At 72.8% G+C, this 48,827-nt stretch carries 43 protein-coding genes; 18 read left to right on the forward strand and 25 right to left on the reverse strand.

The annotated features are described in order from the left end of the window. Positions 1-894 precede the first annotated feature (894 nt). From PHK61_RS28705 to PHK61_RS28715, 3 genes are all read left to right on the forward strand, one after another. A complete protein-coding gene (locus PHK61_RS28705; RefSeq protein WP_274284453.1) occupies positions 895-1,128 on the forward strand; it encodes a hypothetical protein in 234 nt (77 codons plus the stop codon). 276 nt (positions 1,129-1,404) lie between these two features. Beyond that, positions 1,405-1,968 (forward strand): hypothetical protein, encoded by a 564-nt coding sequence (locus tag PHK61_RS28710; RefSeq protein ID WP_274284454.1) that lies wholly within the window; start codon positions 1,405-1,407, stop codon positions 1,966-1,968. Between the two features lie 833 nt (positions 1,969-2,801). Continuing rightward, a complete protein-coding gene (locus PHK61_RS28715; RefSeq protein WP_274284455.1) occupies positions 2,802-3,134 on the forward strand; it encodes an SH3 domain-containing protein in 333 nt (110 codons plus the stop codon). Between the two features lie 139 nt (positions 3,135-3,273). Here the strand turns inward: PHK61_RS28715 and PHK61_RS28720 are convergent, their stop codons facing one another. Both PHK61_RS28720 and PHK61_RS28725 read right to left on the reverse strand, forming a co-directional pair. Next, complete coding sequence (locus tag PHK61_RS28720) at positions 3,274-3,654, reverse strand: hypothetical protein (protein ID WP_274284456.1); 381 nt, start codon at positions 3,652-3,654, stop codon at positions 3,274-3,276. 157 nt (positions 3,655-3,811) lie between these two features. Next, a complete protein-coding gene (locus PHK61_RS28725) occupies positions 3,812-4,903 on the reverse strand; it encodes a hypothetical protein (RefSeq protein ID WP_274284457.1) in 1,092 nt (363 codons plus the stop codon). A gap of 489 nt (positions 4,904-5,392) precedes the next feature. Between PHK61_RS28725 and PHK61_RS28730 the strand changes: the two genes are divergently transcribed. The 3 genes from PHK61_RS28730 to PHK61_RS28740 all read left to right on the forward strand — a co-directional run bounded on the left by PHK61_RS28730 (position 5,393) and on the right by PHK61_RS28740 (position 8,847). Beyond that, positions 5,393-7,015 carry a S8 family serine peptidase gene (locus tag PHK61_RS28730; RefSeq protein ID WP_274284458.1) on the forward strand — a complete coding sequence of 541 codons (1,623 nt, stop codon included), beginning with the start codon at positions 5,393-5,395 and terminating at the stop codon, positions 7,013-7,015. A gap of 12 nt (positions 7,016-7,027) precedes the next feature. Beyond that, a complete protein-coding gene (locus PHK61_RS28735; protein ID WP_274284459.1) occupies positions 7,028-7,282 on the forward strand; it encodes a hypothetical protein in 255 nt (84 codons plus the stop codon). Positions 7,283-7,653: 371 nt separating this feature from the next. Next, entirely contained in the window at positions 7,654-8,847 is a 1,194-nt protein-coding gene (locus PHK61_RS28740) for a S8 family peptidase (protein WP_274284460.1), read from the forward strand. Between the two features lie 794 nt (positions 8,848-9,641). Here PHK61_RS28740 and PHK61_RS32180 read toward each other — a convergent pair. The 18 genes from PHK61_RS32180 to PHK61_RS28830 all read right to left on the reverse strand — a co-directional run bounded on the left by PHK61_RS32180 (position 9,642) and on the right by PHK61_RS28830 (position 33,501). Then, positions 9,642-9,881 carry a response regulator transcription factor gene (locus PHK61_RS32180; protein ID WP_420791454.1) on the reverse strand — a complete coding sequence of 80 codons (240 nt, stop codon included), beginning with the start codon at positions 9,879-9,881 and terminating at the stop codon, positions 9,642-9,644. Positions 9,882-10,539: 658 nt separating this feature from the next. Then, positions 10,540-13,011, reverse strand: a complete 2,472-nt coding sequence (locus tag PHK61_RS28750) for a DUF6519 domain-containing protein (RefSeq protein ID WP_274284461.1) — start codon at positions 13,009-13,011, stop codon at positions 10,540-10,542. Further along, positions 13,008-15,398: a hypothetical protein gene (locus tag PHK61_RS28755; protein WP_274284462.1), complete on the reverse strand. Its 2,391-nt coding sequence runs from the start codon at positions 15,396-15,398 to the stop codon at positions 13,008-13,010. Before PHK61_RS28755 ends, PHK61_RS28750 begins: the two co-directional genes overlap by 4 nt. Continuing rightward, positions 15,395-17,950, reverse strand: a complete 2,556-nt coding sequence (locus PHK61_RS28760; RefSeq protein ID WP_274284463.1) for a baseplate J/gp47 family protein — start codon at positions 17,948-17,950, stop codon at positions 15,395-15,397. The genes PHK61_RS28755 and PHK61_RS28760 overlap by 4 nt, the downstream gene beginning before the upstream one ends. After that, entirely contained in the window at positions 17,947-20,469 is a 2,523-nt protein-coding gene (locus PHK61_RS28765; protein WP_274284464.1) for a baseplate J/gp47 family protein, read from the reverse strand. The genes PHK61_RS28760 and PHK61_RS28765 overlap by 4 nt, the downstream gene beginning before the upstream one ends. 29 nt (positions 20,470-20,498) lie before the next feature. Beyond that, positions 20,499-20,870, reverse strand: coding sequence for a GPW/gp25 family protein (locus PHK61_RS28770; protein WP_274284465.1), 372 nt, complete (start codon positions 20,868-20,870; stop codon positions 20,499-20,501). A 328-nt stretch (positions 20,871-21,198) separates the two neighbouring features. Then, complete coding sequence (locus PHK61_RS28775) at positions 21,199-21,714, reverse strand: phage baseplate assembly protein V (protein WP_274284466.1); 516 nt, start codon at positions 21,712-21,714, stop codon at positions 21,199-21,201. Beyond that, positions 21,711-22,826, reverse strand: coding sequence for a hypothetical protein (locus PHK61_RS28780; RefSeq protein ID WP_274284467.1), 1,116 nt, complete (start codon positions 22,824-22,826; stop codon positions 21,711-21,713). Before PHK61_RS28780 ends, PHK61_RS28775 begins: the two co-directional genes overlap by 4 nt. Then, entirely contained in the window at positions 22,813-23,133 is a 321-nt protein-coding gene (locus PHK61_RS28785) for a hypothetical protein (protein ID WP_274284468.1), read from the reverse strand. The genes PHK61_RS28780 and PHK61_RS28785 overlap by 14 nt, the downstream gene beginning before the upstream one ends. Continuing rightward, positions 23,130-23,786 (reverse strand): hypothetical protein, encoded by a 657-nt coding sequence (locus tag PHK61_RS28790; protein WP_274284469.1) that lies wholly within the window; start codon positions 23,784-23,786, stop codon positions 23,130-23,132. Before PHK61_RS28790 ends, PHK61_RS28785 begins: the two co-directional genes overlap by 4 nt. A gap of 5 nt (positions 23,787-23,791) precedes the next feature. Next, positions 23,792-27,100: an eCIS core domain-containing protein gene (locus tag PHK61_RS28795; protein WP_274284470.1), complete on the reverse strand. Its 3,309-nt coding sequence runs from the start codon at positions 27,098-27,100 to the stop codon at positions 23,792-23,794. Beyond that, positions 27,097-27,312, reverse strand: coding sequence for a hypothetical protein (locus tag PHK61_RS28800; RefSeq protein ID WP_274284471.1), 216 nt, complete (start codon positions 27,310-27,312; stop codon positions 27,097-27,099). The genes PHK61_RS28795 and PHK61_RS28800 overlap by 4 nt, the downstream gene beginning before the upstream one ends. Continuing rightward, positions 27,309-29,222 (reverse strand): ATP-binding protein, encoded by a 1,914-nt coding sequence (locus tag PHK61_RS28805; RefSeq protein ID WP_274284472.1) that lies wholly within the window; start codon positions 29,220-29,222, stop codon positions 27,309-27,311. The genes PHK61_RS28800 and PHK61_RS28805 overlap by 4 nt, the downstream gene beginning before the upstream one ends. Then, positions 29,219-29,947 (reverse strand): Pvc16 family protein, encoded by a 729-nt coding sequence (locus PHK61_RS28810; RefSeq protein WP_274284473.1) that lies wholly within the window; start codon positions 29,945-29,947, stop codon positions 29,219-29,221. Before PHK61_RS28810 ends, PHK61_RS28805 begins: the two co-directional genes overlap by 4 nt. Next, the gene (locus PHK61_RS28815) at positions 29,944-30,810 is read right to left on the reverse strand and encodes a hypothetical protein (RefSeq protein ID WP_274284474.1); all 867 of its coding nucleotides are present in this window, start codon (positions 30,808-30,810) and stop codon (positions 29,944-29,946) included. The genes PHK61_RS28810 and PHK61_RS28815 overlap by 4 nt, the downstream gene beginning before the upstream one ends. Then, complete coding sequence (locus PHK61_RS28820) at positions 30,807-31,475, reverse strand: hypothetical protein (protein WP_274284475.1); 669 nt, start codon at positions 31,473-31,475, stop codon at positions 30,807-30,809. Before PHK61_RS28820 ends, PHK61_RS28815 begins: the two co-directional genes overlap by 4 nt. Positions 31,476-31,554: 79 nt before the next feature. Then, positions 31,555-32,076 (reverse strand): phage tail protein, encoded by a 522-nt coding sequence (locus PHK61_RS28825; protein WP_274284476.1) that lies wholly within the window; start codon positions 32,074-32,076, stop codon positions 31,555-31,557. A 15-nt stretch (positions 32,077-32,091) separates the two neighbouring features. Beyond that, on the reverse strand, positions 32,092-33,501 hold the full coding sequence (locus PHK61_RS28830; RefSeq protein ID WP_274284477.1) for a phage tail sheath family protein: 1,410 nt from the start codon (positions 33,499-33,501) through the stop codon (positions 32,092-32,094). Positions 33,502-33,553: 52 nt separating this feature from the next. Between PHK61_RS28830 and PHK61_RS28835 the strand changes: the two genes are divergently transcribed. Both PHK61_RS28835 and PHK61_RS28840 read left to right on the forward strand, forming a co-directional pair. Further along, on the forward strand, positions 33,554-33,952 hold the full coding sequence (locus tag PHK61_RS28835; RefSeq protein WP_274284478.1) for a hypothetical protein: 399 nt from the start codon (positions 33,554-33,556) through the stop codon (positions 33,950-33,952). A 620-nt stretch (positions 33,953-34,572) separates the two neighbouring features. After that, positions 34,573-36,030 carry a S8 family serine peptidase gene (locus tag PHK61_RS28840; RefSeq protein WP_274284479.1) on the forward strand — a complete coding sequence of 486 codons (1,458 nt, stop codon included), beginning with the start codon at positions 34,573-34,575 and terminating at the stop codon, positions 36,028-36,030. A gap of 10 nt (positions 36,031-36,040) precedes the next feature. Here PHK61_RS28840 and PHK61_RS28845 read toward each other — a convergent pair whose 3' ends face one another. Beyond that, positions 36,041-36,367, reverse strand: coding sequence for a hypothetical protein (locus PHK61_RS28845; RefSeq protein ID WP_274284480.1), 327 nt, complete (start codon positions 36,365-36,367; stop codon positions 36,041-36,043). A gap of 87 nt (positions 36,368-36,454) precedes the next feature. On the opposite strand from PHK61_RS28845, the gene PHK61_RS28850 reads away from it, so the two are divergent. Together PHK61_RS28850 and PHK61_RS28855 are read left to right on the forward strand one after the other, a co-directional pair. After that, the gene (locus PHK61_RS28850) at positions 36,455-36,682 is read left to right on the forward strand and encodes a hypothetical protein (protein WP_274284481.1); all 228 of its coding nucleotides are present in this window, start codon (positions 36,455-36,457) and stop codon (positions 36,680-36,682) included. Then, positions 36,679-37,824, forward strand: a complete 1,146-nt coding sequence (locus PHK61_RS28855; RefSeq protein WP_274284482.1) for a M14 family metallopeptidase — start codon at positions 36,679-36,681, stop codon at positions 37,822-37,824. Before PHK61_RS28850 ends, PHK61_RS28855 begins: the two co-directional genes overlap by 4 nt. Before the next feature lie 547 nt (positions 37,825-38,371). Here PHK61_RS28855 and PHK61_RS28860 read toward each other — a convergent pair. After that, a complete protein-coding gene (locus tag PHK61_RS28860) occupies positions 38,372-38,623 on the reverse strand; it encodes a DUF1918 domain-containing protein (protein WP_274284483.1) in 252 nt (83 codons plus the stop codon). Positions 38,624-38,871: 248 nt separating this feature from the next. Here PHK61_RS28860 and PHK61_RS28865 point away from each other — a divergent pair, with 248 nt between their 5' ends. Together PHK61_RS28865 and hutH are read left to right on the forward strand one after the other, a co-directional pair. Beyond that, positions 38,872-39,141, forward strand: coding sequence for a DUF1876 domain-containing protein (locus PHK61_RS28865; RefSeq protein ID WP_274284484.1), 270 nt, complete (start codon positions 38,872-38,874; stop codon positions 39,139-39,141). A gap of 154 nt (positions 39,142-39,295) precedes the next feature. Continuing rightward, a complete protein-coding gene (gene hutH, locus PHK61_RS28870; protein WP_274284485.1) occupies positions 39,296-40,873 on the forward strand; it encodes a histidine ammonia-lyase in 1,578 nt (525 codons plus the stop codon). An 89-nt stretch (positions 40,874-40,962) separates the two neighbouring features. On the opposite strand, the gene PHK61_RS28875 is transcribed toward hutH, so the two are convergent. Continuing rightward, a complete protein-coding gene (locus tag PHK61_RS28875; protein WP_274284486.1) occupies positions 40,963-42,282 on the reverse strand; it encodes a phosphoribosyltransferase in 1,320 nt (439 codons plus the stop codon). 242 nt (positions 42,283-42,524) lie between these two features. Between PHK61_RS28875 and PHK61_RS28880 the strand changes: the two genes are divergently transcribed. The 4 genes from PHK61_RS28880 to PHK61_RS28895 all read left to right on the forward strand — a co-directional run bounded on the left by PHK61_RS28880 (position 42,525) and on the right by PHK61_RS28895 (position 44,903). After that, entirely contained in the window at positions 42,525-43,184 is a 660-nt protein-coding gene (locus PHK61_RS28880; RefSeq protein ID WP_274284487.1) for a DUF2267 domain-containing protein, read from the forward strand. A gap of 23 nt (positions 43,185-43,207) precedes the next feature. Further along, entirely contained in the window at positions 43,208-44,107 is a 900-nt protein-coding gene (locus PHK61_RS28885) for a ribose-phosphate diphosphokinase (RefSeq protein WP_274284493.1), read from the forward strand. A 254-nt stretch (positions 44,108-44,361) separates the two neighbouring features. After that, positions 44,362-44,532: a DUF2267 domain-containing protein gene (locus tag PHK61_RS31960; RefSeq protein WP_337994009.1), complete on the forward strand. Its 171-nt coding sequence runs from the start codon at positions 44,362-44,364 to the stop codon at positions 44,530-44,532. Positions 44,533-44,621: 89 nt separating this feature from the next. Next, complete coding sequence (locus PHK61_RS28895; protein WP_274284488.1) at positions 44,622-44,903, forward strand: hypothetical protein; 282 nt, start codon at positions 44,622-44,624, stop codon at positions 44,901-44,903. A 131-nt stretch (positions 44,904-45,034) separates the two neighbouring features. On the opposite strand, the gene PHK61_RS28900 is transcribed toward PHK61_RS28895, so the two are convergent. Beyond that, the gene (locus PHK61_RS28900) at positions 45,035-45,316 is read right to left on the reverse strand and encodes a DUF3040 domain-containing protein (RefSeq protein ID WP_274284489.1); all 282 of its coding nucleotides are present in this window, start codon (positions 45,314-45,316) and stop codon (positions 45,035-45,037) included. A 335-nt stretch (positions 45,317-45,651) separates the two neighbouring features. Between PHK61_RS28900 and ftsH the strand changes: the two genes are divergently transcribed. Then, positions 45,652-47,613 (forward strand): ATP-dependent zinc metalloprotease FtsH, encoded by a 1,962-nt coding sequence (gene ftsH, locus PHK61_RS28905; protein WP_274284490.1) that lies wholly within the window; start codon positions 45,652-45,654, stop codon positions 47,611-47,613. 67 nt (positions 47,614-47,680) lie between these two features. Here the strand turns inward: ftsH and PHK61_RS28910 are convergent, their stop codons facing one another. Continuing rightward, on the reverse strand, positions 47,681-48,034 hold the full coding sequence (locus tag PHK61_RS28910; protein ID WP_274284491.1) for a hypothetical protein: 354 nt from the start codon (positions 48,032-48,034) through the stop codon (positions 47,681-47,683). Between the two features lie 287 nt (positions 48,035-48,321). Here PHK61_RS28910 and PHK61_RS28915 point away from each other — a divergent pair, with 287 nt between their 5' ends. Beyond that, on the forward strand, positions 48,322-48,732 hold the full coding sequence (locus tag PHK61_RS28915; RefSeq protein ID WP_274284492.1) for a DUF4260 domain-containing protein: 411 nt from the start codon (positions 48,322-48,324) through the stop codon (positions 48,730-48,732). Positions 48,733-48,827: the final 95 nt, after the last annotated feature.

Below are 48,827 nucleotides of genomic sequence, written 5' to 3' on the forward strand. Positions count from 1 at the left end.
AGCAAGCCAGATCATCGCAGGTCAGGAGCACCTTTCGTCTTTCAGGATCTCGTGTCGAACCCAGCCCGATGAAAGCCCCGGGCTAAGAAGACGGTGACCACCGTGGTCGAGAATGCCGAGTTGGCCCAGTCGAAGAAGTACCAGCCGATGCGTTCCCCTCGAGTACTGAGCGGTGCTTCCGCCGCGGCGGCCATCGCGCACCTCGCGTCCAGTCCTCGGCCTCGGTCCGACACCACTGCCCTCGCCACCGTCGCTGCCAGGGGTGCTGTGGCAGAGACGATGAGCCCGCCCGGGCGCCGGTCGGTGGCCGGCGCGGCGGCCGCTCGCGCCTATCTCGGCGGCGTGCGTGCGCCCGCGGCCGCGAGTACGCCCCGCCAGGCGACCCATCCGCGCCACGCCCCTGTCGCATCCGTCGGGCGAGGACGGGGTCGGTGGAGGTCAGCACGCGTTGGTCCCGGTCGTCGAGCATCGCATCCCGCCCTCCTCGCCACATCGGTGCGCCGCCACGACCGCTTCCCCGTCGTCGACGCCTCCCGTCGAGGCCCTTCCCAGGACCCCTGAGCAGGCCTGTCGGGGTAGGACCGTCGGTCCCACCCCGACAGGTCGCGGGCCCTCTCGAGCCGGCATCCGAGCAGCGCCGACGCGAGCTCGGAGAACTGGGCCGTGACCTGTGGATCATTCCCTCGACGGCGTCGAGGACGCGGTCGACACCGGGCACGCATCGAGACGGTGCCGGGTGCCGCCCGGGAATCCGGCACGCTCCCGGTGCCCGCACAGCGAATTCGGGTCGAACGACCCTCCCCCAAGCGTCGAGAGCCGCGGAGCGTCGCCACTTCGTCGGTCCCGCTGAGCGGGCCGATCGGGAGCGGTCACACGGACGGGAAGGGGCCGGCCATGGGTGTGTGCGAGGTCTGCGGCAACGACTACGACCGGAGTTTCGAGGTCCATGTCGAGGACGCCGTCCACGTGTTCGACAGCTTCGAGTGCGCGATCCACGGAATCGCGCCTCGCTGCGAGCACTGTTCCTGCACGATCATCGGGCACGGGGTCCAGGCTGGTTCGCACCTCTACTGCTGCGCCTCCTGCGCGAGCGCGGCAGGTTCAGAGGGCCTGCGCGACCGGGCGTGAGGAATCGTCAACAGGGGTGCATCCGAAGTCGTGAACGCGCTGGCCAGCCAACTGCCGCGGGCCGCTTAGGGCACCGCTTACGTCACACCACGACTGCCAGCGTTAGGTTACCGCCCATGAACGGCAGTCAGTCGCACGTTCATCGACCAGCACAAACGAGCACAGCGCATCACCCGTGCCAAGGTGACTCTCGTCCACTGGGTTCGGGGTTCGAGTCCCTGACGGCGCACCTTTGTGCTGATCACAGCGCTATGGAGCGATCTTTGACGTGATCGCATGTCGCTCCAGCGGCCGTTTACTCCGCTCGACCAGCTCAGGCGACGATCGTTGCTGAGCTTCGTCACCGAGCTTGATCCCCCCGTGGGCGCGTGGCTCGGGGTGGACGAGCTCCGACGTGATCGGACCGAGCACCTGCCGGACGACGGTGTCTGGAACGAGCGGCACGCGGCATGGACGCCGGAGCGGGTGGACCTGATCGACCAGCATCGCGGCCAGCAGACGACCTACGGCGAGCTCGCCGCGCGCGTGCGGTCGCTGGCCTGGTCGCGGGCCGAGAAGGGGGTCGGTGCCGAGCACCAGGTCGCGGTGTCTCCCGCAACGACACCCGCACTTTCGAGGTCCTCTACGCGTGCGCGCTGCTCGGGGCGGCGTCCCCGACGATCCCGTTCCTTCGCTGCTTTCGGCGGCTCGCCGGCGCCCTCCGCGCTCCTCGCCGCGTGGGCTGACGGCGGGGTCGCGCTGACCACCGTCCAGCATGACGACCGCTGCGCTCGCCCGAGCAGACGCAACTCCTGTCCACTGGTGCCGGGGTCCGAGTCCCTGACGGCGCACCCATGGTGACAGGTGTCGAGTCCGGGCCTGCGGGTGCTTCTCTCCCGATCGTCCACGGCGCGCTCACTCCGGATGATCTTCGGGGGTACCCCCAATGGCTCCGCCTCTTCTGCGGCTCGGCATACACGGTTACATCAAGGTCATCGAGACCAAGCCGAAGGGCGTGGGTAGCTGCCCTGATCATGGGCGTGGGGGAGCACACGAAGCGCTGATCGGTGCCGCGTCATGCGGGTAGCGCCAGGTCAACTACGGAATGCGCGTGCACGGTCGCGTAACGCATAGAACTCGCTGTTGGGCGCTCCCCCGGTGTCGAGACGGCGCGCAGCAAGTGTCCGGGTCTTGCTACCGACTCGACACCGACCCCTGTTCACCTCCTGCGAGAGTTCTTCATTGCTGGCGGGCCGTTGATCTGGCGAGCCTGGTGCAGCACAACCGGCCAGTCTCCGCGAGCGAGCATTGTGAACTACGAGGACCCGGGTCGGTGCCGATGTGGTGATTCTAACCGGACCTGGAGGTCCTCCCCCACCGCGGATCATTCGGTCCCGTGTCCGACTGTCACCAACCTCCGTGGTCCGTGCATCTGGCGTCCAGACAACCGGCCAGTACGTATTTCCTTCAGTCACACGAATAGTGGCTGCGCTCGCCAGGACGAGGACGCGAACATGGACGCGCACGGCCCGGCGGTCGGGGGCCTGCGGGGCGACTACACAGGAATAGCCCGGGACATCGTCGACTTCACACATCGGATCGGATCCGGTGCGTGACGACCGCTCGACCTCGCTCCGGGTCCGTTCGGTTGCCCGTCTCATCCGTCGCCATTCAACCATCAGGAGGTTTTCTCCGTGTGCTACGTCGAGGCCAAGACCGGGGTTCGCATCCGCAAGGGACCGGGTACCCACTACAATTCGGTCGGTCTGCTTCCCAAGGGGCACTATCTGTACTCCTCATGCCACATCACCTACGGAGGTCACTACTCCGACTGCGGCGGCAGCAACCGTTGGGTGGAGGTGGAGCACCACGGCCACTGGGGCTACTACGTCGCGTATCGGTGCGTGAGGCACTACTTCGACGACCATGATCGGAACGATCAGGCGTCGGTCGAGGCGCTCCGGGCCGAGGGCGCGGACGAGAGTTCTGCGCCCGCGCCAGAACCGGTCCCCGTCGCCGAAGGCTGAGCGGCCCGGTTTCGCCCTCGCCGCGGTGGAGCACCGGACATCGAGGCGGGACGGCAGCCCGGGACCCTCGCGGCCCCGGGCTGCCATCATGGCGTGGCGGACACTCCGCACGTCGACGAGCTCGAGCAGATACTCCTGGTTACGGGCGGCAGTGGACGGCGAGGTGGAAGCCCGCGTCCGTTGGGCTGCCGGCGCTGGTCGCGGTGGTGAGGAAGACCCCGCGGTCGTTGCCGTTCCTACCGACCACCGTGATCTCGCCCGAGGGGGAGGAGCCGACGTCCCCCGAGAGTCCGATGGTGCCGAGGTAGGCGCAGTTCCGGACGCTGCGGTTGAAGATGACCTCGTAGGCGCCCTGGCCCAACCTCTGCGCCGAGGTCGCTCCGAAACCGCGCGCGAGGGTTCCGTCGGCGTTGACGACAGCGAACAACGCGCACGCGCAGCCGCTGGACGAGGCCTCGGCCTCCGCCGCCTCGGCGGACTGGACTTCGAGGTTCTCGGGAGGAAGATTCAGTGTCGACATCGGTGTACGCCTTTCTCGGGAACATACGGGTATCGGCGCTCGTCCGAAAAGATGGGCCGCGATGAGGGATCGGCGTGCCGGTCGGGTCGGTGTCGGCCACCGGGAGCCGCGGCAATTCAACCTTGCGGTTGAGTCTGCTCGCGAACGACCCGCCCTATCAGCGTAGAACTCGCGATGACCACTTCTTACCGCTTACCGAGTCACTCGATTCGGCACCCGCGCCCTTCTGGGTGCGCGGCGGCAACGTCCTGCTCTCGCCAGGGCCGTCCACGTTCTTGCGAACGGTCCTCACGAGAGTGTCCTGTGCCCACCTCTCGTTGAAGCCGGCGACGAACGCAACCACCGCGAAGAAGGGCAGGAGGCCTGCGGTCGCGTCGTGCGGGGGGCGCAGGGGAAGCAGCCCGGCGGCGACCACGAGGAAGAACAAGGCGCCGAAGACGGCCCCAATGATCGGCCGGAAGGCCCCGGTGGCCATTGCCATCCGCTTGCTGCGATCCCGCACCGACACGTCGGTGCGATCGCTGGTGATGCGGGAGAGGACGCTGACGACCGCCCCCAGGCCTCCCGCGCCGATGCACAACGGGATGGCGAGCGTGGCGGGGGCCGGGCCCGCGGGGTCCAGGGGGAGCCAGCGCGAGAGGACCAGCAGCACTGCGCACACAAGCAGGCCCGGGAGGAGACCCAATACATACCGAGCGATCAGCTCCTGGCGGGCCGATTCCTCCACGTAGGTCTCGATCTCCTCGGCCTCGCGGCGGACGACGACGGTCGCAGCGTCGACCTTGCGCAGGTTGTCGGGACGCTCCGGCTCGGCCGCGCAGTGATCGGCCGTACGCAAGAGGTAGACCAGCAAGGTGTACATGTCCTGCGCGACCGTGAGCTGGGCCAGGCGACCCAGCCTCGGCTGGGCCCGGCGCTCGATCACGCGACAGGATCGGATGACGGCGTCGAACTCGGGTGTGAGGGTGCCGGCCTCGTACTCGAGCCTCGTCCGCGGTCCTCGTCCGAGCCGCCGATCGCCGACGTCCACGAGCAGGACGGCGGCGCGCGTGGAATCGGCGAAGTAGGAGTCCAGGATCCGTGCTCGCTGGTCGCCCTCGTAGCTCTTGCGGGTCTCGGTGAAGAAACACGGCAGGTGACGCTGTCGGTACGCCTCGATCAAGTCAACCAGAAACGCGGGGCGGGCTACGCCATCCCGGGCGCACGTCGGGACGAAGGTTGGAGCGCCGAGCGACTCGTCATCGCTCACGGAGTGTTGCACGCTGGTCATCGGGGACTCCGGGAGGAAGGCATGCGTCCGTGGCCGCCCTCGGCGCGGGCCGCGGTCCCGAAATAGAACCATCCTGCCGAGGATCAACGGGTTCCTGGATGTCGACGATTATCGGCCCGGCCGACTGTTTCTGCCTATACGCAAGATTGCGTATCTCAGCGCGCACTACGTACTTCTACGTAGTGGGTGTGACTCGTTCGGCCCCTTTCCGGGGCGCGGTGACCTGCCACCATGGAAAGTGCAGTACACCCTCCCTGCATCCGGGATCGGGAAAGGTGCGCCGCGATCTCCCGTTGCGCAACCGCTCTCGGGTAACCCCCGGCCCGCGCCGACCGAGGAGAAATGATGACGATATCCCAGGCGCCCACGGGTGGCTCGACCGGACAGGCCGACGAGCGGCGGCGTGAACTCGTGGTGGTCGTGGCGCCGGAGGTCTCGTTGCGTGCCACCGGCGAGGGTGTCCGATCCTTGACCGGGGCCGACATCAGCTCGATCGCCGAGGTCGCCGCCGCGGAGGACGTAATACTGCGCCCGCTGTTCGGCCAGGAGGACCGCCTCCTCGTCGAGGCGGACGCCGCCGCGCCGGACGCCGCCGCTGCCGAGGTGGTGGAACGCATGGCCCGCTGTTACCACGCCGAAGCACCGGACGAGCGGCTCGACGACCTGGCCGCGCGCCTGCGCGCCCTCGACACGGTGGAGGCCGCGTACGTCAAACCCGCGGCGGAGCCGGCCACTGTGCTCGACCGGGTCGACCACGGCCTGCTCGAGGGCATCAACGACATGGCGCCCACCGGGCCGGAGGCCACCGCGGCGACCCCGGACTACGTCTCGCGGCAGGGCTACCTCGACGCTTCTCCGGGGGGCATCGATGCCCGCTACGCGTGGACCGTCTCGGGCGGTCGCGGTGGCGGGACGCGCGTCGTCGACTGCGAGTGGGGCTGGCGCTTCACGCACGAGGACCTGCGCACGAACCAGTCCGGCGTCATCGCCGGAACCGGCAGCACCGACACCAATCACGGCACCGCGGTGCTGGGGGAGATCAGCGGGGACGTCAACGCCTTCGGGATCACCGGCATCGCCCCGGACGCCGTGATCTCGGCGTCGGCGTTCTCGGTGCCGACATCGACCGCTATCAAGGCCGCGGCGGACCGCCTCGTGGCAGGCGACATCATCCTGCTAGAAGTGCACCGGGCGGGTCCCAACGCCACCGGGGTGGGGCAGCAGGGATTCATCGCGATCGAGTGGTGGCCGGACGACTACCTGGCCATCCGATACGCGGTGAACCGCGGCATCGTGGTCGTGGAGGCGGCGGGCAACGGGGCCGAGGACCTCGACGCCGCCGCGTACGAGACCGCGCAGGCCGGCTTCCCTTCCTGGTGGCGGAACCCGTTCCGCCGCGCCGCGCTCGACGCCGGAGCCGTGATCGTCGGCGCTGGCGCTCCGCCACCGGGCACCCACGGTCGCACCTGGGGACCGGACCGTTCTCGCCTCGACTTCTCGAACTTCGGCGCCTGCGTCGACGCCCAGGGGTGGGGTAGGGAGGTCACGACCACCGGGTACGGCGATCTGCAGGGCGGCAGCAACCAGGACCTCTGGTACACCGACACCTTCAGCGGAACCTCGAGCGCCTCTCCGATCGTCGTCGGTGCCCTGGCGTGCGCCCAGGGCGCGCTCCGGGCCGTCGGCCGACCGCTGCTCTCGCCGGCCCGCGCCCGCGAGCTCCTGCGCTCGACCGGCTCGCCCCAACAGGACGCGCCCGGGCGGCCGGCGAGCCAGCGCATCGGCAACCGGCCGGACCTACGCCAGCTGCTTCCGGCCGCGTTGCGCACGGGGACCTGGACCGGAGTGCAATTCCGCGGCACCGTCCCGGCGGGCGCCACGAAGCGGTGGTTCACCCACAGCTGGCCCGCGCACTGGCACGTGTTGTGGACGGTCATACCCACCACGCCGCGCGCCGGCGCGCCGCAGGTCCGTTGGCGGACCCGCGTGGAACGGGCGTCCGACGCCGCCGCGACCTACTGGATCGACATCACCAACACCACGACCTCACCGGTCGACATCGAAGCCCGCTACGCCGTTCTCGGCTGGTAGGGAAGGAGCCCCATGCGCGTCGGAACGCAGTTCACCGGACGTCTCCCTGCCGGTCAGAGCGGCCGCTGGTTCACCCACAGCTGGCCCTCCGACTGGCACGTCACCTGGTACTTCATGCCGACCACTCCCGCCCCGGGCGCCCCGGAGCTCGAGTGGGAGGTCGAGGTCGAGCGCGCCTCGGCGTCGGCGGTGACCTATTGGCTGACCGTCCGCAACCTCTCGAGCGCCCCGATGGACTTCGAGGGCCGCTACGCGGTCCTGAATTGAGGCTCGGGATGAGAACCACGATCACGATCACGGACGATGGCGCGGCGGTCGACAGCGCCGCTCCCGCCCACGCCTCGGACCGGGACTCTGACGTCCCGCCCGCCGTCGGCCACCTCGGGCCGGTCGATGCCGGCGGCCCGAGCAGCGCCGCGTCCGCCGCCACGGTCGGAACCAGCACGTCCATCGACCCCAACGACGGAGGTGCGGCACCGGGATGGCTGCGCGACCTCCTGGGAGACGCGTCGCCCGGGGATCCGGGCTCCGGCGTCTCCCCCACGCGGAACGGCGCGCTCGACGCCGGCGCCGCCCCGACGAGCTGAGCCGACGAGCTGCTACCGGACCCGCAGAGCCCGACACAGAGGAACCCGCCGATGACCATGACCAGCGTGGTCCTGCGCGACATGCGCGCCGCCAGGTCCAGCAACCCCCTCGCACGGCCCGGAGCACTCGGGCTCCAGGCCGCCACCGATGGCGCCGACGCGCCTCCTGAACCCCGTGTCGACGTGGAGAACGTCGATGTCGACGGCCTGCACGACCTCTCCCGGGACCCTGAGGTCGTCGCCGTCACCCCGGCCATCCGGACCCGCCTGATCGAACCCGTCGCGGTCGACGACGCCCCGGCGTCGGGTGACGCGTGGGGGATCACGGCGGTGGGCGCCGACCGGTCGACGAGAACCGGGTCCGGGGTCCTGGTGGCCGTGCTCGACACGGGCGTCGATGCCTCCCACGCTGCCTTCAGCGGCGTCACGGTCGAGCAGAAGGACTTCTCGGGGAGCGGCAACGGCGACAAGCAGGGCCACGGCACCCACTGCGCCGGAACGATCCTCGGTCGCGACGTCGGCGGTCGACGGATCGGCATCGCTCGCGGAGTCCCGACGTTGCTCGCCGGCAAGGTCCTGGGCGACGACGGCAGCGGGAGCTCGGATGCCCTCTTCCGTGGGATGACCTGGGCGCTCGACGAGGGTGCCCGCGTCATCTCGATGTCGCTGGGATTCGACTTCCCGGGGATGGTGGACGACCTGACCCAGGGAGGATGGCCGGCGGACCTGGCGGCGTCACAGGCGTTGGTCGCCTACCGGGGCAACCTCCGGATGTTCGACGCCCTCATGACGATGGCCCGCGCAAGGCAGGCCTTCGACGCGGGCGCATTGGTGGTGGCGGCCGCCGGCAACGAGAGCAAGCGCACCGTCGACCCCGACTACGAGATCGCGGCCTCGCTTCCCGCTGCCTCGGACGGCGTGGTGTCGGTGGGAGCGCTGCAGAAGGATGCCGCCGGCTTCTCGGTCGCGTCCTTCTCGAACACGTTCCCGCAGCTCAGCGCACCCGGCGTGAAGATCCTCTCGGCGCGCGCCGGGGGCGGCCTCGTGGAGATGAACGGGACGAGCATGGCGTGCCCGCACGTCGCCGGCGTGGCGGCGCTGTGGTGGGAGGCGGTGGAGGCGTCGCCGTTGCCCGCCACCGCGCCGACCGTGCTGGCCAAGCTCATCGCCTCGGCCCGCTCCGACGTGTTCGCGCACGGCGTCGACATCGCGGACCGGGGCGTCGGGCTGGTCGCCGCTCCGTGACCCATCTGTTCGTCAGCCACGCGGTCGGGATGCCGAGCGAGGCAACGACGCGCGTGTACCGCCAGCTCGAGAGGGCGGGCTACTCGTCGCTCATCGTCGACCTCGATCCCGAGCACGGCTCGGCATCCCACCGGGCGGGGCTGGGAGCGCGAACTCTACGCCTAGACCGTATCGAGGCCCGCCGCCTCGCTCGTAGGTCGGCGCGGGTCACCGTCCGCACTCGGTGACGGTGCCGCAATTACGGGAGGCGCCGGCTGTGGGCAGAGCGTACCGGCGTCGGGCTGCCCCGTGCGCTGGGTGCCGCCCGGGTGCGCTGTGAGGTGGTGGCGCCGTCGAAGCTCGAGCGCCCGGCCGAGGACAAGGTCAAGACCGATCGCCGGGACGCCGAGCGCCTGGCCCGGCTGCTGCGCATCGGCCGAGCTGCCCGCGGTGCGGGTGCCAGCGAGGCCGAGGAAGGTGCGCTGCTTGCGCGGGGTCTCCACGCTTCGAGCGGCGCGGGGTGCAGTTGGCCTTCGACGAGTTCGACGCGGTGTCTACGGAGCACACCCGCCGCGAACCACGGCTCCTACTTCCGCCGGGCGGCATCACCAAGACCGGCAACGGTCACGCCCGCCGGCTGCTGGTCGACGCCGCCAGCCTGGCACCACCGCCGCCCGCTACGTCCCAGCCGCGACCGCGCCCGCCGCGCCGATGGCCAGCCCGCTGCGGTGCGCGCCCGCGCCGAGGCCGGCAACCAGCGCTGGTGCCGGCTCGAGGCGCGCGACAAACGCATCGTAGGGCAACGACCTTGCAGGCTATATGAGCCCGAGCTCGCGACCGCGGTTGATCGCGCCAACTTTGTCGCCGACTTCGAGCTTTCTATAGATGTGCTCTACGTGCTTCTCGATTGTCCGCCTACTGATCAAGAGCAGAGACGCCGCTTGGTACGCGGACTTGCCTTGACTCAGAAGCGACAGGACCTCGGTCTCGCGGGGAGAGAGTCTCGACTCCCTGCAACAGTTCCAAGAACTCAAATCCGACAGTTGAGGCCGCATCGTTCCCCCCTCCGGACTAGCGCACGGTTCCGTTATACCTAACCCCACGCTTCCGCTCCAGAGGATTCTTCTAGTTTCGGCTCACCGCGGGCAAGTACGGTCACCCGATTAGCCGCCGAGCTCAGCAGACGACTGACGGACACCATCGGGAGATATTGCCAACGATTCCCTCGAGGAGCGGGATCGCTGGATGAGCCAGCCCTACTGATCGAATGCGGCCTGCTACTCTGGGCAAGAATATGGGTCGGGCGGACAGCATATTCGCGGGCAGCGGCGAGTGTATCTGCGCTGGGTAGTCCACCTGCTACGTCGCGTATGCCCACTATCGCCCCGTCCTCCTGCCTCGGGAGTTCGGTCGCCGCTGTCGCCACTCATGATCTGCTTGTGATTGCTCCGGGTTCTCGCGGTCCTGCACTACGCGGATGTTGTTCCGAGCCAAGTCCTTCGCGTCGGACCCGCACGCGCCGAGGAGGCCTGCGCGGATCTTCGAGTCACGGAGCCTGGTACGACCCGCGACACCTGCACTCTCTACCTCCACCGCAGGCCATCCGAGTGCGAGAATCTCCAACCCGCCGCTACCGCCAGGCCGACCCCTACCGCACCTGTCCGCGGAACCGGGAAGGTCAGGACACCTTGACAAACCCATCCTGCATGGGAGTCAGCCGATGGCGAGGTAGAAGTACACGTCGAGGTCGCCTGCGCGCTGTGGGTCCCGCTCCTCCACCGACAGGGGACGCGCCGCCAGGCCTTCGCGCGCGGTGCCGAGGTACTCGGCGTTGAGATAGACCGGCCTGCCGCCCGGTCCTGTCGACCACACGTGCACCGCGCGCACCCGCAGTCGGCACAGCAGTCGCGCCGGTCCCTCGATCTGCCAATCCAGCTTCTCCGTCAGCACGGGGTCGAGCACCTTGTAGCCGCCCAGGTGGAACCGCAGGGTCGCGAGGAACTGCCGCGCCTGCTTGCCGGGGACCCACCGCAGCCCGTGCTCGATGGTCGCTCCGGTGTCCTTCGTCACCACCTCCACGGAGCCGTCGAGGCGCACCCGGGTGAACCCGAATGTGGCGGTGATGCCGGGCCGTTCCTCGCTTCGCGAGGCCTCGGCCCAGTAGCGGCGCTCGGGGTCGGTGGTCGGGTAAGGCAGGTCCATCTCGACGTCGACGACCTGGTCGAATTCCCGATAGGGCGGTGTGATCACCGGGCCGGATACACCGATCTCGATCCCGTCGACGAACGCGTCGGCCCGGACCTCCCGGCCGGTGCGGATGAGGTCCTCCTCCAGCAGATCGGTGATCGTCTGGCGGCGGATCAGCCGGATCGCGGTGATCTGCAGGGTCGGCGGCTCGGGCTCCAGGTTGCGGCAGAGCTCGTCGAGGGCCTCCTGGACGGTGCCGGCGTTCGCGAGGACCTCGCAGGCGCCCGGCTGGTAGCTCGTGCGCGCGGCGGTGCGGAAGGACGCGGTGAACAGGATCGGCGGCCCGTCGTCGACGCCGAGGTCGTCCAGCAGCTGCGCGCGGACCCGGTGCACGCGGTCGGCACGGGTCGCGTCGATCGACCACGCGACCGCGCACAGCCCGCCGGCGCCGGTGGTGAGCTCCAGGCCGGCGGAATCGACGGTCTGCCCGTCGAGCAGGCCGTCCGGATCGCCTTCCGGCACGCTCCACCGGACGGTCGCGCCCACCACGGGCGCCCGGCCGCGCATGACCGCCACTGTCGGCGGGGTCGGTAGCGGCAGCAACTCGTCCGGCGGGGTCGCCGCGATCTCCTGGCCGTCGCCGCCGCGGTAGAGCAGGACGCGGTCGGTCAGGGTGGCCGACGGGACCCGGCAGTCCTCGGCGGTCAGGGTGCCGTCGGTGTCGGTGACGACGGCCAGGCTCGCGTAGCGGACCTCGGGGCCGTGCGGGGTCTCGACGGCGCCGACCGGCCAGTCGATGCTGCCGTCGGCGCGGGCGGTGAAGGTCCAGTGGTCCCCCCGACGCAGAATCGTCCCGGTCGTTCCGGCGCCCGCACCCAGCCGCACGGCCAGTCCGTCGCCGAGGTCGATGCGCCCGGACATGGTGGCGTCGCCGCTGGTCGACGCCGTGGCCACGCCCGCGCCGTCGGGGAAGGCGTCCCACAGCCGCAGGTACCAGCCGGGCAGTGTCAGCGTGCCCAGCAGCGCGGCCGCGGCAGCGGGGAGGACGACCTCGGTGTCCGACGCCGAGAGCACCCGGAACAGGCGCTCGCCCGCGGCGGCCGCGCGCGGATCGACGTCGTCGTGGACGGACACGACCTCGGCGTAGCTCCCGGGGGCGAACCAGTTCAGGGGATCCAGCACGGGCGGGGTCACCGTCACCGTCGTTCCTTCGACCTTCGTGACCGCCGCCATGACCGACGCGTTGCGCCGCGACATCTTCACCCGGAGACCGTCCAGGCCGAACCGTGGTCCGTCGGCCTCGGGGAGGTCGGGGCGCGGCATGCCGCCGTGCACCTCGATCCGGTAGAGGAGGTTCTCGGCGCGCGAGTACCCGCCGGCCGGAGCGAGCGAGCACGGGTCGGACGCCGGTGGCGCCGTGTCGGGGACGACCGTCAGGGTCCCGTTGGACGGGGCGACCAAACCTGCCCAATCCGGGTCGTCGGGCACGTCCCCGCAGCCCGGCGGAGTGGCACCGTCGCCCGCCAGGGCGAACGGGAACACCTGCCAGTCCAGCAGGGCCCGCCCCGACGCCTGCGCGTCACCGAGGGCGGGATCGGCCCACGCCGGCTCCTCCACCGGGTCGACGTGGCGCACCAGCGCCTTCACCACCAGCGCGGCCGGGTAGGCCACCGTGTCGGTGCGCGGATGCGGCTGCGTCGGCAGGGTCGTGTCGGCGGGGTTGTCGAGCAGCCACCCGTCGAGGTAGCCGTGCCCGGGCCCGATGCCCCCGTTCGTCGGATCGATCGCGAAGCCCGGAGATCCAGCCGGCACGACGAACCGGTCCGGGAGGCCCAACACGTCGGATGTCTCGGTCTCGACGCGGTCCAGGACGTGGCGGGCCTGCTCGTCCAGGTCTGCGTCCAGCAGCACCTGACCCTGCCGGGCCACCACCGAACGTGGCTCCCGTGCATCCTTCGGCCGGACCTTCTGGCGCGTCGCGTCGTTGCGGACGGTCACGGCACATCCCTCCGGGTGGCGACGGCGCCGGACCGGGTGTCGTCGATGACCCCGGCCTCGAGCGCGACGGGTAGATAGTCGTCGAACAGCGAGACGAGGTTCGCGGTGGCGACCCCGAAGGCCGCCCGGGCGAAGGCGCCCATCTCGGCGTCCGCCTCGCCTCCTGACCGGATCGCGTCGGGACAGAGCGCGTGCAGCATCGCGTGGGTGGGCTCGTCGACGGCCACGTCCATGAGCACCGGCTGCACCGACAGCGTGGTGGCGACCCGCTCGTCGGAGGTGAGCGGCGCGCCCTTCGCCTCGCGGGCCTCCTCGAGGGCGAGCGCGGGCTGGGTGCGGTGTTCGCGAGGGGTGCGCGAGTCGGGCGGCACGAACGAGTACCGCACGCAGCCGCTCTGCCGTCGGGTCACGGTCGTGGACTCGGTGAAGATCACGTTCGTCGCCTCGAGCGAGCGCATCGACGAGGGCCCGAGGACCGTGACGTTGCACAGGCCGACGTCGAGGTCAGGTGCCGTGAGTGCCTCGCCGGGAGCGCTGTCGCCGTCCAGCACGCTGTCGCGCACGTCGAGGCGGCCCGTCGCGGTGCCGCCGGTGCCCAGCCGGATCGGCCCGCACACCGACGAGTCGACGGTGACGGCCACGTCGGAGAGCGCCCCGGTGGCACCGAGGGCGACGTGGCCAGGGTGGCGCACCGTGACGTGGCGCAGATCCACCGCGTGCGCCGACTCCACCGCCAGTTCCAGCCCGGCCGTCAGCTCCAGCCCGTCGAGCACCAGTCGACCGGCCCGTCCGCCCGGCGCCCCGGCGACCACCTGCAGCGGCGCGGCGACGGTGAACCGGCGCTCGCGGCGCAGGACGAACCCGCGCAGGGACGCATCGGCGGGCGCACCGGGCACCGGCCGCGGCTCCCACCACTGGGCCGCGACGAGGTGGACCTCCGAGTCGGCATGCAGCGTCACCACGAACGGCTGGCCGCCGGTCCGCTCCTCGAGGTCGCAGCGGATGAGTAGCACGAGACTGCGCCGGCCGCTGCCCTGCGACGCGACCTCGGCGAGCGCATCGGCGAGGGTCGGCACCACCCGGCTCCGTCCGGGCACACCGCCCGCGGGTCGGGTCGGGTCGACGAGCCAGACGAGGTCGGCGCTCGCCCCCGAATCGCGGATCTCGAACGGCACCTCCGGGTCGCTGCGGTCCTGCGCCCCGGCGCCGATCGCCCGGCCGCGGCCCGACGCCCAGGCCACGCGCACCTCGTCGACGTCACTGGCGTCGGGTGCGGGCTCGGCGACCACCACGCGTCCGGTCACCGGGTCCACCGCGCACGCGACGGGACCAGCGGGCGGACGGGCGAGCGGCGCGTCGACCAGGTTCGCGATCCGCACCCGAGCCGGCGGTACTCGCTCGAAGTCGGTCGCGCCCGTACGTCGCAGGTAGACGGTGAACGGGGCCCCCTGCTCGTCGAACCACGGCCGGTCGGGCAACCGAGCCGACCGGTCCGCGGCCTCCGCGCGACGCAGTTCCTCGGTCTCACGGTGCAGCGGGAGGCGCCGCAGCCGCTCCGGTAGGTCGCGGTCCTGTACACGGCCGCCGGCGGCGTCCGCCCGCCGGTCGGGGGTGAACAGCCGCAGCGGCGCGCCCGGCTGCGCGGCGAGCTGGTGGTGGCCGGGCAGGGCCTGGCCGCCGACGACCCACGCCCGCGCCTGCGGCACGCCCGCCAGGTGCGCCGGATCGAGCGACCGAGGCGCGGGGAAGGACGTCACCCGCGGCCGCAGCAGGTGCACACCCAGCGCAGTGACGGCGTGGCGGCCGGCGGGCAGGTCGCGATGCAGACGGGTGACCGGGCGCACGTCCAGCAGGCGAGGCAGCACGTCGAACGCGCTGCCCGCACGGGCCGTCGTGGTGCCGTCGACGAGGTGCGCGGTGCCGGGTCGTTCGGGGCGGACGTCGAGCAGGTGCTGACAACGGGCCAGCCGCTGGAAGTACTCAACAGCGACCGCGCCCAACCCCGTGACGTCCGCGGCAAGCTGCTCGACCACCCGAGCCGTGCCCTTGCCGCGTCGGTAGCGGACGGTGTTGGCGACGTAGGCGCGCTGGTCCAACGCCGAGCCGGGCGGACCGGGGCGCACTGGGGTGGCCGCCACCAACGCCGCGATCGCCTCGAGCGCGGCCGGGCCCGCCGTCTCGACGAACAGGGCGTCGTAGAACGCGTCGGTCTCGGCGTCGATCTCCGCGCTGGGCAGGGCGAGCACCCCACACAGCGCATGGAGCGCCCCGCCCGCCACCGTCTGGTCGACATGGCGGACGTGTTCGGGCAGCAGCGCGTAGAGCGCGTCGGCGACGTCCTGGACGCGGGCCTCGGGCGGGTCCGCGTTCGCGGCTGGTCCGGTCATGTCGGGAACTCCTGGAACTCCACGTCCGCGGAGCGCACGGACAGCAGCGCCGCCGGCGCGACGCCGGTGGCGGTGAGCGACGGGCCGGGGCAGGGCAGTCGGCCCTCGGCGTCCTCGACGACCCCCGCCGCGGAGAACCCGGTGAGCCGGGCGGCGACGACACCGGGCACCCGCTGCACCGAGGCGAGCACCTGGGAGCGGTGCACGGCCGTGGCGAAGGGCCGCGCGGCCGGACCAAGATCGAACTCCAAGGCCTCGCGGACGGCTTGCTCGACATCGGCGCGCCGCAGCGCCGGGTCGGTGGCGAGCGCGACCCTCAGCGCCATCGCCAGGTCGGTGAATCCCGTGACCACCACGTGTGTGCCTGGCGCAGCCGCGGCGAGCAGCGCGGCCGGGAGGCCGGTGAGCAGGTCGGAACCAGGGTCGGGCGTGGTGAGGGTGGTGGTCGCGACCGTGACGACGATGACGCGGCGCATCCCCGACCGCAGCTCCACCGCGGCGGCCTTCCCGACCCCGCGGTATCCCTGGGCGAAGGCCTCGAAGTCGGCGACGGCGACCGCCCGGTCCAACGTCCGGATGGCCTTCGGCGCAGCACCGCGGATCGCGTCGGTGGTCTCGGCGTCGCTGCCGCCCTCGGTGGGGACCGGGTTGACGACGGATCGCACGCCGAGCACCGGGGTGAGGATCTGGTTGAGCCGTCCGGGCCCGAGGAGGCCCGCCGCGCCGCCCCCGGTGCGGTAGCGGGCCGTCACCGTCCCGGCGCCGGTCGGCAGCCGCCCCCCGAACTGGACCTCGGAGCGGCCGTCGCCGAGGGTGCGGACGCGGTAGCGGTGGCTGTCCGGGCCCTCCCCGTACAGGCTGTCGGCGAGCTCGTAGGCGCGCCCGGCGACGCGGACGTCGAGCGCCGGCGCGTACCCCTTCGGCCCGGGCGCCGGGACGTTCGTGAGGGGAGTGCGCGGCAGAGGGTACCGCGGCAGCGCCGCCGCTGCGTCCGCGGACCCGAGAGTCTCGTAGCCGGGCGCCGACCCGGGCGCGACGACGATCGCGGAGGGCGACTCGCCGTGCGAGGCGGACACCGAGTTGCCCAGAATGGTCAGTCGCGAGGCCGGCCAGCGTCGCGCGATGGGGGCGTCGAAGACCAGAGTGGTGTGCCCGTCCCGTGCGGTCGCCGTGACCACCCTCGCCGTCTCCGTCGTGACGGCGTGGACGTGCGGCTCGGGGTCGTGCGGGTCGGCATCGGTGAGCACGACGCGCCGCCCCACCGGCAGCGTGACGTCACCCTCCACGACGATCCGGTCGGGCTCGGCCTCGGTCGGCAGCTGCGGGTCGTCCCGTGGCACGACGAGGGAGAGCCGGGCCGTCTCCAGCGCTATCGAGGTCTCTCGGACGAGCAGGTTGTAGGCGGTGAACGCCTCGTCGTCGATCTCGTCGAACGTCACGAGGGTGCAGGTCAACGAGAGGCCGAAGGCCGCGCGGGCGACGTCGGCCGCGCTGCCGATTCGCGCGATCAGCGGGTCGTGCTCGGGCGCACGGAGCACCGCGACCCGGCCGGGTGCGGCCTCCGGGTGCACGGCGCCAAGGTGCACCGAGACCGGAGGGGTGGGGTCCGCGTCCAGCACGAAGTCCCTCCATTGCGTGGGTTGTCGGCGTAATGCCCGGGGTCTCTGAGCGTCGCGGACCTCCTGCGGCATGAACGCCAGGTCGGGAGCGGTGGCGCCGAAGGGCTGGGCACGCCCGCCGAGCAGGATGACGGTGCCCTCGCCGGCCGGGTCCGTCCGATCACCGTCCGCGACCACGCGGACCTGCCCGGCCAGGTCGAGCACCGTCGTCTGCGGCTCGCCGCGCGGACCAGCCGGCGTGACGGTGACCGCGACGACCCGCGCCAGCACCCAGGCGACGCCCGCGTCCTGCCGGGCGGACCAGACGAGCACGAGGTCACCGCTGCGTGCTGGGGTGCTCACCTCCGCGACCGTGACCCGTGCGGTGGTCGTCGTGATCTGCTGCGGTGCTGGCCGACGCAGCGGCCGGGCCGCGCTCCAGGCGCCCCGCACCTCGATCTCGTCGTCGGTCTCGAACGTCTGCGGCTGCTCGTCCGGCTCCACCGGCACCGACGCGACCTTCGTGCCCCGCGGGACGGTGCCGGTCGCCGGGGCACCGGGCGGGTCGAGGGTGAACGACACCACGGTCGTCGCGGAGATCGCGGGACGGGGCTCGTGACCGAGCAGGGCCGTGAGCGCGACCAGAGCGGACCGGTCCTGCGTCGCGGGCAGCGTGCCGTCGAGCCAGAGCCGGTTCAGCGTCCAGGCCAGGACGTGGGCTGTACCGGCGGCCGCGGACAGCACCGCGATCGCGGGGTCGTCCTCGGCGCGGGTGCCCAGGCCGGCCAACGCCCGCTGGCCGGAGGCCGTGGCGCCGGCGATCCGGTCGAGCATCCGGTCGAGCAGGGCGGAGTGCCGGAACCGCTCCGGGTCGCCCGGGCCCGTCGCGGGGACGGTCTCGGCGTAGCCGCAGGAATGCCTTCCGGGGCAGCGGCAGGGCGAGTCGTCGTTCATCGGCCGCCCCTCATCGTGATCCGCAGTCGGCCGCGCTCGGGGAAGTCGGGGTCGTCGGCCAGTTCCAGCACCTCGGTCGCCGGCGGACGAATGACGCCGCGCGCCAGTTCGTCCTGCGCGGTCCGCCCGAAGCGCTGGAAAACGGTCGGGGTGACGCTCTGCACCCCCGACACCGCCATCACGGTGCCGACCAGGGCGGACAGATACAGCGGTGTCCCGAACCCGAACCGGTCGGGGTGGAAGAACCCGGGCTTCCCGGCAACCCCGAACGGCGTGAGGGCCTCCCGCACGCGTCGACCGATGGTGCCGCGTACCTGGTCGGGTGCCGCGCACACGGTGAGCGCGACGTCCAGCGGCAGGGCCCGCGCGGCCCGCACGGCCACGTCGAACCCCGCGAGCCGGAAGCGCTCCATGTGTGCGAGCAGCCCGGCGCGGAACGCGTCGTCGAGAGGCGCGCCCCCGAGCCGGTCGATGAGCACGAGGACCGTCTGCCACGAGCCCGTCCAGCGGGGCAGCGCTTTGGCGTTGGCGACGCCGGGGTAGCGCAGCGCCGCCGCCGCGTAGTCGGCGGCCGTGACGGCGCGGTCCTGCACCCGGAAGGCCTGCGGTGCCGCCACGCGCACGGCGGCGACGCTCTCCGGTTCGGCGCCGCCCCGGGCGGCGAGGGGGTTGGTGGCCCGCTCCACGGTCGGGGCCGCGCCGGCCGCCGCGTCGGAGAGTACGAGGTGGCCGAGGGTGCCCGGGCCGACGTCGCCGACGACCCCGACGCCGAACAGCCCGCGGACCCCGATGCTCTCGCCGACGCTCGGGGCCAAGCCGTGGACGCCGTCACCGAACCGCAGCGTGGTCGCGCCCGTGGCGTCCGACTCGACGACGACGTCGCGGGAGAACGGACCGCTCGCGAGCAGGTCGCTCCGGGCGGTCCAGTCGGCGAACGCGTCCACCAGCCGCAGATCGGGCGTACACGCCTCCGGGTCGACGGTGAGCAGCGCCACCGCGGGCTGCCGCGGGAGCGTCGTCAGGTCGTGCGCCGCCACCCGCGCGGGTCGGGCCAGCGCCCCGGTCGCCGGGCCCCGGAGCAACCGGGGCCGCCAGGCCCGCCCGGGCTGCGGCGCGGGCGGGTCGAGCCCGGGGGTCAGTGCCGCGATCTCCGTGTCGGGCAGTCCCAGGTGGTCCGGCGGAGGCAACGCGGAGCCGTGCTGGGCGAGCAGCACGTTGCCGAACGCGGTCGCGCACACCACCCGACGCGGCGGTCCGGCTGTCTGCGCCACCTCCGACGACACGGTCAGCTCGAACGGGAGCGCGTCGGCGGCGTCCCAGGTGACGTCGACGACCGCGTCGGTCGACAACACGTCGGTGACCGGACGGACGCCGGTCAGCCGCACGACGTGTCGGCAGGTGGGGTCGGCGTCGGCTTCCTCGCCGGTCTGCGGCGACCGGATCTCGGCCAGCACGAGCAGGTCGCCGGGCGCGAGTGGCCCGCCGTCCGCCGACCGGTCGACGAGGGTGGCGGCTGTGGCGCCGCGCGGGAGCGCGCACTGCTCGTCCGACCAGGTGTGCAGGTCGATGCGCGACCGCCACGGCCAGAGCCGCTGCTCGGTGAGGGTGGTGAACGTGAGCGGCTCCGTCGGGAGGAGAGCCGCGTAGGTGGTGGCGGTCACGACCGTCGGGAGCCCGGGGGTCCGGGCGAGCACCGGCGTCGCCGCCGGGACGACCAGGCTGCCCGCGAGCAGCTCCACCGCGACGACACAGCGAGCGCTCGCGCCGTCCCCCGGCCGGTAGTCGACGAGCCGGGCGTGCCGCGTCACCGACGTCCGGCTCCGCGCGGTGTCGAGGAACGCCTCGGTGCCCACCCAGTCGAGCCGGTAGGACTGCTGGTCCGCGCGATACGCGAGCGCCTCCACCAGAGTCGTCGTCAGGTCCACGGGGTCGTCGGAACGGAAGCCCGGGACGAGCACGGTGAGCCGGTCGAGCATGAGCCGGCGGAACCCGTCCCACTCACGGACGCGGTAGTCGAAGGTCGGCTCCGGTCGCGGGTCCTCCGGCAGGGCACGGCAGTCGGGCGCACAGTCGTCGTCGGTGGGGCAGTCGACGGTGAACGACAGGTCGACGGCCGCCGACCGCGGGTCGATCCCCGGCGGGGGGTCGTCCGAAGCCGCCCCGGAGACGAGCGCGAGCCGGTACGTCGAGAAGTCGGTGGGCTGCCCGCCGGGCACCCGGACCCGGTAGGTCGAGACCCGGTCGCCGCCGGGCACCTCCTCGACGTCGGGGTCCACGCTGGGCGCCGGATGGCGCACCCCGCCCGTGATCCGGACGTTGGCTCCGCGGAGCGCGGCGCGTGGAAGCGCGAGCGGGTTCACCAGCACGACGTCGATCTCCGTCGGGTCGCCGACGGTCGCGCCCACCCGCACCTCGACGTAGTCGATGCCCGACCAGTCCGCGATCCCGTCAGGGCCGCGGAGCTCGGCGAGCGCAGCACGGCGACGCTCGTCGCAGCAGACGTAGCGGACTCCCGGCACCACATCACCCCGGGGGTGCCCTGCGCCGGTCACGTCAGGTCCTGCCGCACCCGGACCTCGCCGACCATCCTGGTGGCGCGGATCTCGTAGACGATCACGACCTCCAGGGCCGCGTCCGCGTCGAGCCCGGTGACGGTGAGGTCGATCAGCGTGAGGACGTCGCCGAGCCACTGGCCGATCGCCGCCGACAGCGCTGAATCCAGCGCCACCGCCGTGGCTCCGCCGAGCGGCCCGAACACCCGCTGTCGCACCGGGCTGCCGAGGTCGCGGCGCATGACCCGCTCGCCGGGCACCGTGAACACCAGCAGTTCGAGCATCTGGCGCACGTGCGCGTCGCTGCCGTAGGCCACCACGTCGGAGCGGCCCAGCGCGCTCGGCCGGAAGGGGAACGCGAGCCTCATGACGCGACCACCCGTGTCTGGCTCGAGGACACCATGGGCGGCCCGGCAGGGATCTGGTCAGCCGAGGACACGATCGCCGAGGCGGGGTTGACGAGCAGTGGCTGTCCCATCGACGTGACGCGAGTGGCCCCGGCCGTCCACCGCGTCGAGACGCACGGCTGCGGCTTCGTGCCCACCGTGAACGGACAGCCCGCCACCACGCCCTGGTCGCTCAGCACAGCAGCAGGTGCACCGGACACGAGCACCCGCGGCGCCGCCGGGATGATCGTCAGCGGGGCACCGTGTGGGCAGATGCACGTGGCGCCTGCGTGCAGGACGGGGCCGGGCATCAGTTCACGACCAGGGCGCCGTTGTTGATGACCACCGACGAGCCCACCATCGCGATCGACGCCCCCTGCCCGTTCAGGATGGTGACGCCAGCCGTGCCGATGATGATCGACGCACCCGTCGGCGTGCGGACCTGCACCTGCGTCGCGGGCAGGTCGGACAACGTCACCGTCACGCCCGTGGTGGTCTGCAGGTGGATGTTCGGCGTGGCGGGTGTCGCGCCCGCGAGGGCCGCGACGGGGAAACCACCCTCGTCGGGCCAGAACCCACCGGTCCAGATCGGGTGATCGGGCTCGCCCGCCTCGAACTCCACCCACACCATGCTGCCCACTTGGGGCAACGCCACCATCGCGGCCGTCCCGCGAGCGGCGAACGGCAGCGCCGGCAGCGCCCACGTGGAGGGGAACATGCCGTACCGATCGGCGAGCTGCACCATGATCCGGCCCTGGAGCATCGGGTCGGTGTTGTTGAGCACGGTGGCGCGGTACTTGCCGTAGTAGCGCGGCGCCGACGTCATGGGAGCACCTCCGGGACGGTGGACACGAGGCCGTCACGCGCCAGCTGGAACGCCTGCTTCCAGCTGCCGCGCCCGAGCGTGTGGGTGATGGAGCGGACGAACCACACGCCGTCGTGCGCGGGCCCCGCGCCACGCACGCCCACGAGCGAGCGCGCCGACAACGGGGTGCCGTACCGGGTGAGGTCCATCGTCCCGCTGGCCGTGACCGGGTCCGTGGAGGTCCGCGCGGCGAACAGCGCCGACAGCACCTCGGGCATGGTGAGCGCCTCGGTGCCCAGCAGCTTCGTGTTCGTCGGGACCAGGGGGCGCGCGGCCAGCGGCGGCCCGAGCCCGACTGGGGGCAGCGGAACCGGCACCGAGAACCCGGCGATCTTGACGTGACCGAACGGAAGCACGGATGCGTTGCCGTCGGCGGCGAACGTGACGGTGTCGGCGGTGGCGGCGCTCCCGAGGTCGATGGAGATCGCCGGCTGGGACGGCCCGACCCGGACCTGCGGACCCCAGTAGGCGACGTTGGCACCTGGCAGCGGACCGGGACGGATGTAGAACTCATAGCCGGCGTCCTTCGCGAGCTGGGTGGCGTAGGCGAAGTCGGTCCCGGTCTGCTGGGCGATCTTCGCGATGGGTGACTCGACGCCCTGGAACGGGGCCGGGACCGTCGCCGGCACCACGCCCAGCGGGGCGTACTTGGCCATCATGAGCGCCACGCGCGCGAACGCGGGCATCCCGGGGAAGGGGAACCCGGTGAGGTCGACGGCGTCCATGTAGCCGGAGACGTCCTCGCCGGTCAGGACGAGGCGGTTCTCGCCGGGCCGACCGGTGGCGGTGACGTCCTGACGCTTGATGGGGCCGTCGGCGAGCACCGTGGGCACGCCGCGTAGCACCGCCACCAGCACCACCCGGACCATGGGGTCGAAGAAGCCGGTCGGCAGCAGCGTCTGCCCGATCGTCGACGTGCGCGAGTAGGTCAGGCTCAGCTGGAACCCCGACCGACTCCCGACGGCCTGGGTCACGGTGGCGCCGTCGATCGCGGCGACGACATCGGCAGGGGCGGGGCGCACCGCGACCGGGCCCATGAGCACGGTCAGGCCCACGGAGCTAAGCGGGGCCATTGGTCGCGACCTCCAGCGGCAACGGGACCATGACGAGCCGGCCGGGCTCGCCGGTCAGTGCGGCGGGGTCGGCCTCGCCGCTCGCGTCGACGATGCGCCACCACAGGTAGGGGTCTCCGTAGCTCTCGGCGGCCAGTGCGTCGAGCCGCACGACGCCGTCGAGGTGGCGGTACTCCAGGGGCACGTGCCGCTCCGTCGCCGGCAGAACCCGGCGGGAGAGGTGGGTCACGGCGGTGCCGTCCGGCAGGGTGCTCGTGACTGTCGGGACGTGGTGGTAGCGGCTGTTCGGCGGGAACTCGTCGCTCATGGGGCACCCGCCAGCCCCACCGCGCCCACGGCCGGCCCGCGACGGGCGGCCAGCGCCTCACGCCGCCGCGCCGCCGACAGGAACAGCCCGGCGCCCTTCGACGCGAACGGGAGGTCGTCGACGGTGAGCGCGCGCATCCCCAGCGACACCCGCGCCAGGATCGGGTTCAGACGCGGGTCGAACGCCTCCTCGGTGAGGGAGAACTCGGTGATCCGCACCGGGATCGTCCGGTTCGCGCCCAGCACCAGCACCAGCAGCGGGGACGGCAGCGGCAGGACCTCCAGCGTGCCGCGCCTGGCCAACGCGTCGGCCGCGACCAGGTCCGCGACCCGCGGGGCGATCATCGTCTCCAACTCGGCGAGGTCGGCCGCGACGCCGTCGGCGACCGTCGACGGGTTCTGGTCGGGGTGTTCCAGCCGGTCGGTGGCGTCCAGCGTGACCTCGATCTTCAGCGTCTCCACCGGCGGCCCCACCAGCCGGAGCGCCTCGACCCGGTCGCCGGTCGCCGGCGCGGCGCCGCGGGGGGCGAGCGTGCGCGAGAGCGACTCGGGGTTGTACTGGAAGGGGATCGTCCGCACGACCGCGCGCCCGTCGGCGTCCATGACGACGAACCCGCCGTGCAGGACCCGGGGTGCCCCGGGGAAGGTGGTCACGCCGCTCAGCCCTCCTTCTCCTCGCCGCGCCCGAGCATCTCCTTGATCACGGCGAGCGGGTCGACCGACCTGGGCTCGACCGCGATGTCGGAGACGCTCGGCCAGGTGATCTGTCCCTTGGCGTAGCCGACCTCGCCCAGCTTCAGCGTGATCGTCGGACCGAGCTGGGCCGAGACCGAGCCGGCCCGGTAGGTCCAGGTGTGCGACACCAGGCCCCAGAAGCCGTACAGCGTCGCCTTCAGATCGACGTCGACGGTGGCGTTCAGCTGTCCGCTCACGGTGGCCTCGGTGCTGAACGCGAACCCGTCCTCCTCGTCGTAGGAGGCGTCGAGGGCGAGCCGCCCCTCACCGGTGAGGCGCAGCCGCGGGCTGATGTCAATGCCGCCCTTCGCGCCGGCCGCTCCCAGCGCCACCTCCAGACCGATGTACGCACCGAAGGTGCCGTACAGCTCCGCGTAGGCCGGCACCACCAGCGCGCCCGTGAGGTTCGCCTTGATCTGCGGGTCGTCCTCGAGCGGGAACAGCTCGCCGGCGAACACGACGGCGGTGAGCACGATCGGGCCGACGCCGTAGCCGACCCCGAGCGAGCCCCGGATCTCCGCGAAGGCCGTCAGCCCCGGCACCGGGGTCGGGACGTCGAACTTTAGCCCGACACCGGAGATGATCGGGATCCGGCCGCCCTCCGGTGAGGGCCAGCGCCTCGTCAGCGGCACGTCGCCGATGCTCACCTGGCCGCTGATCTTGACACGGTGGTCCTTGGTGAGCTCCACCCCCAGCACCGGTCGGATGTCCCTGGTCACCTGGAAGGCGATCGTGCCCTTGCCCCAGTAGCGGCCGTCGTCGTCGAAGGTGAGGGTGAGCGTTCCGTCGGCGCGAGGGGTCTTGACGGCGACCGCGGCCGTCCCGGAGAAGCGCCCCTCCTCCTCGTCCTCCTTGCGGGAGTAGCCCACGTGCATGGACGCGTCGAGGTTCTTCCACCGGATCGCGGCGTCGCCCTCCAACCACATGCCCCGGTCGTTGAACCGGCCGCCGAGGCGCACCTGCTCCACGAACGGCAGCGGCTTGCTCACCGTCGCCGAGCCCGAGTAGCTGAGGCCCTGGGCATCCCAGCGAGCGCCCAGGTGCAGCGCAGTGCTGCGGATCGACGTGTCGATCCCGCCCGAGGCGTAGGGCTCGAAGCGGCCGCCGGCGGTGCGGAAGCCCAGCTCGACGTTCGCGGTGGAGCGCGGGATCGACGAGGCGGCCGCCGTGATCGCCCCCGACCATCCGATGTCCGGTCTCCACCGGACCGATCCCGCAGCCGCGTCGATCCCGGGGAGCTTGCGTGCCGGACGCAGCGTGCCGGTGGCCAGGAGCGTGCCCTGGGCCAGCTCCACGCGGAGATCGCCGACGAGCGCCGGCGCCGCCGCGGGGCCGACGCTGAACGTCAGCGTCCCGCTCGGGAGCAGCTCGGGCGAGAGCTGCAACCCCAGCTCGCCGCCGGTGAACCGGAACACGCCCGGCAGGGGCGACACCAGCTTGGTCGCAGGGATCGGCGCCACCAGCCGCAGGTCCTCGTTGGTCAGCTCCACCTTGAGTGTCCCGAGGAACGGCACCGATGACCGGATGGTGCCCACGGCCTTCAGCTGGCCCTGGTCGTCGAGCGTCATCGAGGTGAACGTGCCAGGGCTCAGGTACGGGTAGAAGAACGCGATCGCGGCGTTCTTGGCCTTGTCCAGCCTGAGCCTGCGGCTCTCGCCGGGCGGCGCCGCGGTCGGGTCGGGGGCGGCACCCGCAGGGGGTGCCACAGGGGCGACCGGCGTGCCCGCGGTCGCCGGCGCCAGCTCGGCATCGAGCTTCACCCCCGCCCCCGCACCCGCCTGCTTCACCGCGCGACTGTCCAGCTCGCCGTCGACCTTGTCGGCCGGGCTGCTCGCGCCGCCCTTGCCGCGGTGGTACTGCGTCAGGCGCATGCCGGGCACGATCCGGCGGGACATCGCGGCGAGCGGGGTGACGCCGGTGTCCTGCAGCGCCACCGTCTCGCCGACCCCGCCGGCCCGCAGGTCCACCGCCTTGCCCGCACTCTTCGCGGCGACCGCGGCTGAGCCGACGACGTGCTTCGCGCGGAGGTGGCGCTCGACCACGAAGCTGGGGTCCGGCGTGCCGGGCGGCACCGTGACCGCCGCGACACGCAGCTGGAGCCTGCGCACCCCCGGACCGCGGTGGGCCGGGTCGCGGATCCCGCCGACGATCCCGGCGAGCGCCTCGTAGGTCTTCTTCCCCGACGTACGGTTCTTGTCCTTGACCAGCAGCTGCAGGTTGGACGGTACCGACGTGCCGCCGATCTGCTTCTCCACGATGTGGTCGACATCGCAGCCCGCGTCGGTCAGGCCCGACGCCAACCCGGTGACGACCTTCGCCACGCCGGGATCGGCGAGGCTCGCCTTCACGTCGGCATTCGTCGCCGCGGCCTTGGTGAACGCGTCGGCGACCTCCGCCGTCGTGGTGAACCCGAACTTGCCGAGCCACACCGACTTGTAGTCCTCCCCGCCCTCCTTGTAGGCGGCCACGCTCGAACCGGTGATGACGGGCGTGAACACCAACCGCCCCCCGGAGGCCGCTTCCTGGTAGGCGTCGTTCACCCACGACCCGGCGCCTTTCTCGACGGGCAGCGCGAACGTCGGCAGGCGCACGACCAGCTGGGTCGTGCCCAGACCGGGCGGGTCGTCGACGACGACCTCCAGTCCGGGCGGGAGCCGCACGGCCGTGGCCGGGGCCGGCACACCAGCCGTCGTGCTCGCCGCCGGGGCCCCGGGGGTCGTGGTCACCGACGTGGCGGTGGTCGGCGCCGCCGTGGCCGGTTCCGTGGTCGCCGCGTCCGGGCCGGGCGCCACCGACGGCACCGCCGGGACCGCGGGTGGCGGCGGGGCGTCCACCGAGGCACGGTGAGTTCGCGGGGTGCCGGCACGGTGAACCACACGCGGGCGGCCACCGGCGGCGACGTCGCGCACAGCGTTGTCGGCCTCGGTCTCGGCGTGCGCGTCGTCGGGGGCGCCGCCCTGCAGGACGTGCGCCACCTCGTGGACGAGCAACCCGCGCCCGTCCGGGGTGTGGGGGCGGTACTGCCCCTGCGCGAACGTCACGGTGTCGCCGACGGCGAACGCGCGCGCGCGCTCGTACTGCGCCGCCGTGTCCGCGGCCGGCCCGTCGTGCACCCGGACGTGGCCGAGGCCCACGCCGAACGCGTGTTCCATCTCTGTGCGGACGCCGGTGGTCATCGGGGTGCCGCGCCGTGCCGGCCCCGGTGACCGCGCCGCCTGCGCGAGCCGTCTCATGCCCGCCACCCCCGCGCCGCCTCCTCGGCACGGGCAAGCAGCACGAGGCGTTCGGCGACCCGGTCGGCGTGGGAACGGTCGGCCGGCGTCGGCTCGCGGGACCACGCGCGCTCGATCGCCGCGGGCAGGGCCTCGGCCAACCGGCGCGCCTCGAGCGCGGATGCGGCGGTGATCCGCAGAGTGTCGATGCGGACGTGCACCGGGGGCGTCACGACGTCGACCCGACGGCGTCGGTGGTCCAGGTGAGCCGCGGGACGGGCAGGTCCTGCTTGCGCAGCTCGTGGGCGAGCTCCATCTCGATCATCGCGGGGGTGACCGCGACGCCCGCCTCCGCCGCGAGGAACGCCGCCCCGAGCGCCACGTTGCGAATGGACCCGCCGGACAGCGGGAGGTCGGCGAGCGCGCCTCGATCCGGCACGTCGACCGGGACCGCCGGTGGGAACGCGGCGGCCCACAGGCGCCGACGCTCGTCGCGCGCGGGCAGCGGGAAGTCAACGACGAACCGGAACCGGCGCAGGAACGCCGCGTCGATCGCGTGTCGCAGGTTCGTGGTGACCACCGTGAACCCGGAGAACTCCTCGATCCGCTGCAGGAGGTCACCGACCTCGGCGTTGATGTGCCGGTCCACCGCGTTGCCGACCCCGCCGCGGGCGCCCCAGACCGCGTCGCCCTCGTTCCACACCATCACCGCGCCGGAGCGCTCGGCCTCCGCGAAGCAGGCGGCGATGTTCTTCGACGTCTCCCCGACCCACTTGGAGATCAGCAGGCTCAGGTCGATCGTCATGACGCGCAGGTCGAGCGAGTCGGCCAACACCTCCGCCGCCATCGTCTTGCCCGTCCCGGAAGGGCCGGCGAAGAGCGCCGCCACACCTCGCCCCCGACGGCTGGGGAAACCCCAGTCGTCGAACACGCGCGCGGCGTGGCGGACGTGCACCTCGATGCGGTGCAGGGCGGCCGCGGTCGATGGGGGCAGCACGAGGTCGGCCCAGCGATGAGCGGGCTCGGCGATCCGCACGCCGGCCAGTGGGACCGGGGTGCCCGCGCGGGCGGCGGCGTGCCACAGCACGGCCGTGGCCGCGTGCTCGCCTCGGGCCGCATCGATGCCCGGGGCCGCGGCGGTGACGGCGGCGTCGAGGGCGGCGGGATCGAGCCGGAACTGCGCGGCGACCCGGGTCAGGCCGGCGCCGATCCGCCCGGTCCGGTCCGGTCCCAGCGCGGCGGCCCAGCGGCGCCGCGCTGTGTCGAGGTCGTCCTCGACCCGCGACAGCCCGTGCACGCCGCGGGCCACCCCGTCGGGCGCCCGCTCGGCCACGAGGAGCACGTGGCCGACCACCCGGTCGAGGAAAGCGCTCAGCGCCGCGACCGACGGAGGCGTGCCGTGCACGATCAGGGCTGCCCCATCCAGGCCGGCCTCGCGGCTCCAGACGACGGCGAGCCGCTCCCGCTCCACGGGGTCGTCGGGCAGGGTGCCCGCATCCAGCTGCCAGGCGTCGAGGCCCAGCGCGTGGAGCGCCGCGCCCAGCTCCCCGACGGTCCCCCCGGGCGCCACGACCAGCGGCGGCGGTCCGAGCGGGCCGCGAGTCGCGAGCGCCCCACCGAGAGCCGCGACCAGCCGCGCCTCGGGCTGGGAATCCGGCACGCGGCCCATCCGGGCGCCGATCGCCGGCTCCGCGACGGCGTGCCCGAGCAGCCGATCGACGACCGCGGGGGCCAGTGTCAACCGTGTCTCGATCCGCGGCGCTGTACCGTCGGTGCGGACCAGCCCGAACCACGTCAACGGTCGGGTCGCGGCGAGCGCGCCCGCGTCCAGTCCCGGGACGGCCCGGCAGGCCAGCCACAGGGGCAGGCCGCCCCCGGGTACTCCCCCGGACGAGGCCGACGCCGTCGCGACCGCGCGGGCCACGGCCTCGGACGTCTCGGCCGCGAGCAGCAGCGTCACCAGCGCCTGGTCCGGTCGCGCCAGGCCGAACCCGTCCACCAGCCGCCGCGGCGGCGATTCCTCCTCGCTGTCGGCGAGCCACGACCACAGCGCGGCGAACGCGTCGGCGGGCGGCTCGTCGGCCGTGATACCGCCCAACGCGACCAGCGCCACTGCCTCGGCGACGGCGGGAAAGCCGATCACGGCACGCCGCCGATCGTGGCCCGGTGCGTGGGCATGGTCGGGTCGTGGTGGGCGTCCGGGCGCACCCCGACCACCACCCTGTCGACGTCCGGCCCCGCCGGGATTGTCTCCTCCACGTCGAGGATCACGGTTGTGACGAGGAAGTGCGCCGCAGGACGCATCGGCGACTGGAGGGCCGACCAGAGCTTGGTCGACAGGTCCACGTCCGCGGGGAGCTGGGTGACGGTGATCTGAGTGAGCTGCTGGTCCAGCGGTTCACCGGGCAGTGCGTCGAGCAGGCGCTGCGGAGGGTCGGGTGGCACCTGCGCGGTGAGGATGGAGGTGATCTTGGGGCGTGGCACGACGCCGAACCGGGTCAGGGCGACGATCCCGAGCCCGAGGAGCGCCTCGCGCTCCAGGTCCGCACCGGTGGCCGCCAGCACGTACTGGAGGTCGAGCGCGAGCGGGGAGCGGCCGGTGCGGGCGCCGTCCGGCCCGAGATGCGGCTCCCACGCGTTCCGCAACGCCGGGTTCGGCGAGACGCTGTGCAGGAACAGGTACAGGCCCGGCGGTTCCGGTTGCGTCTGGGCGCCGTTGCCGCCGGCGGGGGTGACGGCCGGGCGGGGCGGCGGCTCGACCGACACCGTCGGCGCCGTCAGGACCGTTCCGTAGGCGAGCCCGACCCGCTCCTGCACGATCCCGCGCAGCACGAACGTCGTCGCGGGGATGGCGAGGTGGGCGCTCATGCCGACGGCCCCGTCGACGTGCCGGACAGATACTCCGCGAGCGTCGGACCGGTCGGGGGCGGGGCGGGCGTCGGGATCGGCGCCGGGGGCGGGTCAGGGGCGAGCCGGACTTCGAGCCGACCGATCTCGATGACGACGGGGGCCGACCGAGCCGGCCCGGGCCGCGCCGGCCCCTGCCGGGCGGGTTCAGATCGGATCGGCGTAGGGACGACCGGCTCCGGTGGTATCGGCGCGGGCCCGGGCACCTGCGCAGGGGTCGGGAAGGCGTGCTCGGGAGCCGGCGGGCCGGACCACCGCGCCGGCGAGTCCTCCGGCGGGCGGACCGGGGTGAGGGCGGGGGCCGCGGCCGGGTCGGGCACGGGAGCGGGGTCGTCGGCGAGGCGCGGCGTCGGCGGCGAGAGGACGGTCGGCGCGGCCGCCGTCCGACGACGGGTCTCGGCGGGCGCGGTGGCGACCGGCGCCGGAGGCGTGACCGTCGTGACCGGAGCGTCCGCCGGTCCGTCGGTGGGGCACGGTGGTGCGGGGCGCGGCTCGTCGCGGACCACCGACGCGTCTTGGCGCGCCGGTGGGGTGTCCTCGGGCAGGGCCACGGCCGGGCGTAGCGGCTCAGGATGGGACGGTGCCACGCGCGAGACCTCCGTGAGGCTCGTGACCTCCTCGCCGTGCGTCACTGCGACCTGCGCCAGGCGCGGCACCACCCGATCCGGGTCGGGGTCGGGCGTGACGCCGGCGGGTCCGGCGTCGTCGGGTTCGAAGCGCGACCGCAGGCGGGGCCGGGCGTCGGCCCCCGGGGCCGTGCGCTCACCCGCCAACCCGGCGGCGCGGACCAGCGCGTCGAGGTAGCGCGTGGCGGGCCGGGTCACGACCCCACCGCCGCGAGGGGGAACGCCGATGGGTCGCCCCGTTGCTCGATCAGCTCGACATAGCGCCGGCGTCGCTGGGCGGGCAGCGCGAGGATGGCGTCTTCACTCCAGCCGTACGCGCGGGCGACGACGTCGACCTGGTGCACCAGCCCGTCGACGGTGCGGTCCAGTTCGTCTGCCACGAACTCGGCCACCGCGACGTCCGCCACCACGTCGGCCCTGCACTCGGCGCAGACGAGGTCGACCTGCACGGCCGCGGCCGGGTCGAGCTCCTCCCACGCCTCGGCGAGCCGGCCGATGTCGCCGTCGGCCAACTCGGGGGCCTCGTCGTCGAGGCAGGTGCGCGCTGCCAGCGAGGCCAGCCCCTCGGGGACGGACATCCCGCTGATGGCCGCGAGGTCGGAGAGCGTCGGCAACCGATAGCGCACGAGGGCAACACCGACCGCCAGCGCCACCTCGGCGTCCGTCGCCGGCTCCGGCACTGCGCAGATCGCCCCGATCGGCACCGCGAACTCGTTCTCGGTGCTACACCGCGCGCACGTGACCACGGCGTCCAGCGCCCGCCCGCCGATCTGCCCGTGCAGGCGCAACATCCGCTGGTGGTGCACACCCAGCGGAGACCGTCGCACGCCGTCGCCGTGGAGCGCGACGAGCAGAGCCGTCACGCGGGTCGACGCCGGGGCGCGGGACGGGGGCCACAGCCGCACGAGGTCCGCCGCACCGGGAGATCCGTTCATCGTCGGCTCAGGGCTCGGTGAACGTGGGCTCGGCCGGCTCCACGACGGCGTAGTCGCGCTCCCAGCCCTCGTTCTCAATCTTGATCTTGGCGATCGCCACGGCGTTGGCGTTCGCGTCGAGGTCGGGGAGCGCCTGGTACTCCGACACCCAGCAGCGGTACACCGCGTAGCTCTGCACCACCTGCCCGGCCTCGTTGAACAGGTCGACGACGATGTCCTTGCGGAAGTCCTTGAGCGACACCTCCCCGCCGAGCCCGGAGCCGAGGTTCCACACCTTGTTCGCCCACTGCTCGAAGTCGACGTCGTGGGTCACGCCCCGCTCCAGGGTGATCGCGTCGTACTCGGTGCGGCCCGGTGACTTGTAGGACGTGGACGGGTCGCCACCGGCGCGGTGCTTGACCACCTCGGTGGTCCTCTTGAACACCGACACCTTCGACACGCCCGCGACGGCGCGCCCGTCCCAGGTGACGCGGAACTTGAAGTTCTTGTACGGGTCCAGACGCCCAGCGTTGACCGAGAACTGCGCCATGGGTGCTCTCTCCTCTCAGGCCGCCGGCTGCACGATCTGGCGCAGCGTGATCACGACGAACTCGGCGGGCTTCAGCGGCGAGAAGCCGATCACGATGTTCACGACACCGAGATCGATGTCTGCTTGCGTGGTGGTGGACGCGTCACAGGCCACGAAGTACGCCTCGCGAGGCGATGTGCCCTTGAACGCCCCCTGCCGGTAGAGCCCCTGCATGAACGCCGTGCAGCTGACCCGCAGCTGCGTCCACAGGTCCGGTCCGTTGCCCTTGTGCACCGCCCACCGCAGTCCCTCCGAAAGCGACCGGAGGATGTAGCTGGCCGTGCGCCGCACCGGGATGTATTTCCATTCGCTGCCCACCGCGTCGGCCCCGTCAATCGTTCGGGAACCGAAGCCGACGGTCTGGTAGATCGGGAAACGGCGGATGGCGTTCAGCCCGATCGGGTTGAGCACGCCCTGCTCGCGATCCGACAACTCCACCGTCGGGCCGTAGACGCCGACGATCGTCGCGTCGGTGCCGGCCGGGGCCTGCCACACACCCACGCGGGCATCGGTGCGAGCGATCACGCCGGCGATCGCGCCGGACGGCGGATGGGAAAGGATCGAGCCGGGAGCCAGGGGGTTGTCGACGCGCAGGTTCGGGAACCACGCAGCGGCGTACGTCGAGGCGAACCCGATCGCGTTCTTCCACGCCTCGGCGGTCCCGACGTCCACCGCGTCGGGCGGCGGGTCGACGACGAGGAACGCGAACTTGTTCCCGCACACGCGCGCCGCCTCGGCGTAGACCCCGGACGGATTGTCGTGGTGGGGCGTGAGGGGGTCGGTCGCCTCCGGCCGGACGAGATCCGGCAGGCACAGCACGTTGAAGAACGGGTCGCGGTCGTCCAGCGCGGTGATGGCGGCCTTGAGGTCGCTCGTGTCGGGCTGGCCTGCGGCGTCGCCGCCGTTGCCGGCCTCCTGGTCGACGACCGCCGCACTCGCGTAGGCCGATCCGAGTTGGTAGCGCGACGGGTTGACGACGGCCTTGCTCGGGTCGATGCCGTAGGCCGTGAGGAACGAGTCGGCGCCGCTCGGGGCGGCGAGCGCCACGCTGGCGTCGTAGACCCGGGCCGTGCCGACGGGCCCGGCGGGCCGGGCGATCTGCAGGCGCAGCAGCAACGGGTTGCTCGAGTAGGTGACGCCCTCGACGTCGACCCCGCCGAGGGTGGCGTGCTTGGCCGGATCGGCGCGCAGTGCCGTGTTGATCGCCGTGACCAGCCGGGTCACCAGCTCCAGCGGCGACGCCGGCGTGGGCGATCCAGCCCGCACCACCGTGACGTCGCCGAGGTCGACGGCCGTGCCGACGGCACCAGCCGGGTCACGCGGCGTCACGGTCACGCGCACCATCTGGTCGGCGGAGGCCGTCCCCGCGGTCAGCGCGACGGGCACCTCGTACACCGAACCGGTGTTGGCCGGACCGTCCTTGTCGCGCGCCCGGACGGTGAGCGCCACGAGCTGGGAACCCGTTGCGGGCGCGTTGACCACCGCGTCGGCGGTGCGGACGTCGCCGGCGGAGGGTGTGAGGTCGGGGAAGCGCTCGACCCGCCCGGTGACGGTGTCGATCACGGTGAGCGTGAACCGCGCCTGGCCGACGACGTCGATCCGGTCGATCTCGATGAAGAGCCCGTTGCCGGACGACCCGGAGCTCAGCGCGGTCACCGTCACCGACGCGGCGTCGGCACCGATCTGCTTCAGCGACGCCTTCGCTGGCTTCGAGCCCTTCGCCGGGACCCGGACAACTTGCGCTTCCCCACCCCCGTTGGCGAAGAAGTGCAGGACCGAGTACGACAGCGAACTCTTTGCGTGGAGGCCGCCGAACTGCCGCTCGAAGTCGGCGTAGCTGAGACAGCGGGTGGCGCGGCCGTCGATGCCGGTCTTCGTCGGTCCGACGAACAGTGCGACCGATGTCGCCGCTCCAGTGATCGTCCGGACACCGGACGACAACTCCTGGGTGTACACACCCGGATACGTCAGCTGTAGCACGGAGAACGCCTTCCCTCACCCAGGAAGCACTCCGCACGCCCACGGAGGTTCAATATTATGTGGCGATGCCGATTATCGTCAGCATCGATGAGAGGCCGAGAGCCCAACCCGCGTCCTGAGAACGAAAGGGCCGAGACCTATGGTGGTCGCGAATCTCCGCTACTCGTACCGCCAACCGAGCGATTCGCCCGCCGACAGACAAAGGGTGACTAATCGTGCCGTCCGCGTGACTTGCAGTCACCGCGACTGTCGTGCGCAAGGATTCGCGCGTGCGCCGGTGTGCGCGATGCCATTCCCGGAGAGCAACACCCGAGGAATGGGGTGGGCGTGGATCGGCGAAGCGTGACCGGGAGGGCCGGGCGGGTGATGCACTCGTTCAGCGTCTACCTCGCACGGCCTGCGCAGCGCCAACCTCTGTGGACGATGCGCCGACCCGCAGGCCGAGGAACGGGAGGTGCAACGTCGAGGGGGTAGGCCATGACTGCGCCGATGACCAACATGACCGAGACGCTGAGCATCGAGATCATCATCGACAGCCCGACGGGATCGAGCGCGCCGACGTTGCTCTCCACCGCCGCGCGACCGCACAGTGACACCGTCGGGGACCTGCGGGCGGATCCCGGCCAGCTCGACCGGGCGGCGGCCGAGCTCGCCCGTCTCGGCTTCCGGATCCTCGCGACCTCGCGACTCTCCCTCTCGATCGAGGGGTCGCGGGGACTGTTCGCCGAGACGTTCGGGACGGAGATGACCGAGTACACGGTCCCGACCCCGGAGTCCGTCTTCACCCGGCCGTCGGCCATGTCGTTCGCCGCCCCGGCGGTCGGCGCTGCGGTCGAGCCGCCCCCGAGCCTGGCGGGCCTGGTCGCGGGGGCCTACGTCCAGCCCCCCTTCGTCTACCTGAGCACCGTGCTGCCGCCCCGCCCCATGAAGCACCACCTGGTCGTGCCCGGCGACGTGGCGGCCCTGACGAACGCCTCGACGGTGCACCGCGAGGGCACCACCGGCAACGGCGTGACCGTGGCGATGATCGACAGCGGCTTCTGGGTCGACCACCCCTACTACGTCGCCCACGGCTACACGATGTCGCGCATCCTCGGGCCGGGAGCGAGCGACCTGCACCGCGACGAGGTCGGGCACGGCACCGCCGAGGCGGCCAACATCCTCGCCGTCGCGCCCGACGTCACCTTCATCGGCGTCAAGTCCGGACCGAGCCTCGCGGCGGCGTTCAAGGAGACCGTCAAGCTCGGGCCGGACGTCATCTCGGTGAGTCTCGGCTTCGACCTGCGCGACCCGGGCACCGGGCTCCCGCTGTCCAGCCTCCCCAACCTCCACAAGGCGCTGGAGGCGGAGATCGCCCAGGCCGTCGCCGACGGGATCGTGGTGGTCTTCTCGGCCGGGAACGGCCACATCGCGTTCCCGGGGATGCACCCCGACGTCATCTCCGCCGGCGGGGTGTCCGTCGACGCGTCCTCCGACCTGCAGGCCTCGGACTACGCGAGCGCCTTCGTCAGCCGTATCTACCCGGGCCGCGCGTGTCCGGACGTCTGCGGGCTCGTGGGGATGAAGCCGCATGCCGACCTGATCCTGCTGCCGCTCGAACCCGGGTGCGACATCGACCGGGACACCGCGGCTCATGACGGCACCGTCGCCGACGACGGCTGGAGCGTGATCAGCGGGACCTCGGCCGCAGCCCCACAGTTGGCCGGGGTCGTCGCCCTGCTTCTGCAGAAGAACCCGGGCCTGAGCCCGGCGGAGGTGAAGACCGCGCTGCGCACCGCGGCCCGGGACGTCGTGAAGGGCAGCGCCAACGGGATCTCCAACCCGGTGCGGCAGAACGGCCGGCTCACGCACGTGGGGCTGCGGGCCGGTCAAGGTCGTGACAGCGCGACCGGCAGTGGCCTGGTCGACGCACTCGCCGCCTGGAAACAGGTGTGAGCGGCCAGCCTCACATCATCATCCGGGGTGGCTCGGCGATCTCCACCGCCTCCACCTCGTCGGTGAGGTCGGCCGGGACGTGCAGCGGGCGCGCCGCGCGGTACGCCGTCCGGGCACCCGCGGGCCCGAAGTCCTCGACACCGGGCGGCGGACCGGCGGGGTCGAGCGCGGTGTCGAACACCGCCTCGATCCGATCGGGCGGCGCCTGGACCGACACCGAGGAGCGCCCCACGGCGAGGACCTCCAGCCCGTGGTCGGCGAGCTTGCGGGCGACGTCGGCGCCGGCGGCCTCGGGCCTGAGCACCACCTGGGCCGGGACGACATCGGGCCGGCTCATCGCGACCCCTCCCCTTCCTCGGGCCTGCGTCGACGAGGGTAGGCGCTCGGCACCGTTCCGAACACCGGACCAGGTGGGGGGACGGTCGTGACCGGCGAGCGGTGGGTCGCTCGCCTGGACGCGGCCGGCGGCGACGTCGCCGGCCTGCTGGCGCGCGCCGGGGGGCTGGACGTGTGGGAGCGCCACGACGATGCGGTCGTCGTGGCGGCGGACGAGGACCACCTGGCGGAGCTGGAGCGCCGGGGCCTCGCCCGCGTCGAACGACTCGAGCCGGTGGCGGAGTTCCTCGACCGGCACCAGGGGGAGACGACATGACCATCATCGTGAGGATCACCGCCGCGACGCCGCGGCTGTCGCTGCAGCGAGCGCTCGACGCCACGCTCGGCCTCGACGTGTGGGAGGTGCACGCCGACCACGTCGTCGCGCTGGCCACCGAGCCCCAGGCCGAGCGGCTCGTCGCCATGGGCTACGGCGTCGAGGAACTCGCCGGCACCGAGGCCTTCGTCGCGCGGTTCGGCGACGACGCGGCGGCGGCGACCTACCACTCCGCGCAGAGCCTCGAGGACGACCTGCGGCGCCTGTCCGAGGAGCACCCGGAGGTCGCCGAACTCCGGGAGATCGGCCGCAGCGTCGAGGGCCGGCCCATCTGGGCGCTGCGGGTCGGGACCCGCCGTGACGGGCAACCTGACGAGAGGCCGACGTTCCTGGTCCTGGGCTGTCACCACGCCCGGGAGTGGCTCGCGGTCGAGGTGCCCTACCTACTGGCATCGCACCTCGTCACCGCCGCGGCCGACGAGCCGGTCGCGTCCTGGCTCGAGCAGGGCGAGGTCTGGGTGGCCCCGATGGTCAACCCTGACGGCCACGAGTACACCCGCACCCACGACCGGCTCTGGCGCAAGAACCGCCGGCCGAACCCCGACGGCACCGTCGGCGTGGACCCGAACCGGAACTACGGCTACATGTGGGGCACCCTCGACGTCGCGACCTCGAGCCACGTCCCGGCCGACTCGACCTACGTCGGCCCGCGGGCCTTCTCGGAGCCGGAGGTCCGCGCCGTCCGGGACCTCGTCGCGCGGGAGCAGGTCAGCGGTGTGCTGACCTACCACAGCTACTCGCAGCTAATTCTCTACCCGTGGGGCTACACCCCCGACCCGGTTCCCGACGGGACCGACAGGCAGCAGATGACCGTCATCGCCCAGGAGATGCAGCGCCTGATCCACCACGTGCACGGCCGGACCTACACCGCGCAGCAGTCCTCCGACCTGTACCCCACCGCCGGGGACACTGCGGACTGGACCTACGGCGAGTACGACGCGCCCTCGCTCACCATCGAGCTGCGACCCGCCAGCCAGGCCGACGGCGGCTTCATCCTCCCGCCCAGCCAGATCCAGCCCGCGTGGGAGGAGAACCGCGACGCTGCGCTGCACTTCATCGGCCAGGTCCTGGGCAAGCACTGACGAGGGGCTTTCAGGAGGCGCGCGCCACAAGAACCAGAGGTGGACACTGTCCGATCCCGAGAAGGTCCACACCGGCGCCGACGACCCGACGGGTCATCCCGCCCGGACGCATATGTGGCCGTCGCACAGTCCGAAAAACACCAGCTCGGTGAGCTCGCGGGCGGCGGCGACCTCGCCGATGTTGCGCCTCGATCCCGTCGAGGTCGACCGCACCTCGACGCTCGGTCAGATCAAGGTCATCGAGACCGAGCCGAAGGTCTGGGTGGCCCCCGCTGCCGCTTCCGCGACCACGAGAACGTTACCCGCTGGCTGAAGGCTCACGGCGCGACCTCGGACGCTGGCGAGGCACGAGGGGACGTGGGGAGCGACGTCCTCGCGCTGCGCATCGTCGATCCCGCCTCATCCGGAGCGCGCACCGTCGTCGCGGCAGGCGCGCCCCGGTCCATGGCCGTGTTCGGGCGTGACTCCCTACTGACCTCGCTGACACTGCTCCCGCTGGATCGGAGCCTTGCCCTGGGATCCCGCAGACCCGCGACGGATCGAGTGGTCAGGACGTCCCGTGGCTCGGAGCCGGTGAACCTGCCACGGCCGGGGAGCCGAGCCTCGCGTGCACGGGGTGCGCCTCGACCCGGGCGTCCGGGCCAGGGAACACCAGGCTGGTGTGATCGTCGTCGAGCCACCGCACCCAGAACGGCGGGCTCCCGTCCGCGTGGTCGACCACCACGATCTGCCCCTGCCGGCGCGGCGACTCGTCGGTCGATCCCTCGACGATCAACCAGTTCCCCACTCGGGCTCGCATCACGGACCTCCTGGACGGCGACGACCGCTGGACGAAGCGTCGAGCCACCGGCCACGCCCTACCAGGACCGCCGGTACCCCCGCTCCGGGACCTCCGGCTCCACCCGACGGGTTGCGGCACCCCGCCGCCCTCCGCCACGGACCAAAGCCCCGCCGGACGGGGCCGCGCGCCCCTCACACGACACCGGACCGGGAGCGAGCCTCCTGACGGGCCCACCGCAGCGGGCCACGGACCGGCAGGAGGCCGACATGATCCACACCGAGCAGTGGACGGCGACCATCGACATCGAGGAGCACGACGACACCACCCACGCGGTGGCCCGTCTGCACACCCGAGACGCGACAGCGCTCGAGGGCCGCGGCACCGCCCGACGCAACCCGGCCGATCGGGAAGTCCCGGAGATCGGCGCCGAGCTCGCCGTCGCCCGCGCGCTGGCGGACCTCCAGCACCGGCTGATCGAGGCCACGATCGCCGACATCGAGCAGGCGACCGGCGAGCCCGCCCACCTGACCCGGTAGGCCTGCGGTCGGCCGATGCCGTGGACGTGACGGAGACAGCGATGACAGCGACCTCCGTCGGGCTCGTGCCCAGGGACGGACGCGGGACGTCCGGTGGGCCGGACCGGGACGTTCGCCCGCGGCTCGTGTGGAGCCCGTAGCGCACGGTGCGGGAGTGAGCGCCGCGCCCGTGAACCCGCCGCCACCCGCGGGCCCTGGCGGCCCGGACGTGGTCGTCGTGGGCCCCGGGCCGCTCACGCCCGGCGAGGTCCTCGCCGTCGCCCGCGCCGGGGCCCGGGTCGAGCTGGCCGATGAGGCGTTGACGTTCATCGCTCGCGGGCGCGCCGTCGTCGAGGACCTCGCCGACCGCCCCGAGGCGCACTACGGCGTGTCGACGGGATTGGGCGCGCTGGCGACGACCCCGATCGACCCCGAAGACCAGGCGCGTCTGCAACTCAACGTGCTGCGCTCGCACGCCGCGGGCGCGGGGCCCGAGATCGAACGCGACGTGGTGCGCGCGATGATGCTGCTGCGGCTGTCGACCATGGCGACCGGGCACACCGGCGTCCGTCCGCTGCTCGCGCGCGCCGTCGCGGACCTGCTCAACGCCGGCCTGACGCCGCTCGTCCCCGAGTTCGGGTCCCTGGGGTGCTCGGGCGATCTCGCGCCGTTGGCGCACTGTGCCCTGGCGCTGCTGGGCGAGGGGACGGTCCGCGACCGCGCCGGGACCGAGCAGGAGGCCGAGGGTGCTCTGCGCGCAGCCGGACTCACCCCGGTGGTCCCGGCGGCGAAGGAGGGCCTCGCGCTGGTCAACGGCACCGAGGGCATGCTCGCCCTGCTGCTGCTCGCGGCCGAGGACCTCGACCTCCTGCTCGGAGGCGCCGACATCGTCGCGGCCATGAGCGTGGAGGCACTGCTCGGCACCGACGCCGCCTTCGCCGACGACCTGCAGGCCCTGCGACCGCACCCGGGTGCCCTCGACACCGCCCGCACCCTGCGCCGGGCGCTCGCCGGCTCGCCGATCATGGCGAGTCATCGGGACGCGTCCTGTCACGAGGTGCAGGACGCCTACTCGCTGCGGTGCGTGCCCGCGGTCCACGGCGCGGCCCGGGACGCCCTGGACTTCGCGCGCCTCGTCGCCGGCCGCGAGCTCGCGGCCGCCATCGACAACCCCGTCATCACCTGGGACGGGCAGATGCGCAGCACCGGCTCCTTCCACGGAGCCCCGCTGGCACACGTCCTCGACCTGCTCGCCGTCGTCGTCGCCGACGTCGCGGCGATGGCCGAGCGCCGAACCGACCGCCACCTCGACCCCGCCCGTAGCCGCGGACTCCCGGCCTTCCTGGCCGACCGACCCGGCGTGGACTCCGGCCTGATGCTCGCCCACTACACCCAGGCGGCGCTGGTCACCGATCTCCGACGGCTCGCCGTTCCCGCCTCGGTCGACTCGATCCCGGTCAGCGCGATGCAGGAGGACCACGTCTCGCTGGGGTGGTCGAGCGGGCGCAAGCTCCGCCGCGCGCTCGACGGACTCGCGACGATCCTCGGCATCGAGCTGCTCGTCGCGGCACGCTCGCTCGATCTCCGAGCGCCGCTGGTCCCGGCCCCGGCCACGGCCGCGGTCCGCGCAGCCCTGCGCGCCGAGGTCCCCGGCCCCGGCCCGGACCGTCCCGTCGCGCCCGAGATCGAGGCAGCGGCGCGGTTCGTCCGCGAGGGCCGCCCGGCCGCGAGCGCATCGTCCCGACCGCCGTGAGCTGGACCCGCGGTGCGTCGCTCACGCCCGCAGGCCCCGCATGAGCCGGTGCCGGAGGTCCGGGGTCGGGCCGCGCGACCAGCTGCCGCTCAGGTCCGCGCCAGTGGGACGTGGGTGAGGTGGTCGACGAACCAGGCGCACGCGTGCGCGGCGGCCTGCTCGAGCGTGCCGGGTTCCTCGAACAGGTGGGTGGCGCCGGGCACGATCTCCAGGCGGTTCTCGCACCGCAGCAGGGCCTGGGCACGCCGGTTGAGCTCGATCACGGGTCGGTCGTGCCCGCCCACGATCAACAGCGTCGGTGCGCGGACTTCTCCGAGGAGAGGGCCGGCGAGATCCGGTCGTCCCCCGCGCGACACGACCGCCGCGACGTCCACGTGGGCGGCGGCGTCCAGAGCCGCGGCCGCGCCGGTGCTCGCCCCGAAGTAGCCCACGGGCAGCCCGGCGCACTCGGGTCGGTGAACCACCCACTCGGTCACCCCGACGAGCCGGCGGCCCAGGAGATCGATGTCGAAGACGTTGGTACGACTCGTCTCCTCCTGGGCGGTGAGCAGGTCGAACAGCAGGGTCGCCAACCCGGCCCGCTGCAGCACCCCGGCCACGTACCGGTTGCGCGGGCTGTGCCGGCTGCTGCCGCTGCCGTGGGCGAAGACGACCACCCCGGTGGCTCCGTCCGGGACCACGAGCCGGCCCTCGAGCTCGACGGCCCCGACCGGGATCCGGACCTCGATGTCGCGGGGCGAGTCGTCGCCGGCCGACGCCGACACCGGCGGTTCCTCGTGGACGGCCCGCCGCAGCAGCTCCGCGACCTCGTCGTCGGTGACCTGGGCGAAGTCGGCGTAGAACTGGCCGACCCCGAGGAACTGGTCCGGGAGGCTCAGGCAGACCAGCTCGTCGACCTCGCGGCGCAACCGCACCGCGGTGTCGGGCGCGCAGACCGGGGCGGCGAGGACGACGCGCGCGGCGCCCTGGGCCCGGGCGACCTGGCACGCGGCACGAGCGGTCGCCCCGGTGGCGATGCCGTCGTCGACGAGCAGGGCCGTGCGACCAGCCAGGGTCAGACGCGCGCGGTCGCGGCGGAAACGGCGGGCGCGACGCTCGACCTCGTCCCGGCCCCGGCGCTCGATCTCGCCCAGTTCCGCCTCGCTGACGTGTGCCCAGTGGAAGATGCGCTCGTTGAGCACCAGCACGTCGCCCTCACCGACCGCGCCCATCGCCAGCTCGGGCTGGAACGGCACCCCGAGCTTGCGCACGAGGATCACGTCGAGCGGTGCGCCCAGCGCCTGGGCGACCTCGAAGGCGACCGGGACGCCGCCTCGGGGCAGGCCGAGGACGACGAGGTCCTCGGAGGGCAGGTGCTGCAGATCGCCGGCCAGCCGCCGCCCCGCATCGACACGGTCGATGAACATCATGTTCCGCACTCCCGACCAGGTGAGGGTTCATCGGCGACCTTTGCTCCACCGCCGGGTCGCGGCACCGTCGTGGGGCCCGCGGGGCGGGGACCAACGTCCCGGACGGCCCCGGCGTGGGATCCGGCGTGGTGCTCGGGGCGCAGTCCGGCCCGCGCACCGGGAGTCCTTCGTCCCTGTCACTCGGAGCCGCCGTCCACCAGCCTGCGGGCGTCTCGACGGAACGACCCGGAGGGGCCTCTCCCATGGCACAGCCGATCGACCCCCTGGGACATGCCCAGGACACCGCCCACCAGTGGCTGAACCTGATCGCCGACAGGCTGGGCACCACGGACCGGCAGTTCACCTACCGCGTGCTGCGGGTGTGGCTGCACCTCGTACGCGACCGGCTCAGGGTGGACGCCGCCGCGCACCTCGCGGCCCAGTTGCCGGCGGTGCTGCGAGGGGTGTTCTACGAGGGCTGGGTGCCGAGCAGGGTGCCGGTCCGCTTCGACGCCGCGTGGTTCACCGAGGCGTTCGCGCGCGACGCGGGCGTCAGCCCTGCCGACGTCCCCGCGCTCGCCGCCACGGTCTTCGAGGGGCTGGACTCGCTGTTCTCACCCGGCCAGCTCGACCACGTCCTCGCCGCGATGCCCGCCGACCTGCGCCGTGAGCTCGAGGGACGGCGCTGCACGGACGACGTGCGCACCTCGGCACCACCGGGCTCCTCGGACCGAGCACGCCTGACCGCGCTCGAGAACTCGGTCGAGACGCTCGCCGAAGCGCTCCGGGTGCTGGTCCGCGGCCTCGAGGAGCTCCCCACCGAGGAGCCCGAACAGGACCGGCCCGCGAAGGCCGCGCAGGAGGCCCACCGGCTCCTGCTGTCCCGCCCCGGGGCGCAGCAGGCCTCCCCGGGTACGACCTGAGGGCCCTCGTGAGCGGGCTGAGGGTGATCGCGGGACGCGCAGGGGCGACGACGGCAACCGGCGTCGCGCACGGTCTCGGCATCGAGCCGGCGCCCTGCGCCGTGGAGGAGTTCCCGGACGGCGAGCTGCGGCCACGCGTCGGATCCATGATCGGTGACGACGTGTACGTCGTGGCGCCGACGGGACCGCCGACCAGCAGCGCGGTGGTCGAGCTCCTCCTTCTGCTCGACGCCTGCCGACGCTCCGGCGCCGCGCGGGTCTCCGCGGTCGTGCCCTACTTCGCCTACGCCCGGCAGGACCGACGCGGGTCCGCCGGCGAGGCGCTCGGCGCGCGGGTGATCGCCGACGTGCTGGAGGCCGCCGGCGCGCAGCGGGTCCTCGTGGTCGACCCCCACACGACCGCCCTGGAGGCCATGTTCTCGGTGCCGGTCGAGACCGTCACCGCCGTCCCGACCCTGCTCGACGCCGTGGCCGGTGACCTCGCGACGCAGTCCGTCGTGGTCGCCCCCGACCTGGGCGCGGCCAAGCTCGCCCAGCGCGTCGGGAGCCGGCTCTCGATCGGCGTCGCCGTGGTCCGCAAGACCCGGACCAGCGGCCGCACCGTCGAGGCGACCGAGGTGGTCGGGGACGTCGCCGACCGGGCGGTGCTCCTCGTGGACGACATGGTCAGCACCGGGGCGACGCTGGAGACCGCGACGCGGGTCGTCCTCGCGCACGGGGCGCGCCCCGACGTCTCCGTCCTCGCCACCCACGGTCTGTTCGTCGGAGACGCCCTCGCCCGGCTCGACGCGCTGCCGCTGCGCCGGGTCGTCGTCGCCGACACCGTCCCCGTCACCGTCGACCGCTCGTGGATCTCGGTGCGCTCCATCGCGCCTGTGCTGGCCGAGGCGATCAGCCGACTGCACGGGGCCGTTCGCACGTGACCGGGTCGCGCGGTGAACGCCGAGTAGGTCCGCTCGCCGACCACGATCGGCGCCGACACCGGGTGCGCAGCTTCCCGTCGACGACCTCGTGAGCACGTTCATCACCACCGGCCGGTCGTCGAGGGTCCGGCCGCGGTGTCGTGGCCCCGGGGTCCCAGGGCCGGTCCGGCCGGGACCTTCGGACCTGCCCGGGCCGCTCGCGCCCACCGACCGTCGTGGCGTCGACTCGAACCCGCTGCTGCCGGGAGCACCTCATGAGCCACGACACCGACCGCGTCACGCGCGCCCGGCTGCACGCCCTGCGCGACCGGCTCACCGTCGACGCGGCGGGCCGGTCCGGCGCGCAGCTCCCCGAGGTGCGGCGTGGGCTGCCGCCGACCTCGGCGACGGCGGGTCACCCCGACCGGGCGAGGACGGCACCGTGACCTCCCGTCCGCCCACGGAGCGACGGATTCGTGCTCAGCGGCTGCTCGAGTCCCTCGGGCCCCACCGGGCGGAGCATCGCCGGCTGACCGTGCAGTGCGCCCGGAACCACCACGTCGCGGAGGTCTACGAAGCCGAGGACGCCCTCGTGGTCCTGACCTCGACCGGCCCCCGCGCCCACGGCCGACGCGACTTCGTGGACGCGCCGCACGGCGCCGCGCACCACGGCACCCGCCTCGTCGACGACCTCGACGCAGGCCCCGACACCGACGACGATCTCCCCGCAGCGTGCGAGTGCGGGCCGCGCACCCTCTCACGCAGCGACCTCCTGACCGCTGTGAGGCGGGGCGAGCACCATCTCCGGGTCGGGTGACCCGGCCGCCCCGTGATGCTCAGCTCGGCGCGATCCGGGACGACGGTGACGGGGGCAGCGGGCACTGACCGCGGTGCCCAGCACGAGCGTCGCCCGAGCTGGTGCCGCAGCGTCGCGAACGGTCTGCGCGCTCACGGTCGGTCCGACGTCGATGGGCGCTGCTGGCCCCTCGTGCGTATCCGGAGCGCGGTGATGGGCCACGACAAGATCAGCAACACGAGGACCGCCTGCATGACGAGGCCGAGCATCAGGAGCGCAACCGCGAGGGCCACGCCCGCGGCCGCGAGGACGACCCGCCAGGTGGCCCATCCGCGCCACGTCCCCCGTTGCATCCGTCGGGCGAGGACGGGGTCGGTGGAGGTCAGCTCGCGTTCGACTTCCTCCAACACGTGCCGGTCCCGGTCGTTGAGCATCTCGTCCGCCCTCCTCGTCACATCGGTTCGCCGCCGCAACTGCTTCCCCGTCGTCGACGCCTCCCGACGCCCTCCGAAGACACCCCCGGGCGGGCTGTCGGGGTAGGACCGTCGGTCCCACCCCGACAGGTCGCGAGGCCCTCTCGAGCCGGCATCCGAGCAGTGCCGACTCGGTGGCTCGGGCTCGGGTGGGCACGGTGGCCCGGGGGCTCGGCCCGGTCCGCCTGGCGACTCCGGTCGTTCGACCCTGGCCGCCACGTCGAGCACGCCGGATGCTCCACAGCTCGTGAGACGCCGACGCCCCCGGACGGGACTCCCCACACATCGGAGCCGCGATGAGCAAGCAGGCCAACTCGCCGCCGCCCGGTGACCGGCCGGTGGGAACGCCTCCGCCTCCGCCTCGGCGGTGGTGGTGGTGGTCCTGGACGCTGGCCGTCCTGACCATCGTGCTGGTGGCGTGGCTGCCGGTGGTGAGCGACGCGCGGGCCGAGAGCACGAGCTATTCGCAGTTCCTCGCCGACGTCGACGCCCGCCGGGTCACGACCGTCGCCATCGAGTCCGACGGGCAGGCCAGCGGCGTCCTGGTCGACGGACGGCGGTTCACGACGGTGATCCCGGTCGAGCTGGCCGGGCCGGCGTTGCTGGATCGACTGTCGTCCGCCCAGGTGGAGGTCAGCGTCACCGCCGCGAGTCCGGACACGGGCTCGCAGCTGGTGTCCTGGATGTTCATCCTGCTGCCGCTCCTGGTGATCTTCTGGCTCTGGCGCCGCGCATCCGCGGGCGCCGGGGGGCTGGCGGGGACGGTCGGCATCGGCAGGTCGAGGGCGAAGCTCTTCGATGCCGAACGACCGCACACGACCTTCGCCGACGTGGCCGGCTACGAGGGCGCCAAGGGCGAGATCGTCGAGGTCGTCGACTTCCTGCGCCGGCCGGAGCGCTACCGCCGGGCCGGGGCGACCGCTCCGCGCGGGGTGCTGATGATCGGTCCGCCGGGGACCGGGAAGACCCTGCTGGCCCGGGCGGTGGCGGGCGAGGCCGACGTGCCGTTCTTCTCGGTGGTCGGCTCCAGCTTCGTGGAGATGTTCGTGGGGGTCGGCGCCGCCCGGGTACGTGACCTGTTCGCCGAGGCGAGACGGCGCGCCCCCGCCATCGTGTTCGTCGACGAGCTCGACGCGGTCGGAGGCCGCCGGGCGGGACCAGGGGTCACCGTCACCCACGACGAGCGCGAACAGACCCTCAACCAGCTCCTGGCCGAGATGGACGGATTCGATCCCAGCGAGGGGATCGTGGTGCTCGCCGCCACGAACCGCCCCGAGGTGCTCGACCCGGCCCTGCTGCGACCCGGGCGGTTCGACCGGCAGGTCACGATCCCGCTGCCCACGCTGGTCGAGCGGGCCGCGATCCTGGCGGTGCACTGTCGAGGCAAGCACCTCGGCCCCGACGTCGACATGGACCTGATCGCCCGTGGCACCCCGGGGTTCTCGGGGGCCGACCTGGCGAACCTGGCCAACGAGGCCGCGATCGGCGCCGCCCGCGACGACCGCGACGTGCTGGGCGCTGCCGACTTCGACACCGCACGCGACCGCATCCTGCTCGGCCGACGCGAAGGTTCCAACGTGCTGTTGCCCGAGGAGAAGCACGCCGTGGCCGTCCACGAGGCCGGGCACGCCGTCGTCGCTGCGCTGTGCGCGCACGCCGACCCCGTCGCGAAGGTGACCATCCTGCCGGCCGGGCAGACCCTCGGGGCGACCGAGCAGCTTCCGCTGGTCGAGCGGCATCTCTTCGGCGAGGACTACCTCAACGACACCCTCGCGGTGCGTCTGGGCGGGCGTGCCGCCGAGCTCGTCGTGCTCGGCCAGGGCTCGACGGGGTCGGTCAACGACCTCACCCAGGCCACCTCGCTGGCCACGAAGATGGTGCGCGAGTACGGGTTGTCGACCAGGCTCGGTCCCGTCGGCTACCCCGGCGGCGGCCCGATGTTCCTTCCCGGTGGTGGCGCGGAGCTGTCGAACCGGCCCTTCGCCGAAGCCACCCAGGCCGTCGTCGACGCCGAGGTCGCCCGCCTGCTGCGCGAAGCCGAACATCGAGCCACCGACCTGCTGACCCGCCACCGCGGGGTCCTGACGGAGCTGGTCTCCCTGCTGCTCGAGAACGAGACCGTCGACGGCTCCGTCGTCTCTCGGCTCACCGGCGCTCCCGAGCCGACCGACCACCCCGTTGCGAGCCCGGCCACCGTCGCTCCCCACCGCACGGTGCCCCTCCACGCGAGAGCGCGCAGCGACGGCACCGCCCCGTGATCCGCCGGCACCGACGTGCGGCGCGTGCGAGAGGGTCACCGGCAGGGTGCGGGTGTCCTCCGGCGCCTCAGGACGCGCGCTCCACTCCCCGTTGCGCCCGTGCCGCGGTCATCACCCGCCGGACGTGGCGGTAGACAGGCCAGATCTCACGGAGCTCGGTGGCCCGCAGCAGCTCCACGAACGTGTCGGCGCGCGGCGGGAGCACGTCGAGGTCGACCGGTGGGTCGTCCAGCAGAGCGGCGAGCGCTGCCACGCCCGCCCTTGACCATCCCTCGACCCGGCCCAGGTCCAGCGGCGTCCGGTCGCGACCGTCGGTGCGGTCACGCGCGAGGAGGATGCGCAGACGCAGCACGGCCCGCTCGTCGACCACGCCCCACATCCCGAACCCGCCAGCCGAATGCCCCTGCCGACCTGCACCCATGACGTTCCCCTTCCCGCCTTCCCCGACGGTCCAGGTGGCGATGGTCGAGAGGCCCTCCGACGGCGTCCAGGGCCGAACGTCACGCCGAGCGGCCATCGGGGTCCGACGGCGAGCGTCGTCCACGCGGGCCCGGTCGACGACCGCCCGGACCGTCAGCGTGTCCTGAGGGCGTTGAAGCGAGAGCCGACCGTGCGCAGCACGCTGGGGCCGTCAGGGGAGCCCGCCTCCCGCTGTGTGGAGGACGACTCTCCGAGCTGTGAGGAACTGCCACCGAGAGAAGGAGAGTGATGAGTCCTCTCACCGTCCAGCGACTCGAGAAGCTGGTCGTCGTCATCGTGGCGGTGGTCGTCGCCGTCGTCCGGTACCCGTCGTGGTGGTGGGTCGTGGTGGCGTCGTTCCTGGTGTTCGACCTCTCGATGGTGGGTTACGTGAGATCGGCGAGGGCGGGAGCCATCTGTTACAACGCCGTCCACACGTATCTCTGGCCCGGCGCACTCGCGGTGGTGGCGATCTCGACAGCGGGCCACGCTCCCGCCGTCTCGACGTGGACCGGCATCACCGCCTGCGCGTGGGCCTTCCACATCGGGGTGGACCGCATGTTCGGCTTCGGGCTGAAGCTCCCCGACGGGTTCACGCACACACATCTCGGTCGCATCGGCCGAGGAGCGGGCTCGGAGCCGACCGCACCACGACTCTGACCGCCGGAGGTGCACCGGAGGACATCAGCAGAGCGCCGTGGCCTGGTCGTCGAGGCGGAACATCGGGCCGGTGTCGGTGGGCGCGTCGTAGTAGC

It is taken from the genome of Actinomycetospora lutea, assembly GCF_028737205.1.
In the GTDB taxonomy this organism is placed as follows: Bacteria; Actinomycetota; Actinomycetes; order Mycobacteriales; family Pseudonocardiaceae; genus Actinomycetospora; species Actinomycetospora lutea.

Excerpts from the sequence above, each read along its gene's own strand:
- PHK61_RS28785 (WP_274284468.1), bottom strand. The coding sequence starts at position 23,133 with ATGAGCGACGAGTTCCCGCCGAACAGCCGCTACCACCACGTCCCGACA.
- PHK61_RS28735 (WP_274284459.1), top strand. The coding sequence starts at position 7,028 with ATGCGCGTCGGAACGCAGTTCACCGGACGTCTCCCTGCCGGTCAGAGC.
- PHK61_RS28780 (WP_274284467.1), bottom strand. The coding sequence starts at position 22,826 with ATGGCCCCGCTTAGCTCCGTGGGCCTGACCGTGCTCATGGGCCCGGTC.
- PHK61_RS28910 (WP_274284491.1), bottom strand. The coding sequence starts at position 48,034 with ATGGGTGCAGGTCGGCAGGGGCATTCGGCTGGCGGGTTCGGGATGTGG.
- PHK61_RS28860 (WP_274284483.1), bottom strand. The coding sequence starts at position 38,623 with ATGCGAGCCCGAGTGGGGAACTGGTTGATCGTCGAGGGATCGACCGAC.
- PHK61_RS28875 (WP_274284486.1), bottom strand. The coding sequence starts at position 42,282 with ATGATGTTCATCGACCGTGTCGATGCGGGGCGGCGGCTGGCCGGCGAT.
- PHK61_RS28810 (WP_274284473.1), bottom strand. The coding sequence starts at position 29,947 with ATGAGCGCCCACCTCGCCATCCCCGCGACGACGTTCGTGCTGCGCGGG.
- PHK61_RS28740 (WP_274284460.1), top strand. The coding sequence starts at position 7,654 with ATGACCATGACCAGCGTGGTCCTGCGCGACATGCGCGCCGCCAGGTCC.
- PHK61_RS28900 (WP_274284489.1), bottom strand. The coding sequence starts at position 45,316 with ATGCTCAACGACCGGGACCGGCACGTGTTGGAGGAAGTCGAACGCGAG.
- PHK61_RS31960 (WP_337994009.1), top strand. The coding sequence starts at position 44,362 with ATGAGCCACGACACCGACCGCGTCACGCGCGCCCGGCTGCACGCCCTG.
- PHK61_RS28705 (WP_274284453.1), top strand. The coding sequence starts at position 895 with ATGGGTGTGTGCGAGGTCTGCGGCAACGACTACGACCGGAGTTTCGAG.
- PHK61_RS28775 (WP_274284466.1), bottom strand. The coding sequence starts at position 21,714 with ATGACGTCGGCGCCGCGCTACTACGGCAAGTACCGCGCCACCGTGCTC.
- PHK61_RS28760 (WP_274284463.1), bottom strand. The coding sequence starts at position 17,950 with ATGAACGACGACTCGCCCTGCCGCTGCCCCGGAAGGCATTCCTGCGGC.
- PHK61_RS28720 (WP_274284456.1), bottom strand. The coding sequence starts at position 3,654 with ATGTCGACACTGAATCTTCCTCCCGAGAACCTCGAAGTCCAGTCCGCC.
- PHK61_RS28710 (WP_274284454.1), top strand. The coding sequence starts at position 1,405 with ATGTCGCTCCAGCGGCCGTTTACTCCGCTCGACCAGCTCAGGCGACGA.
- PHK61_RS28845 (WP_274284480.1), bottom strand. The coding sequence starts at position 36,367 with ATGAGCCGGCCCGATGTCGTCCCGGCCCAGGTGGTGCTCAGGCCCGAG.
- PHK61_RS28855 (WP_274284482.1), top strand. The coding sequence starts at position 36,679 with ATGACCATCATCGTGAGGATCACCGCCGCGACGCCGCGGCTGTCGCTG.
- PHK61_RS28825 (WP_274284476.1), bottom strand. The coding sequence starts at position 32,076 with ATGGCGCAGTTCTCGGTCAACGCTGGGCGTCTGGACCCGTACAAGAAC.
- ftsH (WP_274284490.1), top strand. The coding sequence starts at position 45,652 with ATGAGCAAGCAGGCCAACTCGCCGCCGCCCGGTGACCGGCCGGTGGGA.
- PHK61_RS32180 (WP_420791454.1), bottom strand. The coding sequence starts at position 9,881 with ATGCGGCCTCAACTGTCGGATTTGAGTTCTTGGAACTGTTGCAGGGAG.
- PHK61_RS28865 (WP_274284484.1), top strand. The coding sequence starts at position 38,872 with ATGATCCACACCGAGCAGTGGACGGCGACCATCGACATCGAGGAGCAC.
- PHK61_RS28880 (WP_274284487.1), top strand. The coding sequence starts at position 42,525 with ATGGCACAGCCGATCGACCCCCTGGGACATGCCCAGGACACCGCCCAC.
- PHK61_RS28840 (WP_274284479.1), top strand. The coding sequence starts at position 34,573 with ATGACTGCGCCGATGACCAACATGACCGAGACGCTGAGCATCGAGATC.
- PHK61_RS28770 (WP_274284465.1), bottom strand. The coding sequence starts at position 20,870 with ATGAGGCTCGCGTTCCCCTTCCGGCCGAGCGCGCTGGGCCGCTCCGAC.
- PHK61_RS28795 (WP_274284470.1), bottom strand. The coding sequence starts at position 27,100 with ATGAGACGGCTCGCGCAGGCGGCGCGGTCACCGGGGCCGGCACGGCGC.
- PHK61_RS28915 (WP_274284492.1), top strand. The coding sequence starts at position 48,322 with ATGAGTCCTCTCACCGTCCAGCGACTCGAGAAGCTGGTCGTCGTCATC.
- PHK61_RS28755 (WP_274284462.1), bottom strand. The coding sequence starts at position 15,398 with ATGACCGGACCAGCCGCGAACGCGGACCCGCCCGAGGCCCGCGTCCAG.